This is a genomic window from Chloroflexota bacterium (assembly GCA_016219275.1).
Lineage (GTDB): Bacteria > Chloroflexota > Anaerolineae > UBA4142 > UBA4142 > JACRBM01.
Genome location: JACRBM010000060.1, coordinates 1 through 57,671, shown reverse-complemented (window position 1 = coordinate 57,671; position 57,671 = coordinate 1). Strand labels below are relative to the sequence as shown.

The 57,671-nt window shown below is 57.0% G+C and carries 55 protein-coding genes (1 of these 55 running past the window's edge); 35 read left to right on the top strand and 20 right to left on the bottom strand.

Features of this window, described 5'->3' with window-relative positions:
• The 4 genes in view from HY868_17205 to HY868_17190 are tightly spaced (at most 23 nt apart) and all read left to right on the top strand, a layout consistent with a single transcriptional unit that may run on beyond the window.
• On the top strand, nt 1-300 hold the final stretch of the coding sequence (locus tag HY868_17205) for a cation transporter (GenBank protein MBI5303878.1). Its footprint begins 591 nt before the window's first position; 300 of the gene's 891 nt are visible here — the last part of the coding sequence; the start codon falls outside the window, past its left edge; the stop codon is at nt 298-300.
• Between the two features lie 9 nt (nt 301-309).
• Entirely contained in the window at nt 310-858 is a 549-nt protein-coding gene (locus HY868_17200; GenBank protein ID MBI5303877.1) for a hypothetical protein, read from the top strand.
• A gap of 14 nt (nt 859-872) precedes the next feature.
• A complete protein-coding gene (locus tag HY868_17195; protein ID MBI5303876.1) occupies nt 873-1,220 on the top strand; it encodes a DUF2933 domain-containing protein in 348 nt (115 codons plus the stop codon).
• Between the two features lie 23 nt (nt 1,221-1,243).
• On the top strand, nt 1,244-1,726 hold the full coding sequence (locus tag HY868_17190) for a Rieske (2Fe-2S) protein (GenBank protein MBI5303875.1): 483 nt from the start codon (nt 1,244-1,246) through the stop codon (nt 1,724-1,726).
• A gap of 64 nt (nt 1,727-1,790) precedes the next feature.
• On the opposite strand, the gene HY868_17185 is transcribed toward HY868_17190, so the two are convergent.
• On the bottom strand, nt 1,791-2,213 hold the full coding sequence (locus HY868_17185) for a cupredoxin domain-containing protein (protein MBI5303874.1): 423 nt from the start codon (nt 2,211-2,213) through the stop codon (nt 1,791-1,793).
• A gap of 100 nt (nt 2,214-2,313) precedes the next feature.
• Here HY868_17185 and HY868_17180 point away from each other — a divergent pair, with 100 nt between their 5' ends.
• Nucleotides 2,314-2,808 carry a hypothetical protein gene (locus HY868_17180; GenBank protein ID MBI5303873.1) on the top strand — a complete coding sequence of 165 codons (495 nt, stop codon included), beginning with the start codon at nt 2,314-2,316 and terminating at the stop codon, nt 2,806-2,808.
• Between the two features lie 17 nt (nt 2,809-2,825).
• On the opposite strand, the gene HY868_17175 is transcribed toward HY868_17180, so the two are convergent.
• From HY868_17175 to HY868_17155, 5 genes are all read right to left on the bottom strand, one after another.
• Nucleotides 2,826-4,274, bottom strand: coding sequence for an aminotransferase class V-fold PLP-dependent enzyme (locus tag HY868_17175; GenBank protein ID MBI5303872.1), 1,449 nt, complete (start codon nt 4,272-4,274; stop codon nt 2,826-2,828).
• Between the two features lie 37 nt (nt 4,275-4,311).
• The gene (locus HY868_17170; protein MBI5303871.1) at nt 4,312-5,019 is read right to left on the bottom strand and encodes a GntR family transcriptional regulator; all 708 of its coding nucleotides are present in this window, start codon (nt 5,017-5,019) and stop codon (nt 4,312-4,314) included.
• 62 nt (nt 5,020-5,081) lie between these two features.
• A complete protein-coding gene (locus HY868_17165; protein MBI5303870.1) occupies nt 5,082-6,026 on the bottom strand; it encodes an ABC transporter permease in 945 nt (314 codons plus the stop codon).
• 26 nt (nt 6,027-6,052) lie between these two features.
• On the bottom strand, nt 6,053-7,015 hold the full coding sequence (locus tag HY868_17160) for an ABC transporter permease (GenBank protein ID MBI5303869.1): 963 nt from the start codon (nt 7,013-7,015) through the stop codon (nt 6,053-6,055).
• Between the two features lie 143 nt (nt 7,016-7,158).
• A complete protein-coding gene (locus tag HY868_17155) occupies nt 7,159-9,018 on the bottom strand; it encodes a peptide ABC transporter substrate-binding protein (protein ID MBI5303868.1) in 1,860 nt (619 codons plus the stop codon).
• A gap of 233 nt (nt 9,019-9,251) precedes the next feature.
• On the opposite strand from HY868_17155, the gene HY868_17150 reads away from it, so the two are divergent.
• The 7 genes from HY868_17150 (at nt 9,252) to HY868_17120 (ending at nt 16,411) form a co-directional block, all read left to right on the top strand.
• Entirely contained in the window at nt 9,252-9,683 is a 432-nt protein-coding gene (locus HY868_17150; GenBank protein ID MBI5303867.1) for an OsmC family protein, read from the top strand.
• Nucleotides 9,684-9,743: 60 nt separating this feature from the next.
• The gene (locus HY868_17145) at nt 9,744-11,360 is read left to right on the top strand and encodes a hypothetical protein (GenBank protein ID MBI5303866.1); all 1,617 of its coding nucleotides are present in this window, start codon (nt 9,744-9,746) and stop codon (nt 11,358-11,360) included.
• A 76-nt stretch (nt 11,361-11,436) separates the two neighbouring features.
• Complete coding sequence (locus HY868_17140; GenBank protein ID MBI5303865.1) at nt 11,437-12,381, top strand: ABC transporter permease; 945 nt, start codon at nt 11,437-11,439, stop codon at nt 12,379-12,381.
• Entirely contained in the window at nt 12,347-13,213 is an 867-nt protein-coding gene (locus tag HY868_17135; protein ID MBI5303864.1) for an ABC transporter permease, read from the top strand. Before HY868_17140 ends, HY868_17135 begins: the two co-directional genes overlap by 35 nt.
• Before the next feature lie 12 nt (nt 13,214-13,225).
• Nucleotides 13,226-14,905 carry a gamma-glutamyltransferase gene (gene ggt / locus HY868_17130; protein ID MBI5303863.1) on the top strand — a complete coding sequence of 560 codons (1,680 nt, stop codon included), beginning with the start codon at nt 13,226-13,228 and terminating at the stop codon, nt 14,903-14,905.
• 79 nt (nt 14,906-14,984) lie between these two features.
• Nucleotides 14,985-15,686 (top strand): RraA family protein, encoded by a 702-nt coding sequence (locus tag HY868_17125; GenBank protein MBI5303862.1) that lies wholly within the window; start codon nt 14,985-14,987, stop codon nt 15,684-15,686.
• Nucleotides 15,683-16,411, top strand: coding sequence for a creatininase family protein (locus HY868_17120; protein ID MBI5303861.1), 729 nt, complete (start codon nt 15,683-15,685; stop codon nt 16,409-16,411). Before HY868_17125 ends, HY868_17120 begins: the two co-directional genes overlap by 4 nt.
• A gap of 85 nt (nt 16,412-16,496) precedes the next feature.
• On the opposite strand, the gene HY868_17115 is transcribed toward HY868_17120, so the two are convergent.
• A complete protein-coding gene (locus tag HY868_17115; protein MBI5303860.1) occupies nt 16,497-17,543 on the bottom strand; it encodes a LacI family DNA-binding transcriptional regulator in 1,047 nt (348 codons plus the stop codon).
• A gap of 285 nt (nt 17,544-17,828) precedes the next feature.
• On the opposite strand from HY868_17115, the gene HY868_17110 reads away from it, so the two are divergent.
• The 12 genes from HY868_17110 (at nt 17,829) to HY868_17055 (ending at nt 34,490) form a co-directional block, all read left to right on the top strand.
• The gene (locus HY868_17110) at nt 17,829-19,886 is read left to right on the top strand and encodes an ABC transporter substrate-binding protein (GenBank protein MBI5303859.1); all 2,058 of its coding nucleotides are present in this window, start codon (nt 17,829-17,831) and stop codon (nt 19,884-19,886) included.
• 70 nt (nt 19,887-19,956) lie between these two features.
• Nucleotides 19,957-20,943 carry an ABC transporter permease gene (locus tag HY868_17105; protein MBI5303858.1) on the top strand — a complete coding sequence of 329 codons (987 nt, stop codon included), beginning with the start codon at nt 19,957-19,959 and terminating at the stop codon, nt 20,941-20,943.
• A gap of 115 nt (nt 20,944-21,058) precedes the next feature.
• Nucleotides 21,059-22,186 carry an ABC transporter permease gene (locus HY868_17100; GenBank protein MBI5303857.1) on the top strand — a complete coding sequence of 376 codons (1,128 nt, stop codon included), beginning with the start codon at nt 21,059-21,061 and terminating at the stop codon, nt 22,184-22,186.
• Nucleotides 22,187-22,262: 76 nt separating this feature from the next.
• Nucleotides 22,263-23,312: an ABC transporter ATP-binding protein gene (locus tag HY868_17095; GenBank protein ID MBI5303856.1), complete on the top strand. Its 1,050-nt coding sequence runs from the start codon at nt 22,263-22,265 to the stop codon at nt 23,310-23,312.
• Between the two features lies 1 nt (nt 23,313).
• Complete coding sequence (locus tag HY868_17090; GenBank protein ID MBI5303855.1) at nt 23,314-24,336, top strand: dipeptide ABC transporter ATP-binding protein; 1,023 nt, start codon at nt 23,314-23,316, stop codon at nt 24,334-24,336.
• A 47-nt stretch (nt 24,337-24,383) separates the two neighbouring features.
• Nucleotides 24,384-26,192 (top strand): heparinase II/III family protein, encoded by a 1,809-nt coding sequence (locus tag HY868_17085; protein ID MBI5303854.1) that lies wholly within the window; start codon nt 24,384-24,386, stop codon nt 26,190-26,192.
• Nucleotides 26,193-26,207: 15 nt separating this feature from the next.
• Nucleotides 26,208-27,947, top strand: coding sequence for a beta-glucuronidase (gene uidA, locus HY868_17080; protein MBI5303853.1), 1,740 nt, complete (start codon nt 26,208-26,210; stop codon nt 27,945-27,947).
• Between the two features lie 5 nt (nt 27,948-27,952).
• The gene (locus HY868_17075; protein ID MBI5303852.1) at nt 27,953-29,107 is read left to right on the top strand and encodes a hypothetical protein; all 1,155 of its coding nucleotides are present in this window, start codon (nt 27,953-27,955) and stop codon (nt 29,105-29,107) included.
• A 66-nt stretch (nt 29,108-29,173) separates the two neighbouring features.
• On the top strand, nt 29,174-30,331 hold the full coding sequence (locus HY868_17070; GenBank protein MBI5303851.1) for a glycoside hydrolase family 88 protein: 1,158 nt from the start codon (nt 29,174-29,176) through the stop codon (nt 30,329-30,331).
• A 148-nt stretch (nt 30,332-30,479) separates the two neighbouring features.
• Nucleotides 30,480-32,060, top strand: a complete 1,581-nt coding sequence (locus tag HY868_17065) for a cobalamin B12-binding domain-containing protein (protein MBI5303850.1) — start codon at nt 30,480-30,482, stop codon at nt 32,058-32,060.
• Nucleotides 32,057-32,959, top strand: a complete 903-nt coding sequence (locus HY868_17060; GenBank protein ID MBI5303849.1) for a carboxypeptidase regulatory-like domain-containing protein — start codon at nt 32,057-32,059, stop codon at nt 32,957-32,959. Before HY868_17065 ends, HY868_17060 begins: the two co-directional genes overlap by 4 nt.
• The gene (locus HY868_17055) at nt 32,949-34,490 is read left to right on the top strand and encodes a radical SAM protein (protein ID MBI5303848.1); all 1,542 of its coding nucleotides are present in this window, start codon (nt 32,949-32,951) and stop codon (nt 34,488-34,490) included. The genes HY868_17060 and HY868_17055 overlap by 11 nt, the downstream gene beginning before the upstream one ends.
• Nucleotides 34,491-34,492: 2 nt before the next feature.
• Here the strand turns inward: HY868_17055 and HY868_17050 are convergent, their stop codons facing one another.
• From HY868_17050 to rpmH, 13 genes are all read right to left on the bottom strand, one after another.
• Nucleotides 34,493-35,428, bottom strand: coding sequence for an MBL fold metallo-hydrolase (locus tag HY868_17050; protein MBI5303847.1), 936 nt, complete (start codon nt 35,426-35,428; stop codon nt 34,493-34,495).
• A gap of 66 nt (nt 35,429-35,494) precedes the next feature.
• Entirely contained in the window at nt 35,495-36,394 is a 900-nt protein-coding gene (locus HY868_17045) for a ParB/RepB/Spo0J family partition protein (GenBank protein MBI5303846.1), read from the bottom strand.
• A 77-nt stretch (nt 36,395-36,471) separates the two neighbouring features.
• Nucleotides 36,472-37,284 (bottom strand): ParA family protein, encoded by an 813-nt coding sequence (locus tag HY868_17040; GenBank protein MBI5303845.1) that lies wholly within the window; start codon nt 37,282-37,284, stop codon nt 36,472-36,474.
• A gap of 36 nt (nt 37,285-37,320) precedes the next feature.
• Nucleotides 37,321-38,286: a restriction endonuclease gene (locus HY868_17035; GenBank protein MBI5303844.1), complete on the bottom strand. Its 966-nt coding sequence runs from the start codon at nt 38,284-38,286 to the stop codon at nt 37,321-37,323.
• Nucleotides 38,283-39,713 (bottom strand): site-specific DNA-methyltransferase, encoded by a 1,431-nt coding sequence (locus HY868_17030; protein MBI5303843.1) that lies wholly within the window; start codon nt 39,711-39,713, stop codon nt 38,283-38,285. The genes HY868_17035 and HY868_17030 overlap by 4 nt, the downstream gene beginning before the upstream one ends.
• Nucleotides 39,714-39,734: 21 nt before the next feature.
• A complete protein-coding gene (locus HY868_17025) occupies nt 39,735-40,592 on the bottom strand; it encodes a DUF1932 domain-containing protein (protein MBI5303842.1) in 858 nt (285 codons plus the stop codon).
• Nucleotides 40,589-41,443, bottom strand: a complete 855-nt coding sequence (locus tag HY868_17020) for a ribokinase (GenBank protein ID MBI5303841.1) — start codon at nt 41,441-41,443, stop codon at nt 40,589-40,591. Before HY868_17020 ends, HY868_17025 begins: the two co-directional genes overlap by 4 nt.
• A 53-nt stretch (nt 41,444-41,496) precedes the next feature.
• A complete protein-coding gene (locus tag HY868_17015) occupies nt 41,497-42,150 on the bottom strand; it encodes a protein jag (GenBank protein ID MBI5303840.1) in 654 nt (217 codons plus the stop codon).
• Nucleotides 42,131-42,946, bottom strand: coding sequence for a membrane protein insertase YidC (locus HY868_17010; GenBank protein MBI5303839.1), 816 nt, complete (start codon nt 42,944-42,946; stop codon nt 42,131-42,133). The genes HY868_17015 and HY868_17010 overlap by 20 nt, the downstream gene beginning before the upstream one ends.
• A gap of 66 nt (nt 42,947-43,012) precedes the next feature.
• A complete protein-coding gene (locus tag HY868_17005; protein MBI5303838.1) occupies nt 43,013-44,104 on the bottom strand; it encodes a PQQ-binding-like beta-propeller repeat protein in 1,092 nt (363 codons plus the stop codon).
• A 73-nt stretch (nt 44,105-44,177) separates the two neighbouring features.
• Nucleotides 44,178-44,393, bottom strand: coding sequence for a membrane protein insertion efficiency factor YidD (gene yidD, locus HY868_17000; protein ID MBI5303837.1), 216 nt, complete (start codon nt 44,391-44,393; stop codon nt 44,178-44,180).
• 21 nt (nt 44,394-44,414) lie between these two features.
• Nucleotides 44,415-44,756 carry a ribonuclease P protein component gene (gene rnpA, locus HY868_16995; GenBank protein MBI5303836.1) on the bottom strand — a complete coding sequence of 114 codons (342 nt, stop codon included), beginning with the start codon at nt 44,754-44,756 and terminating at the stop codon, nt 44,415-44,417.
• Between the two features lie 99 nt (nt 44,757-44,855).
• Nucleotides 44,856-45,020 carry a 50S ribosomal protein L34 gene (gene rpmH, locus HY868_16990; GenBank protein MBI5303835.1) on the bottom strand — a complete coding sequence of 55 codons (165 nt, stop codon included), beginning with the start codon at nt 45,018-45,020 and terminating at the stop codon, nt 44,856-44,858.
• A gap of 199 nt (nt 45,021-45,219) precedes the next feature.
• On the opposite strand from rpmH, the gene HY868_16985 reads away from it, so the two are divergent.
• The 11 genes from HY868_16985 to HY868_16935 all read left to right on the top strand — a co-directional run bounded on the left by HY868_16985 (nt 45,220) and on the right by HY868_16935 (nt 57,528).
• Nucleotides 45,220-46,248, top strand: a complete 1,029-nt coding sequence (locus tag HY868_16985; protein ID MBI5303834.1) for a LacI family DNA-binding transcriptional regulator — start codon at nt 45,220-45,222, stop codon at nt 46,246-46,248.
• Nucleotides 46,249-46,303: 55 nt separating this feature from the next.
• Nucleotides 46,304-47,287, top strand: coding sequence for an ADP-ribosylglycohydrolase family protein (locus HY868_16980; protein ID MBI5303833.1), 984 nt, complete (start codon nt 46,304-46,306; stop codon nt 47,285-47,287).
• Between the two features lie 88 nt (nt 47,288-47,375).
• Nucleotides 47,376-48,827 (top strand): extracellular solute-binding protein, encoded by a 1,452-nt coding sequence (locus tag HY868_16975; protein MBI5303832.1) that lies wholly within the window; start codon nt 47,376-47,378, stop codon nt 48,825-48,827.
• A gap of 96 nt (nt 48,828-48,923) precedes the next feature.
• The gene (locus HY868_16970; protein ID MBI5303831.1) at nt 48,924-49,823 is read left to right on the top strand and encodes a sugar ABC transporter permease; all 900 of its coding nucleotides are present in this window, start codon (nt 48,924-48,926) and stop codon (nt 49,821-49,823) included.
• A 3-nt stretch (nt 49,824-49,826) separates the two neighbouring features.
• Nucleotides 49,827-50,711, top strand: coding sequence for a carbohydrate ABC transporter permease (locus tag HY868_16965; protein ID MBI5303830.1), 885 nt, complete (start codon nt 49,827-49,829; stop codon nt 50,709-50,711).
• Nucleotides 50,712-50,721: 10 nt separating this feature from the next.
• Nucleotides 50,722-51,678 carry a hypothetical protein gene (locus tag HY868_16960; protein MBI5303829.1) on the top strand — a complete coding sequence of 319 codons (957 nt, stop codon included), beginning with the start codon at nt 50,722-50,724 and terminating at the stop codon, nt 51,676-51,678.
• Nucleotides 51,671-52,744: an ADP-ribosylglycohydrolase family protein gene (locus tag HY868_16955; GenBank protein MBI5303828.1), complete on the top strand. Its 1,074-nt coding sequence runs from the start codon at nt 51,671-51,673 to the stop codon at nt 52,742-52,744. The genes HY868_16960 and HY868_16955 overlap by 8 nt, the downstream gene beginning before the upstream one ends.
• Nucleotides 52,741-54,063: a citrate lyase ACP gene (locus HY868_16950; protein ID MBI5303827.1), complete on the top strand. Its 1,323-nt coding sequence runs from the start codon at nt 52,741-52,743 to the stop codon at nt 54,061-54,063. The genes HY868_16955 and HY868_16950 overlap by 4 nt, the downstream gene beginning before the upstream one ends.
• Before the next feature lie 75 nt (nt 54,064-54,138).
• Nucleotides 54,139-55,692: a citrate lyase subunit alpha gene (locus HY868_16945; protein MBI5303826.1), complete on the top strand. Its 1,554-nt coding sequence runs from the start codon at nt 54,139-54,141 to the stop codon at nt 55,690-55,692.
• A 74-nt stretch (nt 55,693-55,766) separates the two neighbouring features.
• Entirely contained in the window at nt 55,767-56,795 is a 1,029-nt protein-coding gene (locus HY868_16940) for an ADP-ribosylglycohydrolase family protein (protein ID MBI5303825.1), read from the top strand.
• Nucleotides 56,796-56,853: 58 nt separating this feature from the next.
• Complete coding sequence (locus tag HY868_16935) at nt 56,854-57,528, top strand: prolyl oligopeptidase family serine peptidase (protein MBI5303824.1); 675 nt, start codon at nt 56,854-56,856, stop codon at nt 57,526-57,528.
• Nucleotides 57,529-57,671: the final 143 nt, after the last annotated feature.

Below are 57,671 nucleotides of genomic sequence, written 5' to 3'. Positions count from 1 at the left end.
CGGCGATTCTATCGCGTGGCGTTTGAAACGGTTCTCCTGCGCGGTATCTTCGACGTGAGTGTAGTGATTGCGCTGGTCGCCTCCGCCGGTTTGTTTTTCGGATTGCCGTTGGCATTGCTTACGCCGACGGGCGCGTTCACGAGTGCTGGTTTCATCGTTTCGATTGGACTGACGGCTGGATGGTTCAGCGCGCGCGCGGTGACTTTGATTCAAAAACCCGCGTGGCAAAATCAAGTCGCACGGCAAATCGCGTTGGGATTGCTTGCGGAACCGCACGACGCCAACCCTCATACGAAATAGGAGTCGCGAATGTCAAGTTTAGCATTGGGGCTTTCACCAACCCGTCAACCCAAATCGAGAATTGTCGCGCTGCCCATTCTCGCCGGCATCCTCGCGGCGATTGGTATGGTTGCGCTGTACGTTTTGATTCTGACGGTCTTTCAGGATTTCACGCATGCGATGCAACAAGCGGGGCAAGACTGGTTCTGGGTCGGCATGGTGTCGTCCGGCTTTGGCGCGCAGATTGGATTGTACGCGTACTTGCGTTTACTCATGAACGCGGCGAAAACCGCCGGCGCAACGGCGGCGACGGGCGCTGGCACGACGACGTCTACACTCGGCATGGTCGCGTGTTGCGCGCATCACCTCACCGATCTCGCGCCGCTCGTCGCGCTCACGGGCGCGAGCAGTCTGTCGGGGACAATCGCGTTTCTCAACGAATGGAAGTACGCGTTCATCGCGCTCGGTCTCGCGGTGAATGCGATCGGCATCCTGATCACGATTCGCACGATTCGCAAATCGCGCGCGCACATGAGCGCGCTACCGGCGATAGTGGAAACCAAGCCGGCGTGCCATTGAAAGTGAGGCGTCAAATGAATCACGATCACACAAAACACATGTTCCTGATGCTCGCGTGTTGTCTCGTTCCGTTCGCGCTGATTCTCGCGGTCAGTGTGTTTGGACTCTCGCTCGGCGCATTGCAACCGCTCGTTCCGTTCGCGCTCGTGTTGATGTGCCCGCTGATGATGATTTTCATGATGCGCGGGACACTTGCCCCGCACGCAAGACCAGAGGTCTCTGCAAAGAGTGCTGGTGTGGGACACGACCACAGCGCGGCGGACGCGCATCAGCATCCCATGAGCACCCAGCACACTGAGGTATCCCAGTCCACACAACTGGCAGAAACAAAAACGCCAGTGGAGCAGAAGAGTTGTCACTAGCGTAAAGAATCAAAGAGGCGACAATGGATGCGCAAACCGATTGGCAAACGCCAAATGTCTCGCGGCGCGGTTTCTTGCGATGGTTGCTTGGCTTTTCGGTCGTCAGTACGATCGCGGGCATTTTTGTTCCCGTCATCGGATACCTCTTGCCCGTTTCGCGCCAAGGTGTGGGCTACCAAGGTCCTACGATGATTGGGGCAGTCGCGGATTTCCCGGTTGGCACGGGCAAAGTGATGGCGGTGAATGACAAACCCGTTATCATCGTTAACACGAAAGCAGGCGGAATTAAAGCATTCTCCGCGATCTGCACGCACCTGGGTTGTGTGGTGGATTGGAAAAAAGAAAAAAGCGCCATCATTTCGCCGTGCCACGATGGACGATTCAACCCAGTTACAGGCGCGGTCATTGGCGGACCGCCGCCGCGCCCGCTACCGCCGTATGAAATCGTGATCAAAGCCGGTAAGGTGTACGTCGGCAAACCGCAAGGGCAAATCTACGGGTCGTAAACGCAAACAGAACAAAAACGCGGCGACACGCATTCGTATCGCCGCAGCCAACGCATGGGCAGTGTTATTTGACGACGAGTTTGGCGAGCATCCCTGCCTCTTTGTGACCCGCCACGGTGCAGAGCACATCGTACGTCCCAGGTCGCGTCGGCGTAAACTCGATGACACTCGATTTGCCGGCGACAGCGGCGATGTGCAGTTTCGGTTGAACTGGCATATTGCTCATATCGTGACCATGCGAGTCCGTCGTCGTCTTGACATCGGACAGCAAAATTTCGACGACGCTCAAGTCGTGCTCGACCGCGCCCTTGTTGAGCAGAGTCAGTTTCACCGGTCTGCCGGCTTCAACTTGAATCGTCGCGGGCAGGAACTTGAACTCGGTCGTTTCGACTTGCACCTCTTGTACCCGACTTGGCGCTCCGCCGCACGCCGTCAATGCAAGCGCGAGCACGACGAACAATATGAACACACACGCGGATCGTTTCATTGCAGGGTCCTCCTCTGGTTGAATTCTGAACAAATTGTATCGCGCCAGAGCGAGATTGGCAACCGCCATTTGGCGTACCGCATCGCAGGAGGGAATTAGAATGTCGTTAAAAAGCATACTGCTTGCCGGCGTGTTGATGCCCACCGCGCTGATCCTGGTCGCCTGTAGCGGCGCGACGCCGCCAACGATCTCCGCGCCACCGGCTCCAACTATCACTGCGCCGACGCGCGCGTCCAGCACGCCTAGTCCTGCAACGAACGCCGCGCGATTCGGCGCACTGTCGAATTCGGGTGGCAGTGTGACAGTGGACGCACAGTTGCTCGATTTTCAATTGGGACAACCGCTCGTATTCGATGTGGCGATGAATACGCACTCGGTCGAGCTCGCCGACGATATGACCAAGGTCTCGATTCTGCGCGACAATGCGGGCAAGGAGTACAAACCGACTGGCTGGGAGGGCGCGGGACCGGGCGGGCACCATCGCGAAGGAAAATTGAAATTCGCGGCAATGACGACCAAGCCCCAGTACGTCGAACTCGTAATCAAGGACTTGGCAAAAGTACCCGAGCGCGCGTTTCGGTGGGAGTTAAAGTAAGAAGGTCGAACAATCCACTACGGCTCGAAATTGCGGTCCACAAAACTCCGAACGAACTGAGTCAAGCGATACACGTCATGAAAATTGGTGACCCATCCAACCGAAATGCGGACTGCGCCGGTGCTCTTGTCGTCAATGCAACGCCTGAAATCGTCAAGCGTCATTTGGGACTTGTCGGCAAAGCAGGTGTTCAATTCGGATGGCTCGATGCCAAGCGCCAGCTCGCCACTCCCTGGATTGCAAAAGCAACCGGTGCGTAAAGAGATATTGACCTGGTTCGCGCGCTGTTCGACCAAGCGATGATCAATAAAATGCCCGCGCGCATCGTACAAATTCAACGCGAGCGTGCCGCCGCGCATCGTCGTGTCCAGAGGTCCATAGATGCGGACGAGCCGTTCGCCGTTGCTATGCCGAATCTGCTCCAACTCGTTCAACAACCAGCCCGTCAGACATCGGACGCGAATGTGAATTTTGTCCATGCCGATGCGCGCGATATGCCGCAAGCCGATCGCGATCGCGGGCAGGTTCAGATAGTTGAGTGTGCCGTCCTCGAATGCCTCCGCGCCCGGTTGAAAATAGAAGCGATTGCCTTGGACCGAAGCGACCGTGATCGTTCCGCCGGCAAACCAGGGACGCCGCAGTTTCGCCAAGGTCGCGCGACGCGCTAACAAACAACCGACGCCGGTGGGATAGCCGAATATTTTATAGAACGAGAGCGTCACAAAATCCGGGTGCCACCGACTCAGGTCGAGGCGATTCGTCGGCACGAATGCGGCAGCATCGAGCAACACATCCCAGCCCTGTGTTTGCGCCTTTGTAATCCACTCCAACGGATGTTGGACGCCGGAAAAATTGGACTGCGCCGGATACGCCAAGAGATTGTTTCTCCCCGGCACGGCATGTTCCAAAAGGGCGGTCAGTCGCTTTTCGTCAATCCGCATCGTCGGTGGCAGCATTGGCGCGTAGGTAACTTGCGCCCCGCGCGCATGCGCGAATTCGCGAATGCCATTGACCGAGTTGTGATTGTCGAAGGTCAGGACGTACTGATCGCCCGCGCCAAACGGATACGATTCCCCTACGAGTTTCAGCGCGCCGCTGGCGTTCAGCGTAAAGATGACAACATAGTCTTCTGGCGAGGCGTCGAAAAAATCAAGCACGGCTTTCCGCGCTTGCTCGACCAAGCGCGTCGTGGCGAGCGACGAGGGATTAGTCGAATGGGGATTGCCGAGCACATTACTCAACAAAAGGTCGGCGTGTGCGCGTATCTGGGAATCGGCGTAGAGTCCGCCGCCGGTGTAGTCGAGATAGATGTGTCCAGACCGATCCAGGCGCGCGTATTCCGTTGCGCGGATTTCGTCCAGGTCGCGCGTGGTTTGAAATTCGGGGTAAGCGTTTAGAAACGCGGCTTGCGCGTTGCCCCACGTTGTTTGATCTAACGATTCTATCGTTGCCGCATTAGATTGCATCGTTCATTCTCCCAAGTTTCAGATTCATCCCCCAACTTCACGCGTGAAATCTGCGCCGCCCTAACTCAAGCGTACCTTGCGTCGTGAGAGACCGGTGCGGAATATGCGCGAGGGCTTCGAGGACGCGTTCTTGGGAGCGCGCGATTTCGCCCTGAACGAGCTGGACGGCGAGATCGGCATCGCGTTTTTGAATCGCTTGCGCCAACGCACAATGATCGTCGCGCATCTCTTTGGCGCTATCGCGGAGATCCAAACCGAGATGAAATACTCTGGTCAGTTCGTCCAGGGTTCGCGTGACCAATTCCGTCAGTCGGCGATTCTCGGTTGCCTGGGCGATGGAGAGATGGAACTGTTTGTTCTGATCGAGAAACTCGGCATAGCTTTGCCGGTTCTTGTACTTGTAGGTAAAGTTGGCGGCGGCGGTGATCTGGCGCAGGCGTTCTTCAGTCCCGCGCAAAGATGCCAGGCGCACGGTAGCCGCTTCCAAGATACTTCGCGTTTCATAAATTTCGTGCACATCGTCCGACGTAATGACGCTGACGATATAGCCGAGGCGTGGAATCGGATTGACAAATCCTTCTTGCGCGAGTTGGCGCAGCGCTTCGCGGACGGGCGTCATGCCGACGCGATAGCGGGAAGCCAGGTCGGCTTGTGCGATTTGTTGCCCCGGTTCGAGCGCGCACGTGACGATGTCGTACTTGATCGTTTGATACGTTTTGTCAGAAAGAAGCGCGGTTTTTCTCATAAGCGTAAGGACCTTTCAAACCTGTTTGCAAATTCTGCGGTTAATCTAGTGAACGACCCAGGTTACGTTTTTCGGCGTGGATCCAATGCGTCACGCAGACCGTCACCCACATAGTTGATGGACAACACAGTCAGGGAGATCAACAGACCTGGGAAAAAAGCCATGTGCGGCGACAGCTCGAGATAGTTTTGCGCGTCAAAGAGCATCCGCCCCCAGGTTGGAAAATCCGGCGGAAAGCCCAATCCCAGGAACGAAAGAGTGGACTCGGCAATGATGGCTGATCCAACTCCGAGCGTCGCCGCGACGATAACGGGCGAAAGCACATTCGGCAGAATGTGGCGAAGGATGATCTGATGAGTCTGAACGCCGATGCAGCGTGCGGCTTCGACAAACTCGGTCTCTTTCAAAGAGAGGAAGGAGGCACGCACAATGCGCGCCGCCGGCATCCAGTGAAAACCGCCGATCAACACGACGATCAGGATGAAAATGCCCAGTTGTGGACCAAAGGGTCCGCGCAGCGCATCACGAAACAAGTAGATCGTCATCAAGAGCACCGGCATAAATGGAAGCGACAGAAACAAGTCCGTGAACCGCATCAGCCAATTATCCACGTGTCCACCAAAATAACCGGCGATTGCGCCGATCAAGATGCCGAGCGAAATGGAAACGCTCACAGCTGCCAATCCGACCGCGATGGAAATGCGTCCGCCTAACAATGCGCGCGCCAGTTGATCTTGCCCCAAGTCGTTCGTGCCGAACGGATGCTCCAGCGATGGCGGTTTGCGCTTGAGACTAAAATCAATCTTGCTCGGTTCTTGCGCGTAAATGAATGGACCCAAAGCAGTTCCGACGATCAACACGCCGAGGACGAGTAATCCAAAGATCGCGGTGCGCTGTCGCCGGAACTGCCGCCACGCATCGCTCCAAAATGAACGCGGCGCGCGTTGGCTCCCCGATGCTGCCGAAGTATTGACCGGCGTGGAGTTGGGTTGATTGGTGGATACCATCTTATCCTCTTGGGTACGCGAACTGGCTAATCATATCTGATCCTGGGATCGAGGAACGTGTAGATCACATCGGCGATGAGGTTAAAGATGACGACCAGCACTGCATAAGTGCAGATGATTGCCATGATCACCGGCGTGTCGCTCGTCTCGATGGACGCGACGAGGAGAGAGCCAATCCCAGGGACGCGAAAAATTTGCTCGGTCACAATCGCGCCCGTGAAAATCGCCGGCACACCGAGTGCGAGCAGAGTGACAATTGGGATCAGAGAATTTCGAAAGACATGCCGCCAAATCACTAAGAGTTCGCGCAGCCCTTTACCGCGCGCCGTCCGCACATAATCCTGGGTCAGATTTTCCAGCACGGTCGCACGGACATACCGCGTGAGCGTGCCGGTCTGGAACAAGGTCAACACCGTCACCGGGAGGACGGACTGACGGATCAGTTCCACAAAAACTTTTGAATCGGTCACTTGCAGCGTCGAATCATAAATCCAAGGAAACCAATGCAGTTGCACGCCAAAAACCAAAATCAGCAACAGGGCTGTGAAGAAAGTTGGAACCGAAAAGCCGATGAACGCAAACGTCGTCGCCACGTGATCGAAAAGTGAATACTGCTTGATCGCCGAAATGATTCCGATGGGAATGGCTAGAACAACACTGAGCAAATAGGCAGTGCCCAGGACGGCGAGCGTTGTGCCAAGGCGCTGCAAGATCAAGGCGCTCACTGGCATTCGGCTATTGAACGAGTACCCCAGGTCGCCATTCATGATGAGATTCGTCAACCATTTGACATAGCGGATGGGCCACGGCTGGTCCAGTCCCAGGACACGACGCAAGTTGGCGGACACTTCGGGAGGAACCGCCGGGTTCGCCGCAAACTGAGAGAGCGGATCGCCGGGCGCGAAAGAGATGATGAGGAAAACGACGAGACTCGTGACCAGGAGCGTGGGCACAAACAGGAGCAAGCGCCGCGCCAAGTAGCGATTCACCGAACATCCTCCGTTCCAAGAGTATCTTGTCGCAAGCCAATCGCGCTGGAAGCGAATGCCCGATTGCTTAACGAGAGATTACCGGCTCGACAACCCAGGAGGCGGGTAGCAACACCTGCCCCCTGGGTTAATCCATTACCGTCCTACTTGTTCGTCCAGTCCGGTAGGTGCGCTAGATCGTTTGAATCCCAAGGATCCGGAACCACACCTTTCAGGTTGTTGCTGATGGCGATGACCGGGAATTGTCGCGCGACCAGGGGAATCATCATCACATTATCCACGAGCATATCATTGAGTTGCTTGTAAATTGTCGCACGCTTGGCAGGGTCAACCGTATTTCCCAACTGGTCAACCAATTTGTCATAGTCGGCGTTGCACCAACGCGACAAATTCCTGCCTGTCCAGTTGGCGGCTTTGGTTTTGATCTGGGCACACGTCCAATTGGCGACAAAGATCGGATCGTCCGGCGCGCTCATGCCTTGGCTGTAGAGTTGGACGTCCGCAAAGAACTTGGTCCAGGTATCCGGATTCGCGAGATCGTTGGAGAAGAAAACTCCGGATTGGATTCCCTTTAGTTCGACCTGGATTCCCAGTTTCTCCCAACCTTGTTTGACGATCTGCATCGTCTTTTGGCGCACTGGGTTGTCGGCGGTTTGGAAAAGGAGTTTCATCTTGATCGGTTTGCCATCAACCACTTTTTGGCGGATGCCATCGGAACCCTTCGCCCAACCGGCATCATCCAACAACTTGTTCGCCTTGTCAAGATTGAACTCGCAAACATCATGCTTGCTGGTTGATACGTGCGCCTCGGGAACATTGACCACATTGCAAGTCGCGACACCCAACAGTCCATCGCCGTACAATTCTTTGCCGATGGTTTGCCGATCCACCGCCAATGCCAATGCCTGGCGCACTTTCAAATCGGTCAAGAAAGGATGCGGCAGATCCGGCTCACTGCGCTTGTCGCCGAGCGCCGAATCGGGATTGGAAAAGTTAATCGCGATGCGCTCCAGCGTCCCGCTCATTGAACCGAGGACTTTGCCCTTGCCGCCCTTCATCAAACTCTGGAGCACGTCGGCTTCGACTTGCAGATTCCAGGCATAGTCTGCATCGCCGGTTTGCAACACAGCACGCGCGGCGCTCGTGGCGTCGCCGCCGCCTTTCAGAATGACTTCTTTGAAACACGGCTTGGTGGCATCGCGATAATTCGGATTGAGATCATAGACGACCACGTCGTTCGGCTTAAACTCGCGGACGATGTACGGTCCCGTGCCGATCGGTTTCAAATTTGCCGGCGCATCCTTCGCCTTGGCGCCGGTGTAATTCTCGAATGCTTTTTTCTGAATGATCATCCCGTACCCGCCGGTGAAAGCGACGTACGGCGTGGGATTGGGTCGGTTCCATGTGACCTTGACCGTGGAGTCGTCCACCTTCTCGACGGTCTTGATCTCACTCATTTTGGTCGAGGTGCTCGCCGCTGTGTCCTTGTTCGTCACGTATTGCCATGTAAAGATCACATCATCGGCGGTGAAAGGTGTTCCGTCAGACCACTTTACGTTTTTCTTCAATTTCCAGGTGATGCTCAATCCATCTGTGGCAATGCCCCCATTTTCCAAGGTGGGCACTTCAGCCGCGAGACCGTATTGCACGTCTGGCTTTCCGTTCACGTCAAGTCCGGCTAACGGTTCATTCACGAGCCGAATGGCATCCCAGTCTTTCGAGCCGGATGCGAGATGTGGATTGAGGATCGTCGATGCCTGCCACCAAAGTAATCGCAATGTTCCGCAGGACCCCTTGGTTGTTGCTGCGGGCGAAGTCGCGGCAGGTGCGGCGGTTGTCGGTACAGGCGTCGCGACAGGTGCGGTGGTTGCAACGGGTGCTTGAGTAGCCGCCGGCAGAGCGGTGGGCTTGGGTGGCTCAGCCGTCGGCGCGGCGCACGCGGCTAAGAAGACCAGCAGAATGAGCAGACTGATTCCGAATGCGAATTGATTGGGCTTTGTCATGGTTCTCCTTTCCCTCTCACGGATTTTCACGATACGAATAAACGGCGTTACTCCTTGCGCGCTTTAGCTTGATCCATTGCCTCCTTCCTCCGACTCCAGGGGATTGTCTGTGTAGATATTGTAATAATATGTCTGTAGTATATTACAAGCCCTGTGGTTTGTCAATCTTGACGTGGTTGGCGAATCATAGTATATTATAAACATATCATAAGACGGGATTGCAAGGAGAGCACATGGGAGACGTGAGGCATGTACAGGTGCGCTGGATCGAAGGAAAAGAATTTGAGACGACCACCGGATCGGGGCATCGCGTGCGGACGGATGCGCGCATCCAAGCCGGTGGAAATAATCACGGTCCTAGTCCGATGGAACTTTTGCTCGCCAGTTTGGGAAGCTGCACCGGCATCAGCGTGGTGGATATCCTCTGCAAAATGCGGCAAGCTATCAGCGGAGTTGAGATCCGGGTTGAAGGAGTTATCGGCGGCGATACCTACCCCAAGATGTACACCGATCTGGAAGTGGTCTATATCGTGCGCGGCAAGGATGTTTCGCCCAAAGCCGTCGAGGACGCCATTCATCTTTCAAAGACGAAATACTGCGGCATCAGCGCGATGCTGGGTAAATCTGCGAACGTGAAAACGCGCTTTGAGATTATTCCAGAGTGAAACCGATCATATCCATAAAAAGTGTATGGTAGTGAAATTCTGTCTCTCCCAGGAGGAAAAATGAATCGCGTGTTTCGCCCCTTCCCCACCCCGCTCGTTTTGCTCGTCGCACTTTTGCTTGCATTTCTCCTCGCCGCGTGTTCCACGCCAGCGGCGCAGCCATCGAATGCCACGCCGGCGACAAGCGGCGCTGCGCCCACGACGAGCGCCGCATCAAGCGCGCCGAAGAAAGGCGGCATCATCAAGTACGGTCTCTCCGTTGATCCCGCCGGACTCGATCCTCACATCCACAACGGCGCTGCGCCGGCGTTCATCAAGACCATGGTCTATGATACGCTGACGCGGTATGACGAAACCGGCAAGATCATCCCAGGTCTAGCGGTGAGCTGGCAAGTGCCGGACAACAAGACCTACGTTTTTACTCTGCGCGATGGCGTCAAGTGGCACGATGGTTCACCGTTCAGCGCAGACGACGTCAAGTACACCTTCGACCGCATCCTCGACAAGAAAAACGGCGCAACGCGGCAAGCCGACCTTGGAATGATTAGCAAAGTGGAGGTCGTCGATCCCAAGACGGTGAAGCTCACTTTGAGCGATTCGAACGCGTCGTTGCTTTCTGTGCTCGGGCGCGAAACCGTTTCCATCGTCAGCAAGAAATTCGCGGAGAGCAGTGGCGATGTGAACGTCACGATGATGGGCACGGGTCCGTTCAAGTACACGAATCGCGAAAAAGGTGTCCGCATCGAACTGCGTCGCAATCCCGATTACTGGGAAGCCGACAAGATTTATCTCGATGGCATTGATTTCATCATGTACCCCGACGACCGCGCGCGTGTGTCCGCGATGCAATCCGGCGCGGTGGACATCATTGACTATGTGCCGTGGCGCAACTTTGACGAATTGGAAAACACAGCCGCGTTCAAGATGTACGCGACGCCAACGATTATCTCGGCGCTTTACATGAACACGCGCAAGCCGCCGTTCGATAACGCCAAGGTGCGCCAAGCCGTCGCCAGCGCGGTAGACCCGAACGCCATCGCGAAAGCCGTTTTCTTTGGACGCGCATCGCCTACGACCGGCGGATTCTTGCCGGTCGGGTCCTACAGCGAAGGACAAAGTTTGCCTTACAAATTCGATGTCGCGCAAGCCAAGAAACTCCTTGCCGAAGGCGGATATAAAGAAGGGACCGAGTTTATCATCGTGACCACTTCGACGTACTCGTTCTTGCAACAGACGGCTGAATTAGTGCAACAGCAACTCGTCGCGATTGGCATGAAGCCGAAAATCGAATCGGTGGATTTCACGGTCTTTGGTCAAAAATTCAACAAAGGCGAGTTCGACATTCTCACCTCGTCGTTCCAAATTGACCAGCCCGATCCGAACTATATGACCCAGTTGTTCGCCAAGGGTTCGCTCTACAGCAATCGCACCGGGTATGTGGATGCCAAGTACGATGACCTTTTACTGAAAGGTCGCGCGACGCTCACCGAATCGGAACGCATTTCGATTTACCGCGAACTGAATCAGTACGCGCTGCAACAACTCTCGATCATTCCAATTGTCGCGCGCGCAGAAGGCGAAGCTGCCGCTACGTACGTCAAGGGCTATCGCCGCTTGGGTCCTGGCTTGGTCAGCAACAACAACGCCGCGTTGCGCTACGTCTGGCTCGACAAATAAATTTCGGCGGCATAATGCAATGTATGGGCTGGCGGACACAGCGTCCCCAGCCCCTTTGCATTGATTGGTGTGATTCATGCTTCCATTCATCATTCGACGCGTTTTCATTTCGCTCGTGCTCGTCGTGCTCGTGGTGACGATGGTCTTTTTCCTCATTCGTCTCATCCCCGGCGACCCAGCCCAGGTCGTCGTTGGCGAGAACGCCAGCCAGGAACAAGTGCAACTCGTTCGCCAACGGATGGGCTTGGAAGACGCACTTTCAGATCAGTACATCCGATGGATTTCCAAATTCGCGCGTTTGGATTTGGGAGTTTCGCTGATTGACGGACGTCCCATCGTGAACGACATTGCCAAACGCTTGCCGCGCACACTCGAACTCGCGATCATTGCCGCACTCGGCGCGCTGTTGGTCGGATTGCCGGCGGGCGTGTATGCCGCGTCACATCGCAATCGCTTGGGCGATGCCATTGCATCCGCCGGCGCGTTGCTGGGTCTTTCCGTACCGAATTTTGTCACCGGCACGCTGGCGATCCTCGTCTTCGGCGTGCTGTGGAAAATTTTACCGAGCGGGGGCTATACCGATTTCGCGCAAGACCCGGGCAAGCACATCGCGAGCTTGGTGATGCCGGCGAGCGTGCTGATCATCGGTCTCTCCGCGAGTATCATTCGGATGACGCGCGCGTCGATGCTTGACGTGCTGGGTCGTGATTTCGTTCGCACCGCGCACGCGAAAGGATTGCCGAATCGGGTCGTGCTTTCGCGCCACGTCGTTCGCAACGGACTGCTCCCGGTGATCGCCGCATTCGGCATCCAACTTGGCAACCTCATCGGCGGCACGGTCATCACCGAAGCGGTGTTCAATTGGCCCGGCATCAGTTCGCTCCTCATCGGTTCGATTGGCTTGCGCGACTATACGGCGGTGCAAGCCGTCATCGCCGTCATCGCGCTCATTTTCCTGATGGTCAATCTCGTCACGGAGATTTTGTATGGCTATCTTGACCCGCGCATCCGTTACAGTTGAAACGCGTCCCAGGATCAATTGGTGGGCGCGCAATCCGCGTTTGATCCTGGGTTTGAGTTTCGTCGTGCCACTTGCGCTCGTCGCCATCCTGGGTCCGATGTTGAATATCGGCGACCCGTTCAAAACGAATGCGCTCAATTCACTTGCGGGACCTGGGCAAGGTGGCTTGTTAGGCACCGACGAGAACGGGCGCGATTTGTTGGTGCGAATCGTCTACGGATTGCGCACGTCGCTCTTTGTCGCGATCACGAGTACGTTGATCGGCGCGTTCGTCGGCACGCTTGCCGGATTGAGCGCGGGTTATTTTCGCGGCTGGGTCGAACAAGTGTTGATGCGCTTGGTGGATGTGATTCTCGTCTTTCCCGCGATTCTCGTCGCGATTGCAATCGTCAGTTTCATCGGCGGCAGCATCACGAATCTCATCATCGTGTTGTCGCTCCTCGTCGCGCCGAACTTTGGACGGATCATCCATGCGAGCACACTCGCGGAAGGTCAACGCGATTACGTCGAAGCCGCGCATTCGATTGGCGCGCGCGAGCGGCGCATCTTGTTCAAACACATTCTCCCAAATGTCTCGACGCCGCTGTTCACCGAACTCGCGTTGATGCTAGGGCGAGTCGTGTTGATCGAATCGAGTTTGAGTTTCGTCGGGCTGGGCGCGCCGCCGCCGGAACCAACGCTCGGAATTATGGTCAGCACCGCGCGTGGTTATCTCTACAATCAACCTTGGATGTTGATCTGGCCCTCGCTCGTTCTCGCGATCCTCGTCGTCGGATTCAATCTGTCGGTGGATGGTCTGCGCGATTGGCTTGACCCGCGATTGAAACGATAAATGGAGATGTCAATGCCACAGTTTGAAATGACGCAATCAAGTATCGTGCGAACCGAAGTTGTCGCAAAAAACGGAATGGTCACTGCCAAGCATCCGGTGGTTGCCGAAATCGGCATCGCGATTTTGCAGCGCGGCGGCAACGCGATTGATGCGGCGGTCGCGATGGCATTTGCGATCAACACCATCGAGCCACGCATGACCGGCATCGGCGGCGGCGGATTCATGACCATTGCGCTCGCGAACGGCGAGAATTACGTCGTCGATTTCTTTCCGTGCGCGCCATCCGGCGCAACACCCGACCTGTACGAACTGACGCCGGAATTCAAAGCCGACAAGCTGGGTTTTACCGGCGTGAAAGATAACGCAAATGCGGTCGGTCATCGCGCGGTCGGAATTCCAGGCGCGGTCGCCGGCGCGTTACTCGCGCTCGAACACTGGGGCACACTGCCACGCGCTGAAATCATCGCACCGGCGATTAGACTCGCGCGTGATGGCATCGCCGTCACATTTCACGATACGCTCTCCAGCGCGATTGGCATGGGCATTCTGAAACGGAATGCCGAAGCGTCGCGATTATTTCTGAACAATGGAATGCCTTTCGTGCCGATGGGCGACAAGCCATTGTACTTTCGTAATCCCGATCTCGCAAACACGCTCGAAAAAATCAGCGTCGAGGGCGCACGCGCGTTTTATCAAGGCGACCTCGCGCAGAAAATCGTCGCCGAACTTCAGTCCGGCGGCTATGGCATTTCGCTCGACGACCTAGCCAACTATCGCGCGCTTGTGAAAGAGCCGCTCAAGACCGATTATCGTGGTCTGGAATTGTTGTTGCTGCCGGGCGCAACCGGTGGACCAACCATCGCCGAAATCGCACACATGCTCGAACCATGGAATCTCAAGGAACTGGGTCACGCCAGCGCGGCGTACGTGCATCGCTTGATTGAGGCGTGCAAATTATCGCTGGCGGACCGAATGGCATTTCTCGCAGATGAGCAAGCGAACGAACCTTCGACGATCTCACGCGCGCTCGCCTCGCGTGAATTTGCCGCCGAACGTTGCAAGGTCATCGGTGATCAAGCGCTCGGGACGTACGAGCCGATCAAGCCGGGCGCGACCGGTTATCAACCCAGCGCGGAGAGTTGCACGACATTTCTTTCGGCGTGGGACAATCACGGCAATGTCGTCGCTCTGACCCAAACCGTGAATGGCTCGTACGGTTCAGGCGTCGCAGTGCCGGGCACGGGCATTTTGCTCAACAACGCGATGGTGTTGTTCGATCCACGTCCAGGTCAGCCGAATTCGATTGCGCCAGGCAAGCGTCCACTATCGAGCATGGCGCACGTCATCGTTCGCCGCGATGGCAAACCCATTGCGCTTGCGGGCGCGCCGGGCGGACGCAAAATCATCGACACGGTCACACAAGTGATGTTGAACCTGATTGATTTTGGAATGGGACCGCAAGCCGCGTGCGGCAGTCCGTTCATTGACCCCGCCGGGCAGACCGTGTTGATCGATCGCGCGTTCGGCGCGCAAGTGATTGCTGAACTTGTCGCGCGCGGACATCAGCTCGACGCGCAAGAAACAACAATTTGGCCCCGCTTGTCCGGCAATCCTGCCGCGATTACATTCGACGGCACTGAGTTTCGCGGCGGCGTTGATCTTTTTACAACCGGCGTCGCCGCCGGATTCTAGAGCGTCAGAAGACCTGACCGGTTCGCTTCGCGAAAACCGGTCAGGTCTCCATCAACTCTGGTCATCCAAGGAGAGCAGGATGTTTATCATCAAACCGAATCCGCCCGCGCTCGACGCCGAGTTGGTCGAACGCTATCGGCACATCGAACCGACGACCGTCGGACATCGGCTCAATGCCGGCTTTGTCGGCGTTGACATCAAACCGGTGTGGCGTCGCCAACACATCACTGGGCGCGCCATTACCGTGCGGACAGTCGGAATTGATTCGACGATTGTTCACAAAGCGACCGAGTTGGTGCAGCCGGGTGATGTCGTGATCGTGGACATGGCGGGCGAACGCGAACACAGTTGTTGGGGCGGCGGCGTTTCGCGCGCGGCGCGCGCCCATGGCGCGATCGGCGCGGTAATCGATGGACCGGTCTGCGACGTGAACGAAATCGAAGACCTGCAATTTCCGGTATGGGGACGCGCGTGGACGTGTCTCACGACGCGAATGCTGGGAACGGGCGGCGAAATCAATGTGCCGGTGCGATGCGGAAATGCCGTGGTGAATCCGGGCGATCTCATCATCGCAGACGATTGCGGCGTGATCGCGCTGTCGCCGGAAATGGCGTGGCAATGGTTGCCCGAATTTGAAATGATGCAAAAACGTTCCTCGGAACGTTTGCCTTTGATCGAGCAAGGTACTCCCTTGGGAGAGTTGAGCGGCGCGAATCGCTTGATCGAAGCCAAGCAGAAAGAGATCGCGGAAAAATTGGCGCAACTCAAGGAGAAGAAATGACGCTCAAGTATTACGAACACTCGTTGGCGGAATTGCCGTGGCGCGTTGCTGAAGCCGCGTTGAAAGAAACTGATTTGGTGATCGTGCCGCTGGGTAGCGTCGAAGTTTATGGACATTTGCCGCAAGGCACGGATGGCATTGCCGCCGAAGCAATCGCCGATGCCGTTGCGCGCGCGATGAAAGCATTACGAACGCCGCTGATTCCGGTCGGCACGACGCCGACGCTCGCGGCATTTCCTGGCACACTCTCTGTTCGACGCGAGGCGATGGAAACGTTGTTGCGCGACATGGTTTTCTCGCTCGTCAAATCCGGCGCGCGGCGTTTCTTTTTCGTCAACGGACATGCCGGCAACAATGATTTTGTGAATGCCGTGATGCAGGAATTATCGGAACGCGGCGCAAAGGGCGCGACGATCCAGGTTTGGTCTTTTGCGCGCAGTCACGACCAGGAGCTGTTCAAAAATTACAATCCACACGGTCACGCGTCGGAAGCCGGCACATCGGTCATGCTCTATCTACGTCCCGACCTCGTTGACGCATCGCAGAAAATGTACAACAAGCCGACGCTCTCATCGTATCAGGATTTCACTTTTCCAATTGATGCGCGCGAGCGAATGCCGGATGGAATGCACGGCGACACCTCCGAAGCTAGTGCGGAGAAAGGCAAGGTTCTTTTTGATCGCATGATCAAACGCATTTGCGATTTCATCGCTGGTTGGAAGTGATGTAGGAACCAAAACCCGAAGGGTCTTCAGAGACCCTTCGGGTTTTTAGTTTAGAAGAATGACCATACGACTTGCGTGTTATAGGTTAACGATTGAGAAGCGGAGTGCTTTGCGGCGCTGGACCGCTCGACTCGCGGACGATCAACGGGCTTTCCAAAAGCGTGCAATTATTTCCGACCGGCATTTTCCCTTCGCGCATTTGGCGCAGGGTTTGGACGGCAAGTTTGCCCATGCGATATTTGGGCTGTCCAATCGTGGTCAGCGGCGGATAAACATGCGCGGCGATGGAAATATCGTCTACGCCGATAATCGAAATATCCTGGGGCACGCGCAAGCCACACCCGCGCGCCGCGTGCAATGCGCCAACCGCAATGATATCGTTGAACGCCAGCACCGCGGTCGGACGATGATCAGCCGGCATATCGAGGAGCGCGCGCATGGCTTGATATCCCCCTTCGACTTCGGTACCGGGCGGAACGATCGGACACCATTCGGGACGCAACGTTAGCCCCGCCTCTTTGAGCGCCAACTCGATCCCGCGTTGCCGGCTCTGTTCGATCTCGCCAGTGACGGGCGACGCGAGGTGTCCCAAGCGCGTGTGACCTAAACTTAGCAAATGCTGGGTCGCGCGGTACATCGCGTTTTCAAAATCCACTTTGATGCAATGCACGCCCGGGCGGGCGACTTGGCGATTGATGATGACCATAGGAACTTTGTGGCGGTCGCGCCAGTCGAGCAATTCCGGAAAAGGCGAGGAACCGGTGATGATGATGCCGTCCAGCGACTGCTTGCTCATTTTCTGGAGCAACTGCTGCGGATGCTCGGGATGATCGGTCAAGTTGTACAACGTGAGAATGATCCCGGCAAGATTCACTTCATCCTGCACACCGCGAATGATCTCTGGGAAATAGGGATTGAGCAAATCTTCGACGAGCAACGCAATCGTTCCATGACTGCGTGGTTTCGAAGTGCGGTGGGGCGTATAGTCTAACACAGCGACGGACGCCTCGATTTTTTTACGCAAGTCTTGGCTCACTGGACCGGTGTTGTGCAGGACACGCGACGCGGTTGCCGTCGAAACACGCGCATGACGCGCCACATCAGCCAACGTGGCAGGTTTCTTCGTCTTCATCGTATTTTCCTTTCATGTAACTTATACTGCAAATTACACTAATTGTCAATAGAATACATTGACAAAACAAAAATATATGATAGAATAATGATGTAACTTACTATGAAAATTACAGACCCGTAGCTGTCTGTTACTTCGGTTTGGTTGAGGAGGGATGTGCCAAACATTTGAAATCCGGATTACCCGGCATCACTAGGGCTGGCGACCCGTCGCTGTGTGACAGCCGATGCTCAACAATGTTGTGCTGATCATTTTCGACGACGAAACCTGAAAGGAGACATTGACATGTCTACGATTCGATTGATCCAGCGAGCCGTATTCGTGCTCGTCGTTCTGATGTTGGTGGTTGGCTGTGCCGCGCCAGCTCCTGCCCCTGCTCCAACCCAACCGCCGCAACCCACTGCGGTACCCGCGACGGCAAAACCACCTGAACCAACCAAGGCGCCGGTGATGGAACCGACCAAAGCAGCTCCCGCGCCGACGACCGCACCCGCCGCCAAGTACACCGAAGCGCCCCTGCTTGTCGAGCAAGTCAAAGCCGGCAAACTTCCGCCGGTCGAACAACGTCTGCCGCAAAATCCGTTGGTCGTGAAAGCGGAAAAAATCGGTACATACGGTGGAACCTGGCGCATGGGTATGACCGCCGGCACGGACGATCCTTCGTTCTACAAAATCTTTACCTATGAACCACTCGTCCGTTGGAATATCGAGTGGTCTGACATTGTTCCCAACCTCGCCGAAAAGTGGGACGTGAACAAAGAGGCGACCGAGTACACCTTCTATCTTCGCAAAGGCGTCAAATGGTCGGATGGCAAACCCTTCACTGCCGATGACATTGTGTTCTGGTGGGACGATGTTGAACTGAACAAAGACCTCGCACCCGCGCCGCCGGTCTGGATGATCGTCAATGGCAAACCTGGCTCGGTGACGAAGGTTGACGACACCACGGTGAAATTCACCTTTGCCGCGCCGTACGGTCTCTTTTTGCAAAACGTCGCGAGCGCGAATGGTCGCTCGATGCTCAACTTCCCCAAGCACTTTGCCCAGCAGTATCACGCCAAGTACGTTGAAAAAGCCAAACTCGATGAAGCGGTCAAAGCCGCCGGGTTCTCGAGTTGGCGCGAGTACTTTATCGCGCGCGTCGGGCAAGCCGATGGCGGCGGCTTTGGGCAATACAGTGTCGCCGGTCGTCCGATGCTCTATGCCTGGATGGTCGAACAACCCATGTCCGGCACGGCGACCCAGGTATCGTTCGTCCGCAATCCGTACTACTGGAAAGTGGACGCGAATGGACAACAATATCCGTACATTGATCGTCTGACGTACGGCGTCTTCGCCGATGCCGCCGCGATGCTCCTCAAGGCAACCAACGGCGAGATTGATTTACAGATGCGCCACTTTAACACGCTCCCGAACAAAGCGGTGCTCTTCGACAATCAAAAGAAAGGCGATTTCAGTTTCATTGATCTGGTGCCCGTCACTAGCAACGCCGTCGTCGTTAACCTGAACCTGACGCACAAAGACAAGGCGCTGCGCGAAGTTTTCCAGAGCAAGGATTTCCGCGTCGGCTTGTCATACGCGATCAACCGTAAGGAAATCATTGACACCGTTTACGTTGGGCAAGGCACACCCGCGCAAGCCGCGCCCTTGGCAGACACACCGTTCTACAACAAACAACTCGCTACGCAGTACATCGAGTACGATGTGAAGAAGGCGAACGAGTACCTCGACAAAGTGCTGCCCAAGAAAGATGCCAACGGAATGCGTTTGCGCGCCGATGGCAAACCCTTGACCTTCGTCATCGAGATTTCCAATTCGCTCCAAGACCAGGTGGACGCCGGCAACTTGATCGCCAAGTACTGGAAGGCGGTCGGCGTGAACGTGCAAGCGAAACCGGAAGATCGCGCGCTGTTGTATCAACGCAAAGACGCGAATGATCTGGACGCGATGATCTGGAATGGCGAGGGCGGCTTGGGTCCGATGTTCGACCCGCGCAATTTCTTCCCGTACAGCACCGAGTCCGCTTTCGCGGAGGCGTGGCAGTACTGGTATAATGGCGTTCGCGATAACACCGCCGAAGAACCGCCCGCCGATGTCAAAAAGATCATGGATGCGTTCAACAAAGCCATGACCCAGCCCGAGTTTACCGGACAGGTCAAGGCGATGAATGAAATGTTGCAAATGTCCGCGGACTATTTCTTCTGCATCGGCGTGACTACCCCGCCCTTGGCGTATGGCATCGTCAAGAACAACATGGGCAACGTGCCGAAGAAGATGATCAACGGCTGGCAGTATCCCACTCCCGCGCCGACGAACACGTTCGCGTACTTTTTTACCAAGTAGGTGATCGGAAACTAGTAGACCTGACCGGTTTTTGCGAACCGGTCAGGTCTTGTCTGAAAGAGACACGCGTATGCTCCAATACATTCTCCGCCGCGCCCTTTTCATGATACCCACGTTGCTCGTTACATCGCTGGTTGCCTATATCATCATCGAACTTCCGCCCGGCGATTTTGCGACATCGTACGTCGCCAACCTTGCCGCGCAAGGCGATACCGCGAGTCAAGAGACCGCGCGCGTTATTCGCGAGCAGTATGGTTTAGATCAGCCAGTCACCGTCCGCTATCTGAAATGGATGCAAGGCATTCTAACCCAGGGCAACTATGGCATCGCGTTCGAAATGCGCCAGCCGGTTGCCTCTCTGATCTGGGAACGCGTCTGGCTCACCATCGTACTATCCATTGGCAGTGTCATCATCACGTGGCTCCTGGCTTTTCCGATTGGCATTTATTCTGCAGTCAAGCAATATTCACCCGGCGATTATCTTTTCACGTTCCTGGGATTCATCGGCATTGCCGTTCCTAGTTTTCTTCTGGCGCTCGTGCTGATGTACATCCAGTTCAAATACTTTGGCACGACCTCCGGCGGCTTGTTCTCCACCGAGATGTCCAATGCTCCTTGGAGTTGGGACAAGGTTGTGGATTTGCTCGGGCACATTTGGATTCCGGTGCTCATCCTCGCGTTCGGCGGCACGGCGGAATTGATTCGCATCATGCGCGCGAACTTGCTCGACGAACTGCGCAAGCCGTACGTAGTTACCGCGCGCGCCAAGGGTCTGCCGGAATGGCGCGTGCTCCTCAAATACCCGGTGCGGCTCGCACTCAATCCGTTTGTCAGCACGATTGGCTGGACGTTGCCGTACCTCGTTTCCGGTTCGATCATTCTCTCCGTCGTGATGAATTTGCCCACGACTGGACCCATGTTATTGCGCGCGCTCCAAGTTCAAGATATGTATCTCGCCGGCGCGTTGATTCTAATTCTCAGTGCCCTCACGATTGTCGGCACGTTGGTCTCGGATATTTTATTGGCGTGGCTCGACCCGCGCATTCGGTATCAGTAAGACCCCGCATGGTCATTGCGAGCCGCGTAGCGGCGAAGCAATCCCCAACTTACAAGTCGGAGATTGCTTCGTCGCGAAGACCGCTCCTCGCAATGACATGCGCTCAGAGGAACTCATGTCCAGCATCTCAATCACCGCGACCAACCTCGCCGAAAAAGAAGCGCAGGTCTATGTCGCGCCGCAATGGAAACTCGTCTGGTGGAAATTCCGCAAACACAAACTCGCGCTGATCAGCGGAATCATCACGCTTTTGATTTATCTGGTCGCGCTGTTCGTCGAATTCCTCGCACCGTTTACGCCCGACCAGACCAATTCCAAATACCTGTATGCCCCGCCCCAGCCCCTCCATTTCGTTGACGACCAGGGCAATTGGGGATTGTACGTTTATGGGTACACATCCAAGATTGACCCGGTCGCCTTGCGGCGCACGTTTGAAGTTGATGCGAGCGTAAAACTGCCCGTCGGCTTTTTCGTCGAAGGTGTGCCCTACAAATTGTTCAACCTGATTCCGCTGAATCGGCATTTGCTCGCCCCGCTCGATCCCAGCCAGCCGATGTATCTAATCGGCGCAGATCGCCTGGGGCGCGACGTCTTGAGTCGCCTGATTACCGGCACGCGCGTGTCCATGTCCATCGGATTGATCGGCGTTCTGCTGAGTTTGATCCTGGGGATTTTGCTTGGCGGATTGTCTGGGTACTATGGCGGGAACATTGACAACTTGATTCAACGCATGATCGAATTTCTCCGTTCGATTCCATCCATCCCATTGTGGATGGGACTCTCCGCCGCCTTGCCCTTGGATTGGCCCCCCCTCCAAGTTTATTTTGCGATCACCGTCATTCTATCCTTGATCGGATGGACGGGCTTGGCGCGCGTCGTGCGCGGACGTTTCCTCTCGTTGCGCGAAGAAGATTTTGTGATGGCGGCGCGTTTGGACGGCGCGAGCGAAATCCGCATCATCCTGGGTCACATGCTCCCGGCGTTCACAAGCCACATCATCGCCGCGATCACGCTCGCAATTCCTGGGATGATTCTCTCCGAGACCGCATTGAGCTTCCTGGGGCTGGGTCTGCGCGAGCCGGTCGTGAGCTGGGGCGTGTTGTTGCAAGACGCGCAGGATATTCGTTCGATTGCGACCGCGCCGTGGTTGCTGATTCCCGCGCTCGCGGTCGTCGTATCCGTCCTCGCGTTGAACTTTCTCGGCGATGGTTTGCGCGATGCGGCGGATCCGTATGCAAGATAAAGGATGAAGACAGAAGGATGAAGGATGAAAAGTTTGAAACCAATTTTCATCCTTCTGCCTTTGGATAGAGAAATATATGCAGACACTTGATAGTATTCTACTTGAAGTAAGAAATCTCAAAACTCACTTTTTCCTCGACGAAGGCACCGTCAAAGCCGTCGAGGGCGCGGACTGGCAGATCAAACGCGGCGGCACGCTGGGCGTTGTCGGCGAGAGTGGGTGCGGTAAAAGCGTGATGTCGTACTCGATTCTGCAACTCATCGAATCGCCGGGGCGAATCGTCGAAGGGCAGATTCTTTTTCATCGTCCGTTAAAATCCACCGGGCAATCGCCGATGACCGACATCGTTGATCTTGCCGCGCTCAAACCGGACAGCCGCACGATGCGCGAAATTCGCGGCGAAGAAATCGCGATGATTTTTCAAGAGCCGATGACGTCGCTCAGCCCGGTGCACACTATCGGCAATCAGATCGAAGAAGTGATCCAACTGCATCGCGGCGTCAACCAAGCGACCGCGCGCCAGCAAGCCATCGAGATGTTGCATCGCGTCGGCATTCCCAAGCCGGCGGAACGCGTGGACGCGTATCCGTTTCAACTCAGCGGCGGGATGCGCCAACGCGCGATGATCGCGATGGCGCTCGTGTGCCATCCCAGTTTGCTCATCGCGGACGAACCGACGACCGCGCTCGATGTGACGACGCAGGCGCAAATTCTCGAATTGATGCAGGAACTGCAACGCGATATGGGTATGGCGGTGATGCTCATCACGCACAACCTGGGTATGGTCGCCGAGATTTGTGAGGACGTGGTCGTGATGTACCTCGGCGAAGTCGTCGAGCGTTCCGACGTGTACTCGCTTTTTCGCGAGCCGCTGCATCCGTACACGCGCGCGCTGATGCGCTCCATTCCACGCCTGGGACAAATCAAGCAAGGTCGGCTCGATCCGATCCAGGGTTCGGTGCCTGATCCGTACAATCGTCCAACCGGTTGTCCATTTCATCCGCGCTGTTCGCAAATGATGCCGGGAAAATGTGATCGCATTCATCCCGGACTGACCGAACAAGGCGATCGGCGCGCGGTGCGCTGTTTGTTGTACGGCGAACCATCGGAAAACAAGGACGCGTGATATGGCACACGATACAATGCTCGCGGTCAATCATTTGAAAATGCACTTTCCAATCCGCAAAGGATTTCAGCAACGCATCGTCGGTCACGTCAAAGCGGTAGACGATGTGAGTTTTTCGATTCGCAGTAGCGAAACCCTAGGACTTGTCGGCGAGAGCGGTTGCGGCAAGACGACGATTGGGCGTTGCATCATGCGCGCGTACGATCCAACCGCTGGTAAAATTTCGTACTGGAACAAGCAGGGAGACCCGGTTGATCTAGCGACGCTCAGACAAAGCGAACTGAAACCGTATCGCCGCGAATTGCGGATGATTTTCCAGGACCCGTACTCGTCGCTCAACCCGCGCATGACCGTGCTCGATATTGTCAGCGAGCCGCTCAAGGTGCACGGCATCGCCAAAGGCGCCGAGTTGGAAGACCGCGTCGCGAATCTTTTGAAACGCGTCGGTTTGCGTCCCGAGTACATGCGCCGCTATCCCCACGCGTTTAGCGGTGGACAACGCCAACGCATCGGCATCGCGCGCGCGCTCGCGCTCGATCCGCGCATCGTCGTCGCCGATGAAGCCGTGTCCGCGCTCGACGTGTCGGTGCAAGCGCAGATTCTCAACCTGATGGAAGATTTGCAAGCCGAGTTGAATCTGACGTATCTTTTCATCTCGCACGATTTGAGCGTCGTCGAGTACCTTGCCGACCGCGTCGCGGTGATGTACGTCGGCAAGCTCGTCGAGATGGCGGAGACCGCCAAACTGTTTGCGAATCCCAGGCATCCGTACACCGAAGCGTTACTCTCCGCCGTGCCCAAGCCCGATCCGACGATGCGCTCGAAACGCATCGTCCTCGAAGGCGATGTCGCCGACCCGGCGAATCCGCCGAGCGGGTGTTACTTTCATCCGCGTTGTCGCTACGCCGAGGCGCGCTGCAAAATCGAAACGCCGGCGTTGCGCGAGGTCGGACAAAATTGTTCGGTCGCCTGCCATCGCGCGGAAGAGTTGAGTTTGCGCGGCGTAGCGCAAATTGTAAATTGAAGATAAACCCGAAGAGTGTTGAAGACCCTTCGGGTTTCGGTGAGAATATGCCACAAGCAATCACTGATCCATTAAATCTAACCGCCGCCGAAATTCAACGCCTCATCGTTCCCGGCACAGCGCACTTGCCGGAACTGGACCGCGCGCGCCAGAACCTGGATACTTTGCGCGACGCGCCGCAAACGCGAATCATTCTCGCGCAGACTGCATCCATCGTCGAATCGCTCGCGCAGATTCCGCAGACGACTTTTTCGCACTATCGGTATTTCATTCGCACCGGGGATCGCACGAATTACGAGAAACCGTACTTTCTCAAACGCGCGAAACTCGCGAGCGCGACGCTGCGAATGTTCCTGGGTCAATCCGAACTAAAAGACGCCGTGCAAGATTATCTATGGAACATTTGCGAAGAAACGAACTGGGTCTTGCCCGCGCACGAAAGAGACATCATTGACCTTTTTTCCGCCGAGACCGGCTTTGCGCTCGCGGAAACACTGACGCTTTTGGGCGACGCGCTCGATGCCCAAGTGCGCGCGCGGGTTCGCGCCGAAATCGAACGCCGCCTCTTTGAGCCGTACCTGCGTTTTCACCAGTTGCACTGGTGGCACAAAGCCGGGATGAATTGGAACGGCGTGTGCAACAGTTCGGTCGCGGCAACATTCTTGATGCTTGAACCGGAACCGGCGCGCGTCGCGCGCGCGCTCGAAATTGCGCTGGCTGGTTTGCGCGTCTTTTTGGACGCGGGATTTGAACAGGACGGCAGTTCAACCGAAGGCGTCAGCTATTGGCATTATGGGCTGATCAATTTTGTCGCGCTGGCGGAAATGTTGCGCGCACGCACGAAAGGCGCGATTGATCTGCTTGCCTCGGAACGCTTGCGCGATATCGCGGCGTACCCCGCCAAGTTGCTCCTGTCTCCTTCCAAGTTCGCGACCTTTTCCGATTGCGACGACGCGCTCAATTTCAACCATGGCATCATCGCGCGCTTGCTCGAACGCACCGGCGAAAAATCGCTGTTGAATTTGTTGACCGCACCTGTCGCCAGCGAACTCACCAGCAACACCAACTGGCGGCTGACGATGATGTTGCGAAGCATCTTGTGGTGGGATGGCACGTACCATGCGCCTGCGCCGATCACCGACACGTACTTGCCGCTGGGCGGCATCGCGCGTCTGGTCGCACGCACGCCGCAGAATACCCAGGTCGTGGTCGCGATCAAAGCTGGTCACAACGACGAAAACCACAACCACAACGACATCGGCAGTTTCATTTTGCACGTGGACGACGAAACGTTGCTCACCGACCCAGGTCGCGGATTGTACGCGCGCGACTATTTCAATCAGCGCCGTTATGAAAACCTGTTTGCCAATTCCTACAGCCACAGCGTGCCGCGTGTCGGCGGACACGTGCAGAAAGAGGGGCGCGAGTTTCACGGCGAAATCGTGAACGTCGAGATGAACGCACCGGTCAAACGCGTCGAGATGGAATTTGCACGCGCGTATGCGGTGACAAACCTGGCGAGCGCGCGGCGACAGATCACACTTGACCCTGCCGGTGTCGTGACGTTAAATGATGTCTTCCGCTTTTCCGAAAACCCGGTCGCGGTCGAAGAAGCATTGATGACCTGGTGCGACGCACAGGTGAACGGTGCAACGGCGCTCGTCCGCGGCAAGCATCACGAGTTGCGGCTGATCATCGAAACACCAAACGACGCGCACTTTGCGCTTGAGCAACTGGAAAAAGCGAGCCGCGATAATGCCAAGCCGGAAATTCTCAAGCGATTGAGCGTCGTCTTACCCGTGCAGGACGAACCACAGTTTCGCGTGCGAATGGAAATCTCGAAAACAAACGAATGAACGACGGAGGCAACCTTGCTTTATCCGCAATCTAATCTGTTTCGTCAGTGCATTGACCTATCCGGTTTCTGGGATTTGCGTTTCGATCCGGAAAACCTGGGTCGCCAATCGAATTGGTCTGCCGGTTTTACCGGCGGGCGTCCTGCCGCCGTGCCCGCGAGTTGGAACGATCAATTCGAAGATGGGCGCGATTATCTCGGCAATACCTGGTATCAAACGCGTTTCGATTTGCCCTGGGGCTGGGACGCAGCGCGCCAACACATGCGCGTGCGTTTCAACTCGGTGAATTATCTCGCCGAGGTCTGGTTGAATGGCGTGCGGCTCGGTCAACACGAAGGCGGACATTTGCCTTTCGAATTCGACATCACGCCTTACGCGCAGCGCGAGCGCAATGTGCTCATCGCGCGCGTCGAAGGCGAACTTGAGCCAGATCGCGTCCCACCCGGCAATGTCCCGGCGGATCCCAAACACATGTTCATCAGTCAAACCGAAAATTATCCGCCGGCGTCGTTCGACTTTTTTCCATTCTGCGGAATTCATCGCCCGGTCTTGGTGTACGCGACACCGCGCCTAGCCATCGCCGATTTGACGGTGACGACGAGCATTTCCGGAAACACCGGGATCGTTCGCGTCAAATTGAATCGCGAGGAAGGCGACGCGGCGACGGCGCGCTTCACTCTGCGCGGTGCGAACGTTGTCACTGAAACAACCATTGCCGGCGCGGCGACTGAGATCGAATTGCAAGTGCCGGACGCCGCGTTGTGGTCGCCCGATTCACCGCACCTGTACGATCTCAGCGTGGAACTCGCGCGCGGCGGTGAAACCTTCGACCGCTACACCTTGCCCATCGGCATTCGCACGATTGCAATCCAGGACGATACATTGTTGTTGAATGGCAAGCCGATCTATCTCAAAGGTTTCGGGCGTCACGAAGATTTCCCCATTGCCGGGCGCGGCTTGATGCCGGCGCTCATCGTCAAGGATTACGCGCTGATGAAATGGATCGGCGCGAACTCGTTCCGCACGACGCATTACCCGTACTCGGAACAAATGATGGACTTGGCGGATCGGCTGGGATTCTTGGTCATTGATGAAACGCCGGCAGTCGGATTGTTCTTCGCCGAAGAAGGGTTGGCGCGTCGTTTGGAATTGTGCCGGCAGTACACGCAGGAACTCGTCGCGCGTGACAAGAATCATCCCAGCGTGATCGCGTGGAGCATCGCGAACGAGCCGCATTCGTGGTTGCCCGCCGCCAAACCATTTTTCAAAAATCTGTACGATCAATGCAAGTCGCTCGATCCAACGCGCCCGATCACGCTGACCACGTATATCGGCGTCGGCGAAGAGTCGTTCGAGTTTTGCGACTTGATGTGTCTCAATCGTTACTTTGGCTGGTACTCGCAATCCGGCAAAATTGCCGAAGGCGCGGCGTGTCTTTCGGCAGAACTCGACGCGTTGTATCAAAAGTACCGCAAGCCGCTCATCCTGACCGAGTTTGGCGCGGATACGATTTCCGGTTTTCACGCGCAACCGCCGGAAATGTTCGCGGAAGAATTCCAAGCCGAGCTGCTCGCCGCGTACATCCAGGTTCTGCGCCGCAAACCTTTCGTCATCGGCGAGCACGTGTGGAACATGTGCGATTTCAAAACATCACAAGCCGTGCAACGCGTGGGCGGGATGAACTTGAAAGGCGTCTTTACGCGCGACCGTCGTCCCAAACTCGCCGCGCATCGCCTGCGCGAGATATGGCAATGACACGAATGAACAATCGGACGCGCGCGCTGGCGATTCTCAATTATGAATCGTACGACCGGTTGCCTATCGTGCATTTCGGTTATTGGCGCGAGTTGCTCGCCAGGTGGGCGGAAGAAGGTCATCTGACCCAGGACGAGGCGACGAACTGGGCGGACGGCAATCTGATTGACCAGACGATCAGTCGTCGCCTCGGTTTCGATTTCAACTGGGGCGCGAATTTCAATTGGAAGACGCGTCTGTTTCCGCCCATCGAAAGCAAAATCGTCGAAGAGCGCGCGGATGGTTCCTATATTTTCCTGGATGAAGACGGCGGCTTGGTCATCAAGAAACGCGGCGTCGTCTCGATTCCGACCGAAGTGGATCACCTGCTCAAAAGCCGCCAAGAGTGGGACGCGATTTTCAAATCGCGTTTGCAATTCGATATGGCGCGCATCAACGGCACGCTGGTTCACTTCGGCGAAAAAAGTTTGCGCTTTGATAACGGCGGATGCGATGCGTTGCGATCAACCGAGCGCGCGAATCCGTATGGACTGTACTGCGGCAGTCTGCTCGGCGTGATTCGCGATTGGCTGGGTTTGGTTGGGATGAGCTACTTGATGGCGGACGATCCCGCGCTCTTTGACGAAATCATCGTGACGGTGAGCGACCTGTGCTATCAAGGTGTGCGTGCAATTCTAGAAACCGGCGCGCGGTTTGATTACGCGCATTTCTGGGAAGACATTTGTTACAACAGCGGTCCGCTCATCAACCCGCGCGTGTTCGCGAAAAAAATCGGACCGCACTACAAGCGCCTCACCGATTTGGTCGCGCAGTACGACATTCACAACGTCTCGCTCGATTGCGATGGCAAAATTGACGCGCTGATTCCGACCTGGCTCGAGAACGGCGTGAACACGATGTTTCCCATCGAGGTCGGTACGTGGAACGCGAGCATCCAACCCTGGCGCGCCCAGTACGGCAGAGCATTGCGCGGCGTCGGCGGCATGAACAAAAATGTTTTCGCGCGCGACTATGCCGCGATGGACGCCGAGATCGAACGATTGCGTCCGTTGGTTGACTTGGGCGGATATATTCCGTGTCCCGATCATCGCATTCCCGGCGACGCGCGTTGGGAAAATGTCCAGTACTATTGCGAAAAAATGCGGCGCGTGTTTGGTTAGCAACGAATCCAGGTGTCTTCCCTTCGGGGAAACCTGGATTCTAGCGAAGATGTTGAGAAAGCAACAATGAATCAAGAACATTCAAGCGCGTTGCCTAGTTTTGTTCCCGCGGCGCTGGCGTACAGTCTTGACCTGACGCGCCAGAATCTCGCGACGGTAACGAGTTTCCCGGAACTGGCGAAGGATGGCAAATGGTTGTGTAGTGACGATGGTTTTTGGACGGGCGGGCACTGGACGGGATTGCTTTGGCTGGCGTACGCGCACACCGGCGACGACACACTCGAACGCGCCGCGCGCGCATGGACCGCGCGACTCACGCCGCGCCAGAACGATACAACCACACACGACCTGGGATTTCTTTTCGAGTTATCGCACATCCTGGGTTGGCGGCTCACCGGCGATGCGTCGTTCAAAGCGCCGGCGATTCAAGCCGCGCGTACGCTCGCGCGACGATTCAATGCCAAAGGCAATTTCTTCCAAGCGTGGGGCGCGTTGGATGGCGCGCCCAGTGAACGCGGGCGCGCGATCATTGACACGATGATGAATCTGAACTTGCTTTTTTGGACGAGCCAGGAAACCGGCGAACGCCACTTTGCCGATATCGCCATCGCTCACGCGGACACGACGCTCAAGCGCCATGTGCGCGCGGATTGGTCAACCTCACACGTGACCGATTTCGACCCGGAGACCGGCGCGTTCATCAAGCAAGATACGGCGCAGGGTCTGAGCGCGACCTCGTGTTGGTCGCGCGGGCAGGCGTGGGTCGTCTACGGTTTTGTCGAGTGTTATCGCGAAACCGGCGACGCGCGGTTTCGCGACGCCGCGCGCCATCTCGCCGCATATTGCTTGCGCCGCTTGCCTTCCGATCGCGTGCCGTACTGGGATTACGACAGCCCCTTGATTCCAAACGATGTGCGCGATAGTTCCGCCGGCGCGATCCTGGCATCGGCATTGTTGAACCTGGCAACGCTCGAGCCAGACCCGGCGCACGCCGATTGTTGGCGCGCGGAAGCGCTCGCAATGTTGGAATCACTGTGGAACAACTATAGCAGTCGCGGGACGCGCGAACCCTGCATCCTGTTGCACGGCACGCGCTCCAAACCCGAAGATTCGATGGATCACGGTTTGATCTACGGCGATTATTATTTCGTCGAAGCGTTGACCCGGCTTGCCCCGACCAACACGTTTGCAATTCTACCGAACCATGCTAGAATGAATTTGTAATCAAGGTCGTCGGGTCACGTTACTGACGAGGGTGACTGCCCCTGCCGGGTCGCGCCCTGGACGATGCTTGCTTGACTCTTCACTCGCTTGGGGCGCGGCTCCGAGCGAGTTTTTGTTTTGCGCGATGTGGTCTTTGCCGGAGATGGTCATGCTGGATGTTCTGCTGGTCGGCGCGGAGGAATTGGAAAATCTCGCGACGCGTTATCTCGCGGCGGTATTGCGTCAGCGCGGTTATGTCGTGGAACTCGTTCCTTTCAGTACCACCGCCGAGATGGACGCGGTCGTCGAGCGCGCACGCGCCACACAGCCGCGCGTCATTGGACTGTCCATCATCTTTCAGTATCGCGCTCCCGAATTCTTGAAGCTCGCCGAACAGTTGCGTCAACTTTTGCCGAACGTCCACATCACCGCGGGCGGACACTTTTGCACGTTCACCGCGTCCGACCTCCTGCGCGATTATCCGGCGTTGAACTCGGTCGTGCGCGGCGAAGGCGAAGTGACGCTCGTCGAGCTCGTCCAACACCTCGCTGCGCCCGAAACCTGGGATCAGATTCTCGGTCTGTCGTTTCGACGCGAGGAGTGCATCGTGAACAACGCGGCGCGTCCCCTCATCGCAGACCTGGATACGTTGCCTTTCCCGGCGCGCGATACGCCGCCGCAACATCATCTCGGTATCGGTGTGTCGCCCATCCTGGGTAGCCGGGGTTGTTATCGCGATTGCGCGTTCTGTAGCATCCACGCGTTCTACGGCGCAAGTCGCGGCGCGCTCCAACGCTTTCGCAGTGTGCCGAATCTCGTGGACGAGATGGAGCAATTGTATCACCAGTTTGGCGTCCGCTTTTTCATATTCAACGACGACGAATGGTTTCCGCCCGGGCGCGCGCGTATCCCGCGCATCACCGAGTTGGAACGCGAATTGCGCGGTCGCCGGCTCGACGTGATGATGAGCATCAAATGTCGCGCGGACGACATCGAAGAAGAATTATTTCGCCGTCTGTTAGCGTTGGGGGTCGTGCGCGCGTACGTCGGCGTCGAGTCTGGTTCCGATCACAGTCTGCAGACCTTGAACAAAAAGACGACGGTCGCGCAAAATCGGCGCGCGCTCCAAGTACTCCAGCGCGTCGGGATGCTCGCGGATTTTGGTATGATTTTTTTCGATCCCGAAAGTACGGTGGAAGACGTTCGCGCGAATCTGGATTTCTTTCACGCGATGGCAGGCGAAGGTCAAGCGCCGCTTAGCTTTGGACGGATGGAAGTGTACGCGGGCACGCCGATGCTCGCGCAACTGCAACGCGCGGGTCGGCTGACCGGCGATTATATGGCGTGGACGTACACGATGGCGGATCCACGCGTCGAGTTGTTGTTCCGGATGATGTACGCGACGATGCGCCAGCGCCACTATGATGGGAATGGCGTCGGCAAACAATGCTCGCTCGCGTGCTACGAACAGATGATGTACGAGTTTGGACGTCAAGGTCGCGCGGACCCTGGCTTGGGCGCGCGGTTACGCGACATGGTCGCCCGCGTCAACAATCACTCGCTTGCCATGCTCGAAGAAATGCTCGCGTACAATTTGCGCGAGAACATTTACGACGTGAATCGCGTCAACGCGCAAGTGGTTGCGTGGGCAAGCCAGATTCGTCTTTTTGATTTGAAGATGCAGATCGAACTTGCCGATTGGCGCGCGCAGATCAGCGCGAATCTGGAAACTGAACGGAGGTCCGAATGATTCCGTGGCGCAAACTGACACCCGACGCGCAGAAAAGCATCCTGGCTTTGATGGTCTTGTCCGGAGGCGCGAATCTCACTGGTTGTTGTCCGCCGGTGGTGTGCGATCCCGCGCCGCCACCCAGGACGGCGACTCCACTGCCGCGACCCAGTCCGATCATCTGCGATCCCGCACCGCCGCCTTCGGTTCGACCGACGCAACCGCGCGATGCCTCGCCGGTTCCATCGGCGACGCGAACGCCGTTGCGTACGCCGATCATCTGCGATCCGCCGCCGCCACCCAGGACGACGACGCCGCAAGCAACCGCCACGCCCGTCGCATCGCGTCGCTTTCAGTTGCGCGGTTTGCAGATGACGACGGATTCTACACTGAATGGTGCGGCGGTGCGCGGCTCCATCTACGACCGACAAGATCAACCGTTCGGCGAGGTCAAGATCACGTTGCAAGCCGGCAACACGATCATCGAAACGGCGACCGCGCGCAACGGCGCGTTCTTTCTCCGCGTCGCGAATCCTGGGTCGTATCAACTGATCATCGGCGGAGACAAGGCGAGCGCGCTTGCCTTGCAACTCAAGCCCTTCGATGTAGCGAATGTCGAATGGAAAGAACTCGAACCGCAATCACTCGCGCCGTTACCATTGGCAGAAATTCGCGTCGTGGATATTGTCTGGGGCGATGATTTGACTTTTACCGTGGAAACCGCGTGGGCGGATGCGCGCTATCGCTGGAGTGTTTCGGGTGGCACACTCATCGAAGAACAAACTCGTGTGATTTGGCAACCGCCCGCCGAGCCGGGTCGTTATCTTTTGCAACTCGTGGCGGATTGGGGCGCGGATGGATTGGCGGTAGATTCGATTGGGCTTGCCGTCACCGCGGAGGGATACGTCATTGTCGGTTGACGTTTTGATCGTCGAAGACCTGGCTCGACAAAAACTTCCGGCGCGCTCCATGTCTGCCGCGTTCCAGCGCGAAGGTTTGCGCGTCCACCTCGTTGATCTGAACGATGGATACGCGGCGATTATCGCGTCCGCGCGCGCCGAATCACCGGGCTTGATTATTTTCTCCATCCTCTTCGCCGACCGCGTAGACGAACATCTCGCGCTCATCACATTGTTGCGCGCGGCCGGTCTCCGCGCGCATTTCGCATTGATCGGACATCTGCCGACTCTGGCGTGTACCGATTTTTTGGCGGCTTGCCCTACCCTGGATTCGGTGTTGCGCGGTGACGCCGAAGCGTGCGCGCCAGACCTGGCGCGTTGTCTGGCGAGTCAGGGCGAATGGCAAACCGTGCCAGGTATCGCCTTGCGATCATCCGATCCGCTTTCGAATTTTTCGCCGCGAGAAAATATTTCGCTCGATGATTTTCCGCGCCCGTTGCGCGAGGAACCCGCCCCTTGCTTCCGAGGTTATCCCTTTGCGACGATTGAATCGAGCCGCGGATGTTATCACGCTTGTTCGTTTTGTCTACCCGCGGCGTCATATCGCGCGCAAGGGATGCCGTACCGCCAACGCGAAGTCGCCAAGATCGTGGACGAAATCGAGGAGTTATATCGCCGGGGCGTGCGGTTGTTCCTGTTCGACGACGATCAATTTCTGCCGCCCGGTCTGACGCGCGTCGCGCGCGTCGAAGAATTTGCGGTCGAACTTGAACGAAAGAATCTAACGATTGCGTTCACGATCAAATGCCGCGCCGATGATGTGGAGGCATCGCTTTTTCGGCGACTGAAAGAGCTGGGATTGTTGCGAGTCTACCTGGGGGTCGAATCCGGTTGCCCGGCGACGTTGGAACTTTTCAACAAGCGCACGACCGTTCAGCAGAACGCGGCGGCTTGCGCGATGCTAGAGAACCTGGGAATTGTTTTTGATTTTCGCTGTTTGCTCTTTCATCCGTGGAGCACACTTGAGACGGTCGCGGCAGAGATTGATTTTCTGCAAGCGATGCAATCGCACTTGCCGACCGCGCTCGACGTGCGCGAGATAGAAATTTATCCAGGCACACCGCTCGCGCGCCAACTGGGTCGCACAAGAGCCGGCGTGCCGACGCCTGGGCTAATGCCCTACACGATTGCCGATCCGCGCGCAGAGTTTCTCCGCCGAGTGAGTCGTCTGGTATTCGATTCTCAGGGCGCGTATGGTCGGACTTGCCGCGCGTTGACCGAGGATTGGTGCGCGCTGTTGCTGACGCGGCGCTTTCATCGCGAATTGGACAATGCGGGGAACTGGCAGAAACTTCGAGGTGTGGTCACCCAACTAAATGTCGCATCGCTCCAAGTCTGGGGAGAGATGTTGGAATTTGCGCGCGCGAGGGATATCTACGATGCGACTAGAGTGAATGCACAGGTGGGAGATTGGGCGATGGCGATCAATTCCGCTTGTGCGCCAATTGCGGCAGTCTCCGGTCGGTCGTCGGTGGTCATAAAGTTCGAGTAGCTTCACTTGCCTGCGTTCGCGTTTTTCTTATTCCAGTACCGCACCAGCCCTTGTACGATTCCCTCGTAACTTGACGCCACGTTGTACGCATCCACATCCGCGCCGACCGCTTGCATCTCTTGCGTCGCGCTCGCGGTGAGTCGCTTGACCATCTCCGTTTCATCCGCATCATCGAGCATCGCCGCGCGAATCACGTTTGCCCACGCGACTAGGCGCGTCTCCAAATCGTTCCAGTGCCAATTGAGATTGCCGCGAAATAGACCGAAATGCGCGAGACACAAACCGGACACATTCAGCGCGCGCAAACGCGCGATGCTCGCGCGCCACGTTTCGATGTCGAGTTCGGGCGGCGTGGTTGGCGGACGCACATAGCGCACGCCGGGCATTCGCACGCCGGCGATGTCGCCCGCGAACAACAACTGGCTGCGTTCGTCCAGGTATGCGTGATGATGCCGCGCGTGTCCTGGCGTATCGAACACGCGCAACGTAGACCCAGGAATGGCAAGCGTGTCGCCGTCGTTGACGATCACGAGATTCGGCGACGGCACGGGCAACACCGAACCCCACAACGAATCCATCTTGTCGCCGTACACGCGTTGCGCGCTCGCGACAAGTTTCGATGGATCGGCGACGTGCGGCGCGCCGATGGGATGCACGTACACCGTGACCCAGGGTAATTGTTTCGCGAGGACGCCCGCTGCGCCAGCGTGATCGAGATGAATGTGCGTGAGAAAAATTTGGCGTACGGATTCGAGTGACGCGCCCGTGGCTTGAACGCTTTCGAGCAATGCATCCAAGGTCGAGGCGGGACCAGGTTCGATGATCGCGGCAGATGCGCCATCGTAAACAAGATAGGACGCGATCACTTCGGCGCGTCCTTGGAATTGCAGATCAATCGTCCAGATATGGTCGGTTAGTTGATGCAGAAGCGGAGCCATCAAATCCATCCTATATTTCGCAGGAGCGACGCATGGGGGCAATTCATGAATCGCCCCTACAAAAAATCATCGTCGTCCCACAATCTTGTCATAGATCGCTTCGAGTTCTTCTTCCGAGTAAAAGTGAATCACAACCTTGCCGCCCTTGCGCGAGCGATACACTTGAACCTTGGTGCCGAGCGCGGAGCGAAAATCGCTTTCGAGCGCGCGCGTCGCCGCAGGCATTTCGCGCTCTTCGCGCGATGAGCGCGCGGTCGGCGGTCGGCGGTCGGGGGTCTTGGATTCATTCACGCGGCGCGCGGCCTCCTCGGTTTGCCGCACCGACAACCCGGCGTCAATCACCGCGCGCAAGAGTTGCTTTTGCTTGAGTTCATCGCCGACCGTGAGAATCGCGCGCGCGTGTCCCTCGCTGATCGTCTCTTCCGCGATTTCTTTTTGGATCTCTGCCGGTAACTTCAACAATCGCAACGCGTTCGCAACGGTCGTGCGATTCTTGCCGACCTTGGACGCGACCTCTTCCTGGGTCAAACCGAAATCGCCCATCAGTTGCCGATATGCGTTCGCCTCTTCGAGCGGATTCAAGTCCGCGCGCTGAATGTTCTCGACGAGCGCGAGTTCGAGCATCTCTTGCGGCGACGCGCCGCGCACAATGACCGGCACGGTCGCCAGCCCGGCGAGTTTCGCGGCTTGCCAGCGTCGCTCGCCCGCGATGAGTTGATAACGCGGTGCAAGCTCCGTCGAATCGGGCGCGGGCGTCACGATGAGCGGCTGAATCAAACCGTGCTCTTTGATCGAGTCGGACAACTCGCGCAACGCGTCGGAATCGAAACGATGACGCGGTTGCATCGGGTTCGGCACAATCGCGGCGACCTGGGCTTGGCGGACGCCGGGCGCGAGTTCGTTCGGTGTGCTCGGCGGAATTAGCGCGCCCAGCCCGCGACCGAGACCATGTTTTGTTGGAGGCATAGTTACCTCTTTGGTTTCCCTTGAGTCCGTTTAGTGGGCAATGAGGGAACTGAGGGAAATAAGGGAAATCATTTCCTTCAGTTCCCTTTGTTCTTTTCGAGGGAATGTAGGGAACGATTGGAACTTGCTTGCTCTCTCTCCAGCAGTTCCACCGTCAGCGCATCGTACGCCTGCGCGCCGCGCGATTTCGGATCGAACGAGACGAGCGGCTCGCCGTAACTCGGCGCTTCGGAGATGCGGACACTGCGCGGAATGACGGTGTGAAAAATCAACGCCGGAAAATGTTTGTTGACTTCTTCAACGACCTGCATTGCGAGGTGTGTGCGCGAATCGAACATCGTCATCGCCATGCCCGCGATTCTCAAACGCGGATTCAAACTTGCTTGCACGAGTTGAATCGTGTTGAGCAGTTGCGTCAATCCTTCGAGCGCGAGATACTCGCACTGAATCGGTACGATGACCGCGTCCGATGCAGTGAGCGCGTTAATCGTGAGCAAGCCAAGCGACGGCGGCGAATCAACAATCACGTAATCGTAACGCGAAAGAAGCGGTGCGAGCGCGCGTTCGAGCAAATGCTCGCGTCGTTCCGCGCTGACGAGTTCGATCTCCGCGCCGGCGAGCGAGGGCGACGATGGAATCAGGTCGAGGTGCAATCGCTTGGTGAGCATCACGATTTGGTCGAGCGGCGCGTCGTCCACGAGCGCGTGATAAATCGAAAACGTCGGCGCGTGCTTGTCCACGCCGAGCGACGACGTCGCGTTCGCTTGTGGGTCCATGTCCACGAGCAGGACGCGTTTCTCGCGCACGGCGAGGTACGCAGCGATGTTGATCGCGGTCGTCGTCTTGCCGACACCGCCTTTTTGGTTAGCGAAGGTGTAGATCGTTGACATTTACGATTGCCGATTTTCGATTTTCGATTTGTCTACCTACAAATTGCACAGCCAGCGTGAAATTGAAGCGACCTGTCCCTCATCATTCAGATTTGCGGCGTTGCTGAGTGTCTTGCTCTCCAACTGATCCCAGATTTCATTTGCCATCTTTTTCTCAACTGCCGCGCCGACAAAAAATGTATAAGGCGAAACACCGACTTTGGAAAATGCGGTACGAATCCGATCTAAAGCTGTTCGCGCAGTCTTCCAGTGTTCGTCTGCGCCGGCAGGATCAATCCCGCCCTTGAGTTCACCCAACGCGAGATACAATTTGGCTGAATTATATTCCGTGCCTTCCAACTTGTCGGGAGTCAGATTGAACAAACACAAATCCACATTGTTCTTGACGAGCGGAACCGTCAAGTTGTAAATCAGCGTGCGATTACCCTTCTTGCTTTGCCAACACAAGCCGCGCAAAGATAGCTCAATGTCCGAATCGTCGTCAGACATGTCAATCCATTTTCGCGTCTTGGAATCTTGCCAACGATAATGGATGCCGGCTATCGTCAAAGTTGAAATAATGGCGCGCGTGAGTTTTCTCTGTGCAATCGCTCCACCAACATTTCGCATCGAACCACCCAGCGTTTCACCACGCGTGAGGAGGAAACGAAAAACCAATTCTTCCACAAACTTGGCTCCGGCTGGTTCAAGGAAATTTTTGACTAACCCGTTGATGGCTTCTTGCTTATCTTGTGGCAACAAGTGATTAAGCGATTTGTCAGATAGACCTGCGGCAGTCAACAAACCGGCTTCGATGCCTTCCACTTGCAACAAATCAGCAGGCGTCCTGGCAACAGAAGCGGCTTCTTGGAGCGCGCGCGCTTCGGCGATATGCGGCGTCGCTCGTCGGTTTTTCTCAAGAGCCAAAGCGACAAAACCCGCGCGCGTCGCTTGGTACGTTGTTACGAGATCGTCGCTGGATTGGAGATGGTTTCGATAAGGACGCGCGGATGTTCGCTTCATAATTTTCTCCACACATACACACACTTACGTAGTGCTTCGCGTCCGTGTTCACCCATTTGTTGACTACTATTGCCTTTGCCATTCGGTAACACCAGAATGTTCTCGACGCGAAATCCAAGTTGCTCCGCGAACGCAGAAAGAATCAGGTCTACCGACACACTCGCGCCGGCATAGCGCACATTATCGTTGACCATGAAGCACAACCCACCTGATTTCAAAACCCGCGCACACTCTGCAATCACGCAAGCCATTTCATAGAAATACCCTTTGACCATGCGTGGGATACCGGTGTTGTTCAATGCGCCTGCCGCCTTTTGTCCGTCCAGGTATTTCAGAATCGCTTGCAAAAGATTCTGTTTGTCGGCAATCGCGATGGCAGTCGTCCAACGCGGGTTGATCTTGAGTAAATCTTTGGCGCGATTCTCGACCGTGCAACTGAGCATCTCTTGACGTAGTTTCACTAGACCTGGTTCGTCTGCGCCAAGCAGAGCCAGCTCCAATGCGTAGGTGCGCGTGTAGTCGTAACGATTGCAGTACGGCGGCGAAGTGAAAATCGCGTCATAGTGGTGGGCGGATAATGTGGGCAAAATCTCGAGGCATGAACCGTTATGCACACGTAGTTTGCCCTGGCTTGTCTCACGTGGGAACAACCCGGTTTGTTGTTCCGGCGCGAGGTCGGCAATGATTTCATTGATTTTCTCAGAAACGGCTCGCGCAAAACTCAAAATCTCGCCCTTGTCAAAAATCTTTTTGCCCCAACTTCGCCCCGCGCGATAATCCCAGCGCAGATATTGTCCGTCCTTGCGCGTGAAACTGATGGATTCGAGAACGCAGAGCAGCGCGAATCGCAAAACGGTTTGCACGCGCGGATTTTCTTGTTGGCAAGCCGCATGATATTTTTCAATCGCGTCTTTTGTCTCGGCAGGATACGCGCCCTTCGTTATCCGCAACTCGGGCAGATTTACTTTCTGCGACGATTGCTCCCATGGATGCAACGTTGCCCATCGTTGCAACACCGCGAAATCCTGCGCGGTAAATTCAGATTCGATCAGTTGCTTGGTCGCGATGATTTGTTGTCCGATCGGCAAGAGTTCGATTCCATCCGCGTCGAGTCCTAGCGCACTGGCGACAAACAGAGCTGTGCCGCTCCCTGCAAAGGGGTCGAGAATTCTGCCTTGAGTAATTGCGTACTTGTGAAGAAAGTACTCGACTAACGCGGCAGAGAACGCCTCTTTGTATTTGTACCAACGATACACCGGACGCGTCTTGTTGGCTTGGAAACTTACCAGAGAACGCGTCAGCGACGGCTGAACGACGAACTGGGTCTCGAAATGCTCCAACAAAATTTTATCGAGTCGTTCGATTTCATCCAACGCCGTATTCTGTTTCGGGATCAACGGTCTAGCTGTGTTGACTAGATTGAGCATCGCCAACACACTCCACTCGCGTTACTCATCGCTCGCCCTGTTCTCACTTTTCCCTAACGCCGCTAAAACTTCTGCCATCGTCGGCATCGCGCGCGCATCCTTGAACGGCGCGAGGCGGCGAAAGATTTCTGCGGCGGCAGTGTGTAACTCGCCGGGCATCCCGGCATCGTCGAGCGTCGCGGCGATCTCTTCCATCTCGCCGACCCAGCGCCACGCTTTCGCAGTCGAACGGCGTACGCGTTGCTCGGCGTTCGCGACAAAATTCGCGTCGTCCTGCGACCAGTGCGCGTACAACGCATCGCGCACACCCAGGTTTTCGGCGGTCGCGATAATCGCCGCGAGGAGCGCGTTCGTGCCTTTGTTGTACGCGGCGTAGCACATCTTGAGCGCGGACGCGTCGCCAATCCGCGAACTCAACACACGCGTTTCGAGCGGTCCCGCCGCGAAACACGCGGCGATTTCCTCTGCGCGCGCGCCGGCCAAATACAACCACGTGCTTGCCGGCTTCCACGCTGGTCCGCCGATGATGCCGCCATCTACAAACGCGATGCCCGCGCGTGCCAGCATCTCGCCGATGCGCTGCGCGCGTTGCGGCGAAATCGCGTTTGCATCCACGTACAGTCCGGCAAAACCCGCCGCCGCGACGTCAAGCGCGAGATTTTCCGCCGCGTCCGGCGGACAGACACTCACGATGATCGAGCATTCCGCGCAAAGATTCTTCAAGGTGAGCGCGTCGAGCAATCCGTACTTGTCCGCGCGCGCGCGCGTATCCGCACTGCGTCCCTCGGACGCCCAATAAACTGGATGCCCACTATTCCGCACGGACGCGGCAACGGAGATGCCCATTTCGCCGGGATGCAGAATGCCAATGCGTGTCATTTGAATCCATCCAATCTCGCCGCGACCTGTTCGCGCGTTGGAATCGTCGTCACGCTTGCACCTTCGACGCAGAACGATGCGGTCGCGTTCGAGAATCGCGCGGACTCGTACGGGTCGTTCGTTTCGTGCAGGCGAATCAAGAACGCGGCGGCGAACACATCGCCCGCGCCGGTCGGGTCTACCTCGCGCGCGGGGAAACCGGGAATCTGGCGCGACTCGCCGTTCGTGAACACGACGCAACCACGCGAACCCTGGGTCATCACTGCGATACGCGTCATCCGCACGTAATCATCCATCAACTCGAGATTGCCGTTCAAATCCTCTTCGCTCAACACGAGCACGTCCACGTGCGGTAAAATCTCCGGCGCTTCGAGCCAGGGACGCATCCGCACGCGTTTCGTTTCGTCCCACTGACGCAGCCAACCTTGCGGCGTCACGCCGACGAGTGCATGCGGAAATAATTTCGCAAAACGCGCGTCGAGTTCGCGCGCGAGCGGACCCAGGTGCACAATTGGCGTCGCGCGCCACACGTCCGGCACGTCGCTCGGTTCCATCGAATCCGCGCGGTCGAGCAAAAATTGTTGGCGATGTCCGTCGTTGTAAATGTTGTGAAAGGTCGTCGTGTGCGTGGAGGCAACTCGATGCACGTCAATGTCGCGCAAAACCGGGGGCAAAACAAAATCAGGGGCGAGACGGGTTGCGATGCCCGGCTTGCGCCCCAGATTGCGTGCGGTGATCGAACTGTAGGTCGTCGTCCCGCCGACCGTATAGCCGTTGGGCACCACGTCTTGCACGACGTGACCGATAACGAGAAAATCAATCATGTAAGTTTGCGGATTGGATCGTTGCATAGTTGAATAGTTCGAGCACAACTAACAAACTATCCAACTACACAACGAGCCAACTACTTTGGTAGAATCATCACGCGGCGATGATCGCCTTCGCCGATGCTGTGGGTTTTGACGTGCGGATGCTCGCGCAACGCGATGTGCACGATGCGCCGTTCGTTCGGCGGCATCGCTTCGAGCGTGATCGGCTGGCGATTCGATTCGACGCGCGTCGCCATGCGCTTGGCGAGTTCGCGCAGTTGCCGCTCGCGCCGCGTGCGATAGCCCTCGACATCCACCAAAAACTTGGCTTTGCCGGTCTGGGACGAGACCATCAAGCGCGCGAGGTATTCGAGATCGCGTAATGTCTCGCCGCGCCGACCGATCAACACGCTGAGGTCTTCGCCGACGATGTTCAACACGAACGCGTTTTCGTCTTCCGACGCCACGTCCGGCAGAACCTCGACCCGCGCGTCCATGCCCATCCCATCCAACAATTTTTTGAGAATCTCTTGCGCGACGGCGGAGATGTCCTGGTCGGTATAACTCTTCGCCGACGCGATGGGCGCGAGACGCACGACGGCGTCGCTGCCGATGCCAAGCAAACCGCGCGTGCCTTCGCTGACAATTTCGACATCGACCGCGTCGCGCGGTAATCCTAGTTCCGCCAGTCCTTTAGCAATCGCATCGTCAACGGACTTGGCGGAAAACTCACGCTTTGTTTCTGACATCCTTTTTTCCTTTTGCCGCGCCGGTGATGGCGGGCGCCGGTTTCGCGCCGCCGAACAAATTACCCCAGCCACTGGTCATGTACTGTTGAATGATGCCGACCACGTTGAAGACGATCCAGTACAGCGACAAGCCGATCGGGAACGACAACGAAATGTAACCGATGAAAATCGGCATCATCATTTGCATGGACTGGTTCATCTGCGCGGCTTGCGGGTCCGCCGACGGCATCGTCATCATTTTTTGCTGAACCCAGGTGCTGCCGAGTACGAGCGCCGGCACAATCAGCGTCACTGGCGCGCTCCAGTCCGGCGTGCCTGCGAGATTCAAACCCAGGAAATCGGGTTGCACGGGCACCGCCGCGGCGAGTTCCGGCATAAAGTTGTAGAGATGTTTTGCCAGGTCCATCAGTTGTTCGGGCTGTGCGCCCATCACCATCGTGATGGATTGATACAAGCCAATCATGATGGGCCACGGAATCAGCGCGGGCAAACAACCGCCCAGCGGGTTGACGCCGTTTTGTTGATACAACTTCATCTGCTCTTGCGCTAGTTTCTCTTTATCCTTGGCGTACTTTTTCTGCATCTCTTGCCATTCGGCGCTCGCCATCAGCGTCTGTTGCTTTTTGAACGCCTTTTGTTGTTGCCAGTAAAAGGGCAACGTCACCAGGCGCACGAGCAACGTAAAGAGAATGATCGCCAGACCGTAATTCTTGATGACGACATAGATAAACAATAACGTGTTCACCATCGGGTTGAACACGAACGTATTCCATATCGGGGCGAGAAAATCAAACATCCTTTGCTCCTACTTGCCAACTCTCCCTCCCCGGTTCTTGACGGGGGAGGAACGAGGTGGGGGTCATTACTTGTTCGCCGTGGGCGTGGCTAATTTGAAACTCGTCGTGTCCAACGCCCACTTGACCTGACCATCCACCGCGTTCAACGCGTACAACAACCGATCCTGCGACGCGATGTAGACGACGCCATCGCCGAGCGCCGGCGAACTCACGATGCGCGCGCCGGTCGCGCGGGTCCACTTGAGCGCGCCCGTGTTCGCATCGAGCGCGTACACTTTGAAATCATCTGCGCCAAAGTACGCGACGCCTTTCTCGATCACAATCGTCGAACGCACGCCATCGGCGGCTTTGAATTCCCATTTCTTTTCGCCGGTCGCGGCGTCGCGCGCGTACACCGTGCCGTCGAGCGCGGCAAAATAAATCACGCCATCCACCACGTTCGGATTCGACCAGACCCAGTTATTCGCGGCGAACATCCACTTTTGTTTGCCGGTCTCGACATCGAGCGCGTACATATTTTGCAAGCCGGCGACATACACCGAATTGCCGACGACGGCGGGTTTGGTCACACTGATGCCCTGGGCGTTAAATTCCCATTTCTTTGCGCCGGTCGCCGCGTCGAGCACGTACAATTTGTGATCGAGCGAGGGCGCGTATAACACATTGCCCACAAGCGTGAGGTCTGCCCACACTTCGCCGCCCGTCGCAAATTCCCATTTCTTTGCGCCGGTCGCGGCGTCGAGCGCGTAGATTTTTTTGTCGTTCGCGCCAAAGTAAACGAGATTATCCTTCACGATAGGAGACGAAACGACCGCGGCGCCAAGGTCCACTTTCCATTTCTCAGAGCCGGTCGTCGCGTCCACGGCGTAAAACTTTTTGTCGAATGCGCCAAAATAGACGACATTGTTCGCGACCGCCGGCGTCGAGTAGATCGAAACGAGGGAAGGGTCTTTGGGGAATTGCCACGGCGAGCTACCGTCCGCCGTGTTGACGGCGACGAGCTTACCGCCCATCCCGCCAACATAGATTGTGGCGCCGCTAAGCGTGGGGCTGGACCAACCGGTGACCGGCGCGCCGCCACAGCCCACCAAAAGAAACGCGGCGGCGATGAGAAGAACGACAAACCACGCCAGCCGCAAACGCGTCAAGTTTACCAAGCGAAACTCCTTCCGAACAAGTTGCAGATTTCAACCTTCAAGCGCCGCGCGCTTCAAGACTGAAATCTGAAACCTAATCGAATGGCACCGGATCGTATCCGCCCGGGTTCAAAGGATGACAGCGCGCAATGCGCCGCACCGCGAGCCAACCGCCTTTGAAAAGACCGCAATGCGAAATCGCTTCGACCGCGTACTGCGAGCAGGTCGGCACAAACCGGCAACTCGGCGGTAACAACGGCGAAAGAATCTTTTGGTAAAGTCGAATTGGAATGAGTGCGAGATGTTTCACAACAAAAAACCTTGCGAAGGTTTAATCACGCTTAGGCAAACCCGCGCGCTGAATCAGTGTTTCGATTGCCGTGTCCAGCTCGTTGAATGTGGCGCGCACGACCCCGGTGCGGGCAATCACGATGATGTCATAGCCGGACGCGATTTGCGTCAGCCGATGACGCATCGCTTCACGCAACCGGCGTTTGGCGCGATTACGCGCGACGGCGTTCCCCAGTTTCTTCCCAGCGACAAAACCAAAACGATTGATCGAAAGCGAGTTCGTGCGGATGCGTAGAATTACCAGTGGATGCGACCATGACTTGCCGCCGTCCCACGCGCGCTGGAAATCTTCACCGCGGCGCAGACTGAACGCGCGCTTCATGGGCTAGCTCATTATCGGATGAAGGACGAGGGATGAAGGAGGAAATCACACGTGCCCTTGCTGGGGCTTTTTCATCCTTCATCCTTTATCCTTCCGCCTTTACTTTTGCTTCAAGCCACTGCGGGTATGCGTGACCGTCAAACGTTTGCGCCCGCGCGCGCGTCGCGCGGAAATCACTTTGCGTCCGCCCTTGGTTTGCATTTTGGAGCGGAAGCCGTGCGTGCGCATTCGTTTGAGCCGTTTAGGTTGATACGTTCGTTTCACAATCACTCCTTGTTCTGTAAGATAGCGCGGCGCATTATACCTAGAAACGGACAAATGAGCAAATAACCGAACGAAAAATTGCCGCTTGACAATTCGTTCGAGTTATAGTAGGATTGTGTTTGGGAACGTTCCCATAAATTCGCCCCGTCGTTTCACGACGGAGTACGTTGAGCAGTGATGCCATGGAATACACTCGCGGATGAGTAGCCCTAAAAACCAACCTACCCGACCGACCATCATTCACGTCGCACGCGCGGCAGGCGTTTCCAAATCCACCGTGTCGCGCGTCCTCCAGGGCGACGCGGCGTCCGTCAAAGCGGAAACGCGCCAAGCGGTTACGCGCGCGATCCACAAACTGGGCTACGAGCACAACGCCATCGCGAGTAGTCTTCGCACCGCGCGCACGAATACGGTCATGCTGATCGCCCCCGACATCGCCAATCCCTTCTGGTCCGAAGTGACACGTGGTTTGCAAGACACGATGGAGCACGCCGGTTATTCCGTCGTCGTCGGCAACGGCGACTGGGACCCGCATCGCGAAAATCAGTTTCTCAAAACCGCGCGCCGCAATCGCTTCGATGGGGTCGCGATCAATCCGACGACGATTCACTGCCGCGAACTGCGCGCGACGGGCATCCCCACCGTGATCCTGGGTATTCGCGATGGCTTTCCCCAAATTGATATGGTCGGCTCCGATAGTTATCGCGGCACGCTCGATGCGCTGACCTACCTGTATCAAAAGGGACATCGCCGCATCGGTTTTATTCACGGTCGCTACGATACCGATCCGGGACACGCGCGGTATCAGGCGTACACGGATTTTGTCAAACAACACAACCTGCGTCTCGATCCAACCTTCATCGTTCAAGTTCCCTTCGATCGCGCCGGCGGCGAACGCGGCATGCAAACCTTGCTGAGTTTGCCGAAACCGCCGACCGCGGTCTTCGCCTCGAACGATATTCTCGCGATTGCCGCGATGCAACGCGCCGCGCAACTCGACGTCAAGATTCCGGCGGATATTTCGATCATCGGCATGGACGATATTTATCCGGCTTCGATGATGACGCCGCCGTTGACAACGATGGCGAAGCAAAAGTACGAGATCGGGTGCCAAGCCGCGCAATTTCTGATCGAACGGATCGCGGGCAACGCGCCGCGCGAAGGACGCCGGTGCGTTCTGCCGTGCACGCTCATCGAGCGCGGTACGGTCGCGCCGCTGCATACGTAAATTTTTTTCGATATTCTTGGGAACGTTCCCGCAAATTATCGGCTAGAGGCAATGTATGCTTACACGCGCTGAACTGATCGCGAATCGAAAATGGTGTACGGAAAAATCCTTGGGCGGTCTCATCGGCTTGGCGGTCGGCGATGCGCTCGGCGACCTGGGGCGCCGCGACGATTATCGCAAACGCTATGGCATCGTGACGAATCTGTACGCGGACGCGAAAAGCACGGACGACACCGAGTTCGCCTTGCTCACCGCGCGCACGCTACTCGATTGTCGCGGCGACTTGACGACCGCGGCGGTGGTCACGGCGTGGCAGCGTTACATCATTGATAACGGCGGCGTGTTCGAGCGCGGCGGCATGCCGCAGTACGGCGCGGTCGCCAATCTGAAACGCGGCGCGTTGCCGCCCCTCTCAGGTCAAGACAATGTGGCGAATTACGATGACGGCGCGGCGATGCGCGTTGCGCCGATCGGCATCGTCTGCGCGGGCGATGTGAAACGCGCCGTCGCGTTCGCCGAGACGGACGCGCAGATCAGTCATTCCGCCGATGGCATCTGGGCGGCGCAAGCCGTCGCCGCGAGCGTCGCCGTCGCAATGGTCAACGCCTCGGTCGAAGAAATTGTCGCGACCGGCATCGCGCAAATTCCGGCAGACAGCTGGCTGGGTCGCGCGACGGCGCGCGCGATGAAAATTTGCGACGAAGAAAAAACGATTGAGAATGCGTGGGAGCGTTTGCACACCGAGTTGTGGACGCCCTCGCATTCCGCGAGCGCCGAAGCGATTCCGCAAATCTACGCGCTCTTTCGGTTGACCCAGGGTGATTTCAAACGTGGCATGTTCTGGGCGTGCAACTTTGGTCGCGATGCGGACACGCTCGGCGCGGTCATCGGCGCACTGTGCGGCGCACTTCACGGCATCGGCATCATCCCGGAAAAATGGATCGCCTCCGTTCGTCGTCCCGCCGGCGTGTGCCTCAAATTTACCGCGCACGAAGATATCGTTTCGCTGGCTGAACAATTGGCAGAATTGATTCATTGAAAACGGAAAGGAGGAATCGCGAACCTAGAAATTTTTCGCATCGCCACGCGTTCAAATAATGATTACCCACTCTCGAGGAGGAGAAAAAATGTCTGACCAAATTTTATCGCGCCGCGAATTTTTGCGCGCGAGTGTTCTCACCGCCGCCGGTCTGGTTGCCGCGTCCTGCGCGCCGACGCCAACGGCGACCCCAGTGCCGCCCACCGCTGTACCGGCGGTAAAACCAACTGATGTGCCCAAGCCCGCGGCGACTGCCGCTCCGCCGCCTACCACTGCGCCCACCGCGATTCCCGCCACGGCGGTTCCGCCCACCGCGCGTCCCGTGACAACGATTGATTGGTGGACTGTTGCCGGCGCGGATGTTGGCAATCAAGCCGATCAAGAAGCTCTCGCCGCAGAATTCGCGAAAAGCCCCGCCGCATCCTGGGTCAAAATGAAACAGACCTTTTTGCCGGATGATGGCTTTTCGGAAAAGATGAACACCGTGCTCGGCACCGGTTCCGGCGTTCCCGATGTGACGACGTTCTGGGATGCCGGCTGGTTCCCGCAGGCGACCGATCTGCGCGAGTACATCGCGCGCGACAAAGTGGACATCACCATGTACTCCAAGGTTCACTTTGATTCGCGTTGCCGCTTTGGCGACAAGATCATCGGCATGCCCATCGGCGTTGGCGCGACGATGTACTTTTACAACACCGCGTTGTTCGACGAAAAAAACATCAAGTACCCCGAGTGGGGTTACACGATGGAGCAGTTCCTGAACGATGCCGTCAAGATCACGAATCGCGACAAGAAGATTTTTGGCGCGACGATGCAGACGCGTATCTGGCGCGCGGAAATGTTCGCGTTCGGCGCGCGCCCGTTCAGCGAAGATGGCAAGACCGTCGCGGGTTACATGAACGGACCGAAAGCCGTCAAGGCATACGAGTTCTTTTACGATCTCGCGCAATCGGGCGCTGTTCCCACTGCCGCCGAATTCCAGGTCTTGCAAACCGCCGGCACCGGTCCGCTCGATCTGTTCAACACCGGGCGTCTCGGTTTCGCGCCGCTCAACAACGGACAATTCTTGCTCGTGGACAAAGCCGGCGTCAAGTTCGGGCTTGTGCACAATCCTACGGTCGCCGGTGAAGACGTCATCACCAATGGCTGGACACTCCAAATCGGTATCCCGAACGCAAGCAAGAACAAGGATGCCGCGTGGGAGTACTTGAAATGGTTTACCGGCGAGCCAGGACAAAAATTCTTGATGAACCGCAACAACGGGTTCACGCCGACGATTCCCGCGCTGTGGAAGAGCCACCCCGCCGCGAATGACAAACGCGTCCAATTCTTCTTCAAGATTCTCGAGACGAAACAAGTCTGGGAATTCTCCGGGCGCTTCCCGTACTTTAGCAAGGTCACGCGTTTGAACCAGGATCTGTACGATCAGATTTACCTGGGCAAGATCAAGCGCAGTGAAATCCAGGGCGCGCTGGACAAAGCCGTGCCCGAGGCGCAAAAGATCGTGGACGACGAACGCAAGAAACTTGGTTTGTCGTAGTGCTCTGGATGTTGGAAATTGGAGGTTGGAGGTTGGATGCGATTACCATCTACTTCCAACTTCCAACCTCCAACCTCCAACTTCTAATTTCCACCTATGAACATCAAACGCCCGGTTATACGCGAAGCGATTGAAGGATACATTGGCATCAGCCCCTGGTTGATCGGCTTTCTCGTGTTCACCCTGGGTCCAATGCTCGCTTCGCTTTATTTCGGATTTACGAACTGGCGCATCACGACCGAGCCGCGATGGGTCGGCTTGGACAACTACATCGAGATGTTCACCGGCGACCGCGATTTTTACCAGGCGCTGCGCGTGACGTTCACGTACGTCATCATCGCGTTGCCGCTGAATCTCATCTTTGGTCTCGCGCTCTCGCTGTTACTCAATCACAAGTTGCCGGGCATCGGCATCTTTCGCACCGTGTTTTATCTGCCGACGGTTTTGTCCGGCGTCGCGGTGGCGCTGATGTGGATGTGGTTGCTCAATCCCGATTACGGTGTGGTCAATTCGATTCTAGGAGCCGTCGGCATCCCCGGACCCAAATGGTTTTTCGATCCGGACACCGCGCTGTTGAGTATCGTCTTGATGAACTTGTGGCGCGTCGGCGGCAGCGCGATCATTTATCTCGCTGGCTTGCAAAACATTCCGCCGCATTTGTACGAAGCCGCCGAAATGGACGGCGCGGGGATCTGGTCGAAATTGTGGAATGTGACGATTCCGATGCTGACGCCGACGCTATTCTTTCAACTCGTGATGGAAGCGATTGACGCGTTCCAGGTGTTCACCGCCGCGTACATCATCACGGACGGCGGACCGATGCGCTCGACCTTGTTCTACATGCTCTACATGTTCCGCACCGCGTTCACCGATTTCGAAATGGGGTACGCGTCCGCGCTCGCGTGGGTGCTCGGCATCATCATTTTGATTTTCACCGCGCTCGTGTTCAAGAGTTCGCCCTTGTGGGTGTACTACGAATCGGAAGCGAAGAGGTAGACGATGGCAACGCTTGCGGCATCTCGTCAATCGCGCGCGCGCTTTTTCTCGTCGCAGATGTTGGCGCGGCGCGCCAATTCGATCCTCGTTTTCCTGACCTTGTTGTTCCTCGCCGTCGTCGTCATCGGCATCCCGGTCGGATGGGTGTTTCTCACGGCGCTCAAAGACGCCAAGCAAATTTTCGCATGGCCCCCCAACATTTTTCCAGATCCGATTCGCTGGGACAATTACACCGGCGTGATCGAAAGTCTGCCGTTTCTGCGCTTTGCCGCCAACACGTTGTTCATCGCGGTGATGAACATTATCGGACGCGTCTTGTCGTGCAGTCTCGTCGCGTTCACGTTCGCGCGGCTGCGTTTCCCCGGTCGTGATTTTCTTTTTATGCTCCTGCTCTCGACGATGATGATTCCGCACCAGGTCACGCTCATCCCCACGTTCGCACTGTTTCAAAAACTGGGTTGGGTCGGCACGTACTTGCCGCTGATCGTTCCCTCGTTTTTCGGCGACGCGTTCTTCATTTTCCTGATGCGCCAGTACATTATGACGCTGCCGCGCGATCTCGACGAAGCCGCGCGCATTGACGGCGCGACGACCTGGGATATTTTCGCGCGCATCATCATGCCGCTCTGCATTCCGCCGATGGTGTTGATCACGGTGCTGACGTTCTTGTGGAAATGGAACGACTTTTTGAATCCGCTGATCTACATCAGCAACTATGATGATTACACGATTCAACTTGGCTTGAACATGCTCAAGGGACGTTTCAATATCCAGTGGGGCATGATTATGGCGGGGTCGCTCCTCGCTATGTCGCCGTGCGTCATCATTTATTTCTTGACGCAAAAGTACTTGATCGGCGGACTCGCGAATGTGGGAATTAAAGGATGAAAGATGAAAGATGACAAAAGTGAAGAACGCGAATCGGATTTCATCTTTCATCTTTCATCTTTCATCTTTTGGGTTATTACTGACGGCGTGCGCCCAATCTCCGTCGTTCACTCCTCGCCGCGCGTTCACCGCCGCGCTGCTCGATAATCGCATCTACGCCATTGGCGGATGGAACGGGCAGGCGACGCAACTCAATGTGGTCGAATCACTCGATCCGCAAACGCTTCAAGCGCAGTCTGCTCCAGAGTTGAACATCGCGCGCAGTCAGCACGCGAGCGTCGTCGCCGACAACGCGATCTGGGTCATTGGCGGGTGGAGCGCAGACCGCGGACTCGTTTCCGCGGTCGAGGTTTTTTCGCCAACCAAAAACTCTTGGCGCATCGGAACGCACTTGCCGACGCCGCGACGTGAACCCGCCGCGGCGTTGTTGGGTCGGCGTATCATCGTCGCGGGTGGATTCAACGGTGTGAACGACGGCGAGATTGACGGCTATCTCGATGTGGTCGAAGCGTACGATCTTGACACCCAGGCATGGCAACGCCTCGCGCGATTGCATGTCCCTCGACGTGGCTTGACGATGGCGGCGGTCGAAAATCAGCTCTACGCCATTGGCGGATACGTTGCGGGCGACGGTTATCTCAACACAGTCGAACGTTATGACCCAACCCAGGACGCGTGGCAGACGCTCGATTGGAAAATCGTCGCGCGCACCTGGACGGCAACCGTCGTCGCCGAATATTCCATCGTGATTCTCGGCGGATACAATCGTGACGGATTCCTGGGTCTCGTCGAGCGCATTGATCCGCGCACTGGACGAACCTGCAATCCATCGCCGATGCGTTTTCCGCGATCCTGGTTTGCGGCTGTGCCGTTTGGCAATCGCGTGCTCACCCTCGGCGGCGAAGAGGCGGATCGTATTGGCAACACGATTGAGTGGATTGAGCTTGGATGCGTGAAACGTGAATAACCAATTACCATTTACGAATTTTGAATCACGAATTCCCGGTTTTATTTGCCGCGCCCAGGGCGCGCTCTTCGGCGTCGCGATTGGCGATGCGATGGGCGCGCCAGTCGAAGGACGCAGCGCCGCCGAAATTCGCGCGCAGTTCGGACGCATTACCGGCTTTGTGAGCGATGCCGCCGTCGGTACGGACGACACCGATTTTACATTGTTCAACGCGTACTTGCTGATCCAACATGGCGCGAGCATCACACCCGACCAGGTTGAAGCCGAGTGGCGCGACAAACTGCTTGCGCCGAACCGCGCGTATCGTCCCGGCGGTTTCAGTGATGTCATCTCGACGCGCAATCTCGCGGCGGGATTACACGCGCCGCACTCCGGCGCGTTCAATCAACAAATGTGGAGCGATGGCGTTGCGATGGCGATCAGTCCTGCCGGAATTATCGCGGCGGGCAAGCCGGAACTTGCCGCGCGACTCGCGACGACGCTCGGCGGTGTGTCGAATGGACGCGATGGAATTTTCGCCGCGCAAGCCGTCGCCGCCGCGATCAGTGTCGCGATGATCGGCGCATCGCCGGATGAAATGTTGCGCGCCGCGCTCGATGCCGTGCCAGAAAATTCGTGGACGCATCGCGCGCTGGAGCGCGCCGCGCGGGTCGCGCAAAATTTGCCGGACGATCTCGACGCCGCACTCGAAAAATTGAGCGACGAGTTGGTCGTGTCGTGGTGGCACTGGGCAGACCTCGTGACCGAAGCGGCGCCACTCGCGTTCGGCGCGTTCCTCGCGACGCGTGGCGATTTGCGTCGCGCGATTCCGGCGGGTGTGATGCTGGGGCGCGATGCAGACACGATTGGCGCAATCGTCGGCTCGCTCGCCGGCGCGTACAGCGGACGCGACGCGATTCCAAACGAATGGCTCGCGCGCGCAACCGTCGCGCCCGGCAAGTGCATCGGTTTCGTCGCGGGCATGAACATCGAGCAGGTCGCGGAACAACTTGTGGGGCAAATTTCCAATTTGCCGACCATAACGGGGCAAATTGGAAATTTGCCCCACGCGGATGAAACACAATGAACAATTCTGCCAGTGCCGGCGCGCGCGGCGCAGATGTTCGCTCCGATTGCTGGGTTCTGGTCGAGAAATCGGGTGCGCCGACAATTCAAATCAAAAGCAAGGTCGCCGCGCTCTACGGCGATTCGATTCGCGCGTTGATCGGATCAACGCTTGCCGCGCTCGACGCATCCGATTTGTCGGTGACGTTGGAGGACAGCGGCGGATTGCCATTCACACTGATGGCGCGCCTCGAAGCGGCGGTGAAACGTTTGCGCCCGGACACTTCGTCCGTGTGCCTACCTGACCTCAACCCCGCCGCGCAGTACTCGATTGCGCGCGAACGCTTGCGGCGCACGCGTTTGTACCTCCCCGGCAATACGCCGAAATTTTTCGTCAATGCCGGTTTGCACAAACCCGACGCGATCATTCTCGATCTCGAAGATGCGGTCTCGCCGGACGAAAAAGACGCGGCGCAAATTCTCGTTCGCAACGCGTTGCGCGCAGTGGATTTTTACGGCGCAGAAAAAATGGTGCGCGTCAATCAACTGCCGCGGGGACTCGACGATGTACGCGCGCTCATTCCGCACGGCGTCCACACGTTTTTGATTTCCAAAGTTGAAAGCGCGGATGAAATGCACGCGGTGGAATCTGTCATTGCGAGCCGCGAAGCGGCGAAGCAATCTCCAGATTTGGACGTTGGACGTTGGACGTTGGACGTTGGAAATGATGCATCAAGCCAAACTATCCGACCTCCAATCTCTAATTTCCAATTTCCAATCTCCAACCTCCAACCTCCATTTCTGATTCCGATCATCGAAAGCGCGCGCGGTGTTCTGCGGGCGTTCGAGATCGCCAGCGCATCGCCGCGCGTCATCGCACTGGGGCTGGGTCTGGAAGATTACACCAAAGACATTGGCGCGGAACGCTCCGCCGAGGGGCGCGAGAGTTTGTGGGCGCGCAGTCAAATCGTCAACGCGGCGCGCGCGGCTGGCGTCACACCGCTCGGCTCGGTGTTCAGCGATGTCGCGGACGAAACTGGGTTGCGCGCGTTCGTGAACGATGCGCGCGCGATGGGATTCGAGGGCATCGGCTGTTTGCATCCGCGCCAAGTGCCAGTTGCTCATCACGCGTTTGCGCCGACGCCGGACGAGATCGAAAACGCGTGTCGCATCGCGATCGCGTTCAAGCAAGCGCGCGCGTTGGGACTGGGTGTCGTCGCGCTGAACAACAAGATGATTGACGCGCCGGTCGTCGCGCGCGCACAGCGCACGATTCGCCTCGCGCGGGCGATGGAGTGCTTGCCTGCCGAGTGGGAACCGCGTGTGCGCGATATCGAATAAAATGGAATAGGACGCGGATGTACGCGGATTTTTATTTTTATCTGCGTCCATCCGCGTCCAATTTGAGGATTGATGATGCAACAGATTGAAAACGCCGCTGGGAGAATGGCGCCAACCCAGGTCAATGGGCGCGCGGTTGTGTCGTATCAAGGCGTCGGTAAATTTATTCCGCAAGGTCGCCATGCCGCGCCGCCGATTCGCGCGTGCGCGCAGTACGCGCCGGACGGCAACAAGGTCGCACCGAGTTTGATCGAAGCGTTGCGCCGCGCGGGTTTGCGCGATGGGATGACGATTTCATCGCATCACCATTTTCGCGATGGCGATTTGTTGATGGCGCAAGTGTTCGCGTCCGCAAAAGAGCTGGGTGTGCGCGATCTCGTGTGGTTGCCGACCGCGGTTTTTCCATCCCAGGAACCTCTGCTCGCGCATCTCGATAGCGGATTGATTCATCACATCGAAGGTAGTTTGAACGGACCAATCGGTCGTTACGCATCGCTCGGCAAAATGCGCGGCACGGGCGTTCTGCGTTCGCACGGCAGTCGCTATCGCGCGATCCAGGACGGCGATGTGCGCGTGGACATCGCGATCATCGCCGCGCCCGCCGCCGATGCGTTCGGCGATTGTTCCGGCGTCGGCGGACGCGCGGCGTGCGGTCCGCTCGGATTCGCGCTCGCCGATGCACAGTACGCCGATCATGTGATTGTGGTGACGGATACGCTCGTGCCGTTTCCGTGCGTGCCCTGGCACATCCAAGGCAATTACGTGGATCAAGTCGTCGTCGTGGATCAGATCGGCGATCCGGCGAGAATCGTTTCGGGGACAACCCAGGTTACAAAATCGCCGGATCATTTGTTGATCGCCGAGTACGCCGCGCGATTCGTGCGCGATGCCGGGATCATGCGCGATGGTTTTTCGTTCCAAGCCGGCGCGGGCGGCACGAGTCTCGCGTTCACAATTTTTCTCGGCGCGATGATGCGCGACGCCAAGATCAAGGCGCGATTTATTCGCGGCGGCTCGACGCGTTACCTGGTCGAATTGCTCGAGCAAGGTCTGTGCGATTACATTCTCGACGGGCAGAGTTTCGATCTCGACGGCGTGCGCTCGCTGCGCGACAATCCGCGCCACTTGCCGACGAGTCCGTTCACGAGTTACAATTATCATGGCAAGGGCAATTTCGCATCGCTGCTCGATTGCGTCGTGCTGGGCGCGACCGAGATTGATTTGGATTTCAACGCGAACGTCGTGTCACATTCGGATGGATATTTATTGCACGGCATCGGCGGCTGGCAAGACGCGTTGTTCGCGCGTTGCACGATCCTCACCGCGCCCTCGTTCCGTGACCGCATCCCAGTCATTCGCGATCAACTTACAACGCTATGCGGTCCCGGCGAATTGATTGACGTTGTTGTCACCGAGCGCGGCATCGCGATCAATCCGCGTCGCCAGGATTTGTTCGATGCGTTGCGCGGAACAAAATTACCTCTCCGCACGCTCGCCGAATTGAAAGCCGAAGCGGAATCAATCTGCGGCGGCGCGCCGCAACCCGCGCGCGTGGGCGAGCAAACCATCGCGGTTGTGACCTGGGTTGATGGCACGATCATGGACAGCGTCAAACAAGTCGTCGTGTAGGGGCGAGGCATTTGCGTAATGGCACTCGCTTGAGAAATCGTCTGGCAAATGCCTCGCCCCTACCAGGTATTCTAATGAACCCATCTCTTTTTGAAAAATCCTACGGCGCACTCCTGGGTCTCGCGTACGGCGATGCGATTTCCTTTCCCGCGCTCTTTCATCGCACGCATCAATTCGTCGAGCGGCGACGCGAATTCTTGTGGCGCACGAATCGCGATTCCGCGCGCAACCGCATCCTGCGTTTGACAATGCCGTTCACGCATCGCAACGCGCTGGAAACGCTCGAACCATTTCCAACCGACGACACCGAGTACGCCGTGTTCACCGCGCAAACGTTGTTGCACGCGCGCGACATTTCTGCTGCGACATTTTCTGCTGCGTGGCGCGAACGCATCGTGCCGATGGCGGATCGCGTGCTCACTGGTTTTTCCGAACGCGCGGCAATCGAAAATTTCAAGCGTGGACTCGAACCCCCGGCGACGGGCAACGACAATCCCCAGCATTACGACGATTCTGCGGTTGCGCGCGCCGTACCGATTGGCTTGCTCTGCGCCGGCAATCCCGAACGCGCCGCGCAGATCGCGCAATGGGATGCTCAAGTGACGAATGCGGAAGATGGCATCTCTGCCGCGCGCGCAATGGCAGTCGCCATCGCGTTGCTCGCGTCCGGTGAAAATATCAGCGACGCGTTGACGCGTGCGCGTGCGGAAGTTCCGACAGACTCGTGGCTCGCGCGCGGCGATCAACTCGCGCGCGAGGGTGCACGCGACGCGTCGAGTCCGCAAGATTTGCTGCTTGCGTTGACCAAGCGTGTCATCAACACGGTGTACTCGTACGGCAACGCCGCGCCGGAAACTTTGCCCGCCGCATTCGCGATAATCGAAGTGTGGCGCGGCGATTTGCAGAGCGCGGTGCTGCTCGCGAACGCGATTCCGAAATCGGCGGATTCACTCCCCGCGATGGTCGGCGCGTTGTGCGGCGCGCATCAAGGCGTCAGCGCGATCAGCGAAACGTGGCGCGCACAGTTGAACGTGTGTCGCGGCTTGTGTTTGCCATTCGTTGCCGGCGCGCGGCTCGATGAATTGGCGCGCGCGTTGATGTAGGGGCGACCCGTGTGGTCGCCCGTATGGGCGCGCACGAGGCGCGCCCCTACAAATCGAAATGACTCTACAATCTAAAACACTCGAAACGCAAATCACCAAAAGGGTCCGACTCAATTATCTTTTGCATTTGCCGCCGGACTATGATCCTGCCAAACAATTTCCACTGATTTTCTTTTTGCACGGGCGCGACGAACGCGGCGATGACGTGGAAATTTTGAAACGGCACGGCATTCCCAAATTGATTGGTGAGCAACCGGATTTTCCGTTCATCGTCGTTTCGCCGCAATGCCCGGCGGATTCCGATTGGTCAGTCGAGATGGATGGCTTGATCGCGTTGCTCGATCACATCACGACGAATCTCGCGGTGGATGAATCGCGTGTGTATCTCACCGGCTTGAGCATGGGTGGGCGCGGCGCGTACCAGCTCGCTGCACTGCAACCGCATCGTTTTGCCGCGCTCGCGCCGATCTGCGGTCCGCGCCCGGATGTAATGCGGCGCGCCGAACGAATGCGCGCGTTGATTCATTTGCCGATTTGGATTTTTCACGGCGCGCTTGATTCGATCGTATCGGTGGACGAATCTATCAAAATGGCGGATGAACTGAAATCACTCGGCGGCGATGTGCGACTGACGATTTATCCGGACGCGAAACACGATGCGTGGACACGCACGTACGGGAATCCGGAATTGTACGAATGGATGATGGCGCACAAAAATTTTGGACGCAGATAAACGACACTGTAGCACCGTTACTGATACGTCGGAAATTTTACCGCCGAGGCGCGGAGCACGCTGAGAACGCAGAGTTCTTTTGATTTTTCTCTGCGCCCTCTGCGTCTCGGCGGTAAACACCAAATTCGCAGTAGCAATGCTAC

Coding starts and splice junctions, on each gene's coding strand:
- HY868_17110 (MBI5303859.1), top strand. CDS start 17,829: ATGTCTACGATTCGATTGATCCAGCGAGCCGTATTCGTGCTCGTCGTT.
- HY868_17035 (MBI5303844.1), bottom strand. CDS start 38,286: ATGAAGCGAACATCCGCGCGTCCTTATCGAAACCATCTCCAATCCAGC.
- HY868_17170 (MBI5303871.1), bottom strand. CDS start 5,019: ATGAGAAAAACCGCGCTTCTTTCTGACAAAACGTATCAAACGATCAAG.
- HY868_17195 (MBI5303876.1), top strand. CDS start 873: ATGAATCACGATCACACAAAACACATGTTCCTGATGCTCGCGTGTTGT.
- HY868_17090 (MBI5303855.1), top strand. CDS start 23,314: ATGGCACACGATACAATGCTCGCGGTCAATCATTTGAAAATGCACTTT.
- HY868_17120 (MBI5303861.1), top strand. CDS start 15,683: ATGACGCTCAAGTATTACGAACACTCGTTGGCGGAATTGCCGTGGCGC.
- HY868_16960 (MBI5303829.1), top strand. CDS start 50,722: ATGACAAAAGTGAAGAACGCGAATCGGATTTCATCTTTCATCTTTCAT.
- HY868_17075 (MBI5303852.1), top strand. CDS start 27,953: ATGAACAATCGGACGCGCGCGCTGGCGATTCTCAATTATGAATCGTAC.
- HY868_17150 (MBI5303867.1), top strand. CDS start 9,252: ATGGGAGACGTGAGGCATGTACAGGTGCGCTGGATCGAAGGAAAAGAA.
- HY868_17045 (MBI5303846.1), bottom strand. CDS start 36,394: ATGCCTCCAACAAAACATGGTCTCGGTCGCGGGCTGGGCGCGCTAATT.
- HY868_16985 (MBI5303834.1), top strand. CDS start 45,220: ATGAGTAGCCCTAAAAACCAACCTACCCGACCGACCATCATTCACGTC.
- HY868_17145 (MBI5303866.1), top strand. CDS start 9,744: ATGAATCGCGTGTTTCGCCCCTTCCCCACCCCGCTCGTTTTGCTCGTC.
- HY868_17185 (MBI5303874.1), bottom strand. CDS start 2,213: ATGAAACGATCCGCGTGTGTGTTCATATTGTTCGTCGTGCTCGCGCTT.
- HY868_17165 (MBI5303870.1), bottom strand. CDS start 6,026: ATGGTATCCACCAATCAACCCAACTCCACGCCGGTCAATACTTCGGCA.
- HY868_17020 (MBI5303841.1), bottom strand. CDS start 41,443: ATGCAACGATCCAATCCGCAAACTTACATGATTGATTTTCTCGTTATC.
- HY868_17190 (MBI5303875.1), top strand. CDS start 1,244: ATGGATGCGCAAACCGATTGGCAAACGCCAAATGTCTCGCGGCGCGGT.
- HY868_17200 (MBI5303877.1), top strand. CDS start 310: ATGTCAAGTTTAGCATTGGGGCTTTCACCAACCCGTCAACCCAAATCG.
- HY868_17010 (MBI5303839.1), bottom strand. CDS start 42,946: ATGTTTGATTTTCTCGCCCCGATATGGAATACGTTCGTGTTCAACCCG.
- HY868_17115 (MBI5303860.1), bottom strand. CDS start 17,543: ATGAAGACGAAGAAACCTGCCACGTTGGCTGATGTGGCGCGTCATGCG.
- HY868_17175 (MBI5303872.1), bottom strand. CDS start 4,274: ATGCAATCTAATGCGGCAACGATAGAATCGTTAGATCAAACAACGTGG.
- HY868_16935 (MBI5303824.1), top strand. CDS start 56,854: ATGACTCTACAATCTAAAACACTCGAAACGCAAATCACCAAAAGGGTC.
- HY868_17095 (MBI5303856.1), top strand. CDS start 22,263: ATGCAGACACTTGATAGTATTCTACTTGAAGTAAGAAATCTCAAAACT.
- ggt (MBI5303863.1), top strand. CDS start 13,226: ATGCCACAGTTTGAAATGACGCAATCAAGTATCGTGCGAACCGAAGTT.
- HY868_17100 (MBI5303857.1), top strand. CDS start 21,059: ATGTCCAGCATCTCAATCACCGCGACCAACCTCGCCGAAAAAGAAGCG.
- HY868_17180 (MBI5303873.1), top strand. CDS start 2,314: ATGTCGTTAAAAAGCATACTGCTTGCCGGCGTGTTGATGCCCACCGCG.
- HY868_17030 (MBI5303843.1), bottom strand. CDS start 39,713: ATGCTCAATCTAGTCAACACAGCTAGACCGTTGATCCCGAAACAGAAT.
- HY868_17135 (MBI5303864.1), top strand. CDS start 12,347: ATGGCTATCTTGACCCGCGCATCCGTTACAGTTGAAACGCGTCCCAGG.
- HY868_17105 (MBI5303858.1), top strand. CDS start 19,957: ATGCTCCAATACATTCTCCGCCGCGCCCTTTTCATGATACCCACGTTG.
- HY868_17125 (MBI5303862.1), top strand. CDS start 14,985: ATGTTTATCATCAAACCGAATCCGCCCGCGCTCGACGCCGAGTTGGTC.
- HY868_16965 (MBI5303830.1), top strand. CDS start 49,827: ATGGCAACGCTTGCGGCATCTCGTCAATCGCGCGCGCGCTTTTTCTCG.
- HY868_16980 (MBI5303833.1), top strand. CDS start 46,304: ATGCTTACACGCGCTGAACTGATCGCGAATCGAAAATGGTGTACGGAA.
- HY868_17040 (MBI5303845.1), bottom strand. CDS start 37,284: ATGTCAACGATCTACACCTTCGCTAACCAAAAAGGCGGTGTCGGCAAG.
- HY868_16940 (MBI5303825.1), top strand. CDS start 55,767: ATGAACCCATCTCTTTTTGAAAAATCCTACGGCGCACTCCTGGGTCTC.
- HY868_17140 (MBI5303865.1), top strand. CDS start 11,437: ATGCTTCCATTCATCATTCGACGCGTTTTCATTTCGCTCGTGCTCGTC.
- HY868_17025 (MBI5303842.1), bottom strand. CDS start 40,592: ATGACACGCATTGGCATTCTGCATCCCGGCGAAATGGGCATCTCCGTT.
- HY868_17085 (MBI5303854.1), top strand. CDS start 24,384: ATGCCACAAGCAATCACTGATCCATTAAATCTAACCGCCGCCGAAATT.
- HY868_16975 (MBI5303832.1), top strand. CDS start 47,376: ATGTCTGACCAAATTTTATCGCGCCGCGAATTTTTGCGCGCGAGTGTT.
- HY868_17070 (MBI5303851.1), top strand. CDS start 29,174: ATGAATCAAGAACATTCAAGCGCGTTGCCTAGTTTTGTTCCCGCGGCG.
- HY868_17155 (MBI5303868.1), bottom strand. CDS start 9,018: ATGACAAAGCCCAATCAATTCGCATTCGGAATCAGTCTGCTCATTCTG.
- HY868_17065 (MBI5303850.1), top strand. CDS start 30,480: ATGCTGGATGTTCTGCTGGTCGGCGCGGAGGAATTGGAAAATCTCGCG.
- HY868_17015 (MBI5303840.1), bottom strand. CDS start 42,150: ATGTCAGAAACAAAGCGTGAGTTTTCCGCCAAGTCCGTTGACGATGCG.
- HY868_17050 (MBI5303847.1), bottom strand. CDS start 35,428: ATGGCTCCGCTTCTGCATCAACTAACCGACCATATCTGGACGATTGAT.
- HY868_16945 (MBI5303826.1), top strand. CDS start 54,139: ATGCAACAGATTGAAAACGCCGCTGGGAGAATGGCGCCAACCCAGGTC.
- HY868_16950 (MBI5303827.1), top strand. CDS start 52,741: ATGAACAATTCTGCCAGTGCCGGCGCGCGCGGCGCAGATGTTCGCTCC.
- HY868_16970 (MBI5303831.1), top strand. CDS start 48,924: ATGAACATCAAACGCCCGGTTATACGCGAAGCGATTGAAGGATACATT.
- HY868_17060 (MBI5303849.1), top strand. CDS start 32,057: ATGATTCCGTGGCGCAAACTGACACCCGACGCGCAGAAAAGCATCCTG.
- rnpA (MBI5303836.1), bottom strand. CDS start 44,756: ATGAAGCGCGCGTTCAGTCTGCGCCGCGGTGAAGATTTCCAGCGCGCG.